The 57,671-nt window shown below is 73.8% G+C and carries 45 protein-coding genes and 1 pseudogene (1 of these 46 only partly in view); 24 read left to right on the plus strand and 22 right to left on the minus strand.

Annotation, left to right across the window (positions count from 1 at the left end):
• The first annotated feature begins 30 nt into the window (after positions 1-30).
• Complete coding sequence (locus tag O7606_RS25560; protein ID WP_281596537.1) at positions 31-879, plus strand: 3-hydroxyacyl-CoA dehydrogenase family protein; 849 nt, start codon at positions 31-33, stop codon at positions 877-879.
• Between the two features lie 30 nt (positions 880-909).
• Here O7606_RS25560 and O7606_RS25565 read toward each other — a convergent pair whose 3' ends face one another.
• The 5 genes from O7606_RS25565 to O7606_RS25585 all read right to left on the minus strand — a co-directional run bounded on the left by O7606_RS25565 (position 910) and on the right by O7606_RS25585 (position 4,722).
• Positions 910-1,755, minus strand: a complete 846-nt coding sequence (locus O7606_RS25565; protein ID WP_281596538.1) for an ABC transporter permease — start codon at positions 1,753-1,755, stop codon at positions 910-912.
• On the minus strand, positions 1,752-2,600 hold the full coding sequence (locus tag O7606_RS25570; RefSeq protein WP_281596539.1) for an ABC transporter ATP-binding protein: 849 nt from the start codon (positions 2,598-2,600) through the stop codon (positions 1,752-1,754). Before O7606_RS25570 ends, O7606_RS25565 begins: the two co-directional genes overlap by 4 nt.
• A gap of 56 nt (positions 2,601-2,656) precedes the next feature.
• Positions 2,657-2,944 carry a DUF1540 domain-containing protein gene (locus O7606_RS25575; protein WP_281596540.1) on the minus strand — a complete coding sequence of 96 codons (288 nt, stop codon included), beginning with the start codon at positions 2,942-2,944 and terminating at the stop codon, positions 2,657-2,659.
• Positions 2,945-2,996: 52 nt separating this feature from the next.
• Entirely contained in the window at positions 2,997-3,923 is a 927-nt protein-coding gene (locus tag O7606_RS25580) for a polysaccharide deacetylase family protein (RefSeq protein ID WP_281596541.1), read from the minus strand.
• 193 nt (positions 3,924-4,116) lie between these two features.
• Positions 4,117-4,722 carry a DUF4126 domain-containing protein gene (locus O7606_RS25585; protein ID WP_281596542.1) on the minus strand — a complete coding sequence of 202 codons (606 nt, stop codon included), beginning with the start codon at positions 4,720-4,722 and terminating at the stop codon, positions 4,117-4,119.
• A 71-nt stretch (positions 4,723-4,793) separates the two neighbouring features.
• Here O7606_RS25585 and nucS point away from each other — a divergent pair, with 71 nt between their 5' ends.
• On the plus strand, positions 4,794-5,453 hold the full coding sequence (gene nucS, locus O7606_RS25590; RefSeq protein WP_281596543.1) for an endonuclease NucS: 660 nt from the start codon (positions 4,794-4,796) through the stop codon (positions 5,451-5,453).
• Positions 5,454-5,489: 36 nt separating this feature from the next.
• On the opposite strand, the gene O7606_RS25595 is transcribed toward nucS, so the two are convergent.
• Entirely contained in the window at positions 5,490-6,986 is a 1,497-nt protein-coding gene (locus O7606_RS25595) for an aldehyde dehydrogenase family protein (RefSeq protein WP_281596544.1), read from the minus strand.
• A 155-nt stretch (positions 6,987-7,141) separates the two neighbouring features.
• On the opposite strand from O7606_RS25595, the gene O7606_RS25600 reads away from it, so the two are divergent.
• The 4 genes from O7606_RS25600 (at position 7,142) to O7606_RS25615 (ending at position 10,817) form a co-directional block, all read left to right on the plus strand.
• On the plus strand, positions 7,142-7,771 hold the full coding sequence (locus tag O7606_RS25600) for an FHA domain-containing protein (protein WP_281596545.1): 630 nt from the start codon (positions 7,142-7,144) through the stop codon (positions 7,769-7,771).
• 40 nt (positions 7,772-7,811) lie between these two features.
• Positions 7,812-9,488 carry a 3-hydroxybutyryl-CoA dehydrogenase gene (locus tag O7606_RS25605; protein WP_281596546.1) on the plus strand — a complete coding sequence of 559 codons (1,677 nt, stop codon included), beginning with the start codon at positions 7,812-7,814 and terminating at the stop codon, positions 9,486-9,488.
• A 197-nt stretch (positions 9,489-9,685) separates the two neighbouring features.
• Entirely contained in the window at positions 9,686-9,934 is a 249-nt protein-coding gene (locus O7606_RS25610; RefSeq protein WP_281599878.1) for a hypothetical protein, read from the plus strand.
• Positions 9,935-10,016: 82 nt separating this feature from the next.
• Positions 10,017-10,817, plus strand: a complete 801-nt coding sequence (locus tag O7606_RS25615; protein ID WP_281596547.1) for an alpha/beta hydrolase — start codon at positions 10,017-10,019, stop codon at positions 10,815-10,817.
• A gap of 66 nt (positions 10,818-10,883) precedes the next feature.
• Here the strand turns inward: O7606_RS25615 and O7606_RS25620 are convergent, their stop codons facing one another.
• The 3 genes from O7606_RS25620 to mce form a co-directional block, all read right to left on the minus strand.
• A complete protein-coding gene (locus O7606_RS25620; protein WP_281596548.1) occupies positions 10,884-12,935 on the minus strand; it encodes a hypothetical protein in 2,052 nt (683 codons plus the stop codon).
• A gap of 177 nt (positions 12,936-13,112) precedes the next feature.
• Complete coding sequence (locus O7606_RS25625; protein ID WP_281596549.1) at positions 13,113-14,369, minus strand: cell division protein DivIVA; 1,257 nt, start codon at positions 14,367-14,369, stop codon at positions 13,113-13,115.
• A 281-nt stretch (positions 14,370-14,650) separates the two neighbouring features.
• Positions 14,651-15,121, minus strand: a complete 471-nt coding sequence (mce, locus tag O7606_RS25630) for a methylmalonyl-CoA epimerase (RefSeq protein WP_281596550.1) — start codon at positions 15,119-15,121, stop codon at positions 14,651-14,653.
• Between the two features lie 65 nt (positions 15,122-15,186).
• Here mce and O7606_RS25635 point away from each other — a divergent pair, with 65 nt between their 5' ends.
• The 5 genes from O7606_RS25635 to O7606_RS25655 all read left to right on the plus strand — a co-directional run bounded on the left by O7606_RS25635 (position 15,187) and on the right by O7606_RS25655 (position 21,369).
• On the plus strand, positions 15,187-16,386 hold the full coding sequence (locus tag O7606_RS25635) for an acetyl-CoA C-acetyltransferase (protein WP_281596551.1): 1,200 nt from the start codon (positions 15,187-15,189) through the stop codon (positions 16,384-16,386).
• Complete coding sequence (gene meaB / locus O7606_RS25640; protein ID WP_281596552.1) at positions 16,383-17,372, plus strand: methylmalonyl Co-A mutase-associated GTPase MeaB; 990 nt, start codon at positions 16,383-16,385, stop codon at positions 17,370-17,372. The genes O7606_RS25635 and meaB overlap by 4 nt, the downstream gene beginning before the upstream one ends.
• 95 nt (positions 17,373-17,467) lie before the next feature.
• The gene (locus O7606_RS25645) at positions 17,468-19,156 is read left to right on the plus strand and encodes a methylmalonyl-CoA mutase family protein (RefSeq protein WP_281596553.1); all 1,689 of its coding nucleotides are present in this window, start codon (positions 17,468-17,470) and stop codon (positions 19,154-19,156) included.
• A gap of 82 nt (positions 19,157-19,238) precedes the next feature.
• Positions 19,239-20,162 (plus strand): tetratricopeptide repeat protein, encoded by a 924-nt coding sequence (locus O7606_RS25650; RefSeq protein ID WP_281596554.1) that lies wholly within the window; start codon positions 19,239-19,241, stop codon positions 20,160-20,162.
• Between the two features lie 73 nt (positions 20,163-20,235).
• On the plus strand, positions 20,236-21,369 hold the full coding sequence (locus tag O7606_RS25655) for an arginase family protein (protein WP_281596555.1): 1,134 nt from the start codon (positions 20,236-20,238) through the stop codon (positions 21,367-21,369).
• Positions 21,370-21,513: 144 nt separating this feature from the next.
• Here the strand turns inward: O7606_RS25655 and O7606_RS25660 are convergent, their stop codons facing one another.
• Positions 21,514-23,460: a penicillin-binding transpeptidase domain-containing protein gene (locus tag O7606_RS25660; RefSeq protein ID WP_281596556.1), complete on the minus strand. Its 1,947-nt coding sequence runs from the start codon at positions 23,458-23,460 to the stop codon at positions 21,514-21,516.
• A 284-nt stretch (positions 23,461-23,744) separates the two neighbouring features.
• Between O7606_RS25660 and O7606_RS25665 the strand changes: the two genes are divergently transcribed.
• Positions 23,745-28,850: an NAD-glutamate dehydrogenase gene (locus O7606_RS25665; protein WP_281596557.1), complete on the plus strand. Its 5,106-nt coding sequence runs from the start codon at positions 23,745-23,747 to the stop codon at positions 28,848-28,850.
• A gap of 68 nt (positions 28,851-28,918) precedes the next feature.
• Here the strand turns inward: O7606_RS25665 and O7606_RS25670 are convergent, their stop codons facing one another.
• Positions 28,919-29,614: a class F sortase gene (locus tag O7606_RS25670; RefSeq protein ID WP_281596558.1), complete on the minus strand. Its 696-nt coding sequence runs from the start codon at positions 29,612-29,614 to the stop codon at positions 28,919-28,921.
• Complete coding sequence (locus tag O7606_RS25675; RefSeq protein ID WP_281596559.1) at positions 29,598-30,446, minus strand: hypothetical protein; 849 nt, start codon at positions 30,444-30,446, stop codon at positions 29,598-29,600. The genes O7606_RS25670 and O7606_RS25675 overlap by 17 nt, the downstream gene beginning before the upstream one ends.
• A 504-nt stretch (positions 30,447-30,950) precedes the next feature.
• On the opposite strand from O7606_RS25675, the gene O7606_RS25680 reads away from it, so the two are divergent.
• Positions 30,951-32,762 carry a glycoside hydrolase family 6 protein gene (locus O7606_RS25680; RefSeq protein ID WP_281596560.1) on the plus strand — a complete coding sequence of 604 codons (1,812 nt, stop codon included), beginning with the start codon at positions 30,951-30,953 and terminating at the stop codon, positions 32,760-32,762.
• A 111-nt stretch (positions 32,763-32,873) separates the two neighbouring features.
• Here the strand turns inward: O7606_RS25680 and O7606_RS25685 are convergent, their stop codons facing one another.
• The 3 genes and pseudogenes from O7606_RS25685 to O7606_RS25695 all read right to left on the minus strand — a co-directional run bounded on the left by O7606_RS25685 (position 32,874) and on the right by O7606_RS25695 (position 35,066).
• Positions 32,874-33,242, minus strand: coding sequence for a hypothetical protein (locus O7606_RS25685; RefSeq protein WP_281596561.1), 369 nt, complete (start codon positions 33,240-33,242; stop codon positions 32,874-32,876).
• 857 nt (positions 33,243-34,099) lie between these two features.
• A pseudogene (locus O7606_RS27690) lies at positions 34,100-34,279 on the minus strand (hypothetical protein); the annotation flags it as partial.
• Positions 34,280-34,487: 208 nt separating this feature from the next.
• Entirely contained in the window at positions 34,488-35,066 is a 579-nt protein-coding gene (locus O7606_RS25695; protein ID WP_281599880.1) for a hypothetical protein, read from the minus strand.
• A 390-nt stretch (positions 35,067-35,456) separates the two neighbouring features.
• On the opposite strand from O7606_RS25695, the gene O7606_RS25700 reads away from it, so the two are divergent.
• From O7606_RS25700 to O7606_RS25730, 7 genes are all read left to right on the plus strand, one after another.
• Positions 35,457-37,847 carry a nitrate- and nitrite sensing domain-containing protein gene (locus tag O7606_RS25700; RefSeq protein WP_281596563.1) on the plus strand — a complete coding sequence of 797 codons (2,391 nt, stop codon included), beginning with the start codon at positions 35,457-35,459 and terminating at the stop codon, positions 37,845-37,847.
• Positions 37,847-38,269, plus strand: coding sequence for a roadblock/LC7 domain-containing protein (locus O7606_RS25705; protein WP_281596564.1), 423 nt, complete (start codon positions 37,847-37,849; stop codon positions 38,267-38,269). The genes O7606_RS25700 and O7606_RS25705 overlap by 1 nt, the downstream gene beginning before the upstream one ends.
• Complete coding sequence (locus O7606_RS25710; protein WP_281596565.1) at positions 38,259-38,648, plus strand: DUF742 domain-containing protein; 390 nt, start codon at positions 38,259-38,261, stop codon at positions 38,646-38,648. The genes O7606_RS25705 and O7606_RS25710 overlap by 11 nt, the downstream gene beginning before the upstream one ends.
• Entirely contained in the window at positions 38,629-39,225 is a 597-nt protein-coding gene (locus tag O7606_RS25715) for an ATP/GTP-binding protein (RefSeq protein WP_281596566.1), read from the plus strand. Before O7606_RS25710 ends, O7606_RS25715 begins: the two co-directional genes overlap by 20 nt.
• 151 nt (positions 39,226-39,376) lie before the next feature.
• Positions 39,377-40,414: a lactonase family protein gene (locus O7606_RS25720; protein ID WP_281596567.1), complete on the plus strand. Its 1,038-nt coding sequence runs from the start codon at positions 39,377-39,379 to the stop codon at positions 40,412-40,414.
• Positions 40,415-40,560: 146 nt separating this feature from the next.
• Positions 40,561-42,297 (plus strand): VWA domain-containing protein, encoded by a 1,737-nt coding sequence (locus O7606_RS25725; RefSeq protein ID WP_281596568.1) that lies wholly within the window; start codon positions 40,561-40,563, stop codon positions 42,295-42,297.
• A gap of 215 nt (positions 42,298-42,512) precedes the next feature.
• A complete protein-coding gene (locus O7606_RS25730; RefSeq protein ID WP_281599881.1) occupies positions 42,513-43,982 on the plus strand; it encodes a sugar transferase in 1,470 nt (489 codons plus the stop codon).
• Between the two features lie 7 nt (positions 43,983-43,989).
• Here O7606_RS25730 and O7606_RS25735 read toward each other — a convergent pair whose 3' ends face one another.
• Positions 43,990-45,120: a PP2C family protein-serine/threonine phosphatase gene (locus tag O7606_RS25735; RefSeq protein ID WP_281596569.1), complete on the minus strand. Its 1,131-nt coding sequence runs from the start codon at positions 45,118-45,120 to the stop codon at positions 43,990-43,992.
• Positions 45,121-45,216: 96 nt separating this feature from the next.
• Between O7606_RS25735 and O7606_RS25740 the strand changes: the two genes are divergently transcribed.
• Entirely contained in the window at positions 45,217-45,816 is a 600-nt protein-coding gene (locus O7606_RS25740) for a MarR family winged helix-turn-helix transcriptional regulator (RefSeq protein ID WP_281596570.1), read from the plus strand.
• Positions 45,817-46,352: 536 nt separating this feature from the next.
• On the opposite strand, the gene O7606_RS25745 is transcribed toward O7606_RS25740, so the two are convergent.
• The 3 genes from O7606_RS25745 to O7606_RS25755 all read right to left on the minus strand — a co-directional run bounded on the left by O7606_RS25745 (position 46,353) and on the right by O7606_RS25755 (position 50,435).
• A complete protein-coding gene (locus O7606_RS25745; protein ID WP_281596571.1) occupies positions 46,353-47,387 on the minus strand; it encodes a cobalamin B12-binding domain-containing protein in 1,035 nt (344 codons plus the stop codon).
• Entirely contained in the window at positions 47,384-49,066 is a 1,683-nt protein-coding gene (locus O7606_RS25750; RefSeq protein WP_281596572.1) for a PP2C family protein-serine/threonine phosphatase, read from the minus strand. The genes O7606_RS25745 and O7606_RS25750 overlap by 4 nt, the downstream gene beginning before the upstream one ends.
• A 130-nt stretch (positions 49,067-49,196) precedes the next feature.
• Positions 49,197-50,435 (minus strand): ROK family transcriptional regulator, encoded by a 1,239-nt coding sequence (locus tag O7606_RS25755; protein WP_281596573.1) that lies wholly within the window; start codon positions 50,433-50,435, stop codon positions 49,197-49,199.
• A gap of 111 nt (positions 50,436-50,546) precedes the next feature.
• On the opposite strand from O7606_RS25755, the gene xylA reads away from it, so the two are divergent.
• From xylA to O7606_RS25770, 3 genes are all read left to right on the plus strand, one after another.
• Positions 50,547-51,734, plus strand: coding sequence for a xylose isomerase (gene xylA / locus O7606_RS25760; RefSeq protein ID WP_281596574.1), 1,188 nt, complete (start codon positions 50,547-50,549; stop codon positions 51,732-51,734).
• A gap of 10 nt (positions 51,735-51,744) precedes the next feature.
• The gene (gene xylB / locus O7606_RS25765; protein ID WP_281596575.1) at positions 51,745-53,163 is read left to right on the plus strand and encodes a xylulokinase; all 1,419 of its coding nucleotides are present in this window, start codon (positions 51,745-51,747) and stop codon (positions 53,161-53,163) included.
• Between the two features lie 92 nt (positions 53,164-53,255).
• Complete coding sequence (locus O7606_RS25770) at positions 53,256-54,680, plus strand: MFS transporter (protein WP_281596576.1); 1,425 nt, start codon at positions 53,256-53,258, stop codon at positions 54,678-54,680.
• Positions 54,681-54,729: 49 nt separating this feature from the next.
• Here the strand turns inward: O7606_RS25770 and O7606_RS25775 are convergent, their stop codons facing one another.
• The 3 genes from O7606_RS25775 to O7606_RS25785 form a co-directional block, all read right to left on the minus strand.
• Positions 54,730-56,400: a glycoside hydrolase family 13 protein gene (locus O7606_RS25775; protein ID WP_281599882.1), complete on the minus strand. Its 1,671-nt coding sequence runs from the start codon at positions 56,398-56,400 to the stop codon at positions 54,730-54,732.
• Positions 56,401-56,487: 87 nt separating this feature from the next.
• Positions 56,488-57,513 (minus strand): LacI family DNA-binding transcriptional regulator, encoded by a 1,026-nt coding sequence (locus O7606_RS25780; protein ID WP_281596577.1) that lies wholly within the window; start codon positions 57,511-57,513, stop codon positions 56,488-56,490.
• A 63-nt stretch (positions 57,514-57,576) separates the two neighbouring features.
• Positions 57,577-57,671: the 3' end of a carbohydrate ABC transporter permease gene (locus O7606_RS25785; RefSeq protein ID WP_281596578.1), read on the minus strand. Its footprint extends 871 nt past the window's final position; 95 of the gene's 966 nt are visible here — the last part of the coding sequence; the start codon falls outside the window, past its right edge; it ends in the stop codon at positions 57,577-57,579.

Genomic DNA, 57,671 nt, shown 5'->3' on the forward strand with positions numbered 1-57,671 from the left:
CAATCGACACCCAGGCGAGGGAGAGAACAGATGGCGGGTCGACTCGCGGTCGTCGGGGCCGGGCTGATGGGTTCGGGCATCGCCCAGGTGGCGGCGCAGGCCGGCTGGCAGGTGACCCTGCGGGACCTGGACGACGCGGCCACCGCGCGCGGTCTCGACGGCATCCGGCGGTCGCTGGAGAAGTTCGCCGAGAAGGGCCGGATCGAGGCGTCCGAGGTCGAGGCGACGCTGGGCCGGATCACCCCGACCACCGAGCTGGAGGCCGCCGCCGACGCGGACCTGGTGGTGGAGGCGGTCTTCGAGCGGCTGGACGTCAAGCAGGACGTCTTCCGGGCGCTGGACAAGATCTGCCGGGCCGACGCGGTGCTGGCCACCAACACCTCGGCCATCCCGATCACCCAGATCGCCGCGGTGACCGGGCGGCCGGAGTCGGTCGTCGGCACGCACTTCTTCTCGCCGGTGCCGATGATGAAGCTCTGCGAGCTGGTGCGCGGCTACAAGACCAGCGACGCGACGCTGGCCACCGCGCGGGCGTTCGCCGAGGAGATCGGCAAGACGGTCGTGGTGGTCAACCGGGACATCGCCGGTTTCGTCACCACCCGGCTCATCTCCGCGCTGGTGGTCGAGGCGGTGCGGCTCGTGGAGTCCGGGGTGGTGTCGCCGGAGGACCTGGACACCGCCTGTCGGCTGGGCTTCGGGCACGCCATGGGCCCGCTGGCCACCACCGACCTGACCGGCGTGGACGTGCTGCTGCACGCCTCGCGCAACATCTACACCGACACCGGCGACGAGAAGTTCTTCCCGCCGGAGCTGCTCCAGCGGATGGCCGCCGCCGGCGACCTGGGCCGCAAGAGCGGCCGGGGCTTCTACTCGTACTGAGCGGGCCTCCACCCGTACCGGGCGGGGGAGTCAGCCGTCGCGACGGGTGGTCCAGCGGAAGGTGGTGAGGCAGAGCAGCAGCCCGAGCACGCACCAGGCGACGAGGACCAGGGCGACCCGGTCGAGCTCGAACGAGCCGCCCGGTTCCCGCGCGCCGAAGCTCTCCGGCAGGAACACCGACCGCAGGCCCTGGCACATCCACTTCAACGGGAACAGGGCGGCGACCTGCTGCATCCAGCTCGGCAGGCTGGTGAAGACGAAGAACACCCCGGAGATGAACTGGAGCACCAGGGCCACCGGGGTCACCACCGCGGAGCCGCTGCGGGCGGTGCGGGCCAGTGACGAGATGGCGATGCCGCACAGGGTGCAGGCGGTGACGCCGAGCACGGAGACCCAGCCGAAGGTGAGCCACTTCGCGGCGGTGCCGGGCAGCTCCAGGTCGAACAGCGCGACCGAGACGGCGAGCAGCAGCGCCGTCTCGGCCACGCCGATCACCACCACCATGATCACTTTGCCGGCGAACCACACCCACTTCGGCATCGGCGTGCCCCGGTAGCGTTTGAGCACCCCCCGGTCCCGCTCGATCGGGATCCAGATGCCCAGGTTCTGGAAGCTCACCGTCATCAGCCCGGCGGCGATCATGCCGGTGACGAAGTACTGGGTGTAGCTGACCCCGGGGGCGATCTCGTCGTCGAAGATCGCCGCGAAGATCAGGATCATGATGACCGGGAAGCCCATCGTGAACACGACCGACTCCCGGCTGCGCAGGAACTGGGTCAGCTCCAGCCGGCCCTGGCGCAGCCCGAGGGCGACCGGGCCGATCCGACGGCCGCGGTCCGCGGCGGCGGGCGCGACCGGCTTCGTGGTGGTGGTCATCGGTGTCCGATCATCCGCAGGTAGACGTCTTCCAGGGTGGGCCGGGTCACGGTGAGGCCGGGCACCTCGCCGCCGAAGCGTGCGGCCAGCTCGGCCACCAGCGCCGTCGGCGTCGCGCTCTGCGCCCGTTCCACCCCACCGCCGGGGGTACGCCAGGAGACCGTCGCCAGCGCCTCCTGCCGGTCGCCGAGCCGGGCCGGGGGAGCGACCGCCACGATCCGGCCGGCGGCGATCACCCCGACCCGGTCGGCGAGCGCCTCGGCCTCGTCCAGGTAGTGCGTGGTCAACAGGATGGTGGTGCCGGCGGCGCTGAGGTCGCGGATCAGCTCCCAGAACTCGCGGCGGGCCTCCGGGTCGAAACCCGTGGTCGGCTCGTCGAGGAAGAGCAGCTCGGGGCGACCGACGATGCCCAGGGCGACGTCCAGCCGACGCCTTTGGCCGCCGGAGAGGGTGTGCGTACGCGCGCCGGCCTTGCCGCCCAGCCCGACCCGCTCGATCACCTTGACCGGGTCGTCGGCCTGCGGGTAGAAGGCGCTGAAGTGGCCGACCACCTCGCGTACGGTCAGCTCGTCGAACTCGCCGGCGCCCTGGAGCACGATGCCGACCCGGGCCCGCCAGTCCGGCGTGGGTCGGGCCGGGTCGACGCCGAGGACGCTCACCTCACCGGCGTCCCGCCGGCGGTAGCCCTCCAGGATCTCCACCGTCGTGGTCTTGCCGGCGCCGTTCGGGCCGAGCAGGGCGAACACCTCGCCACGGCGGACCGCCAGGTCCACCCCGGCCACCGCCACGTTGTCGCCGTACGCCCTGCGCAGCCCGCGTACCGAGATGGCCAGCCCGTCGTCCATGCCTCAAGTGTGCGACCTGCGCGGCGGGGCCCGGTCGGCGGGGCGCGGGCCGGGCGTCAGGCCGGCGCGTAGGTGAGGCAGTCGGCCGTCTCCTGGCCGACCTGGATCCCCGGCGCGCGGCACTCCAGCTCCGAGTTGTGCCGGCAGTCGTGCCGCTGGCACGCGCCGACCTGCGCCACCGACATCTCCAGCCCGCCGCGCACCGGCGACTCGACGAACGTGTGGCAGCGGGCCTGGTCGCTGCTGCCGACCGTGATCGCGAACGCGTGGCAGCCGTTCTGGTTGTACGAGCACCGGGTGACGGTGCAGTCCTCCACCCGGGGCATCTCGACTCCGGTGCTCATGTCCGGCCTCCTCTGGTCAGTAAAACCAGATATTAGGCTTATGTCGCTTCTGCTACCCGGTTTCCGGCCGATCGTCCCCGGTTCGGAGCACCTCCGACAGCGGCGCCGGTCGCAGACCCCGTTCGGCCAGCCCGGCCAGGATGTGCGGCAGCGCCTCGTCGGTCATCGGCGCGTTCGCCTCGGTCACGTGCAGCACGATCACCGAGCCGGGCCGCGCCTGGTCCAGCACCGCCCGGACGATCGGCCGCCACGCGGTGGCGAACGGGTCCCCGCTCACCACGTCGCCGTCGACCACGGTCGTGCCGAGCGACGTCAACGCCGCCAGCGCCGCCCCGTCGTGGCAGAGCCCGGGAAACCGGAAGTACCGGGTCTGCCGTCCGCCGTACGGCTCGATGAGCGTGAACGTCCGCGCCACGTCCCGGGTCATCTCCGCCGACGGGATCCGGGGCAACCCGTAGCAGTCGGCGGTGAAGGCCAGGTGCCCGTAGCTGTGGTTGGCCAGCTCGAAGCGGGGGTTGCCGGCCAGTCGCCGGGTCACCTCCGGATACCGCTCGACCCACTTGCCGGTGAGGAAGAAGGTCGCCGGCACCTGTTCCCGTTCCAGCAACTCGATGATCCGCAGGTTCGCGTACGACCGCGCCCGGCCGGAACGCAACTGGTAGAGCATCGCGTCGGTCATGTCCGCGTCGAAGGTGAGCGCCACCCGGTCGCCGGTGCGGGGACCGTGGTCGACCACCGGCGGCCGGGTGCCGGGGCGGGTCGCGCCGGGCAGCCCCGCCGGGCCCGACGGCGACGGCCCCGGGGAGCCGGCCGCCGGACGCCGGTCGGCGTCGCCCGACGCGTTCCCCGGGGCCGGCGGGGTCTGGCCGCCCCAGGCGCCCACCTCGACCAGCCGCCGTTCGCCGGCACACCCGGCGGCGGCGGTCACCGCGGCTAGGACGAGCGCGGCCAGGAGAACGTGGGTCTTCTTCGCGAACACCGGGAGATGATTTCAGGGCCCGGCCCGCGCCGGTCGCCGCCGAACGGCTGATTTCCCGCCCCGACGGCCGGGCCCGGCTCAGCGTGGACCTGCCGGCTTGGCCGGCTCAGCGGTGGACCTGCCGGCTTGGCCGGCTCAGCGGTGGACCTGCCGGCTTGGCCGGCTCAGCGGTGGACCTGCCGGCTTGGCCGGCTCAGCGGTGGCCGACCGGCCGGCGGGCCCGCCGGCGTTCGGTCCGCCGCCGGACGACCCAGCCGACGAAGAGCGCCAACCCGGCCAGGAACACCAGCACCAGCACCGGCAGCAGGATCGCCACGACCGACATCACCACGCTGGCGGCGTCCTCGGCGGTGCTGGCGACGGGCGCGCCGACCCCCGCCGTGGTGGCGTTGACCACCGGCCGGGCCGCGGCCTTCACCAGGTGCACGCCCAGCGCGATCAGCACCCCCACCACGACCGGCGCCCAGCCGGGCGAGGAGAAGAACCCGCCCGGGTCGTCGACCGTGACGGTCTCCGCGCCGGCGCCCGCCCCGAACGCCAGCCCGCCGGCGGTCGGCCGGACCACGGTCTGCACCACGTCGTTGAAATGGTCGACCACCGGGACCTTGTCGGCGACCACCTCCACCGCCAGCAGCACGGCCAGGATCGCGATGACCCAGCCGTCACCCAGCCACTGCCAGCCGGCGGGCAGGTCGAGCAGGTCGGTGTAGCGGGCGAGCAGGCCGACGGTGAGCAGCGGAACGTAGGCGTTCAGCCCGGCCGAGGCGGCGAGCCCGGTGCCGGTGAGGAGTTCGAACACCCGTCCAGGATCGCACCGGCGCGCCAGCGGTGCGCGCGGGCGACCTGCGGCGGCTCCGCTACCCTCGTCGGGTGCGTCTGGTGATTGCGAAGTGCTCGGTGGACTACGTCGGACGGCTCTCGGCCCACCTGCCGCCGGCCACCCGGCTGTTGATGGTGAAGGCGGACGGGTCGGTCTCGATCCACGCCGACGACCGGGCGTACAAGCCGCTGAACTGGATGAGCCCGCCCTGCCGGTTGGAGGAGGCCCCCGGGGTGTGGCGGGTGGTGAACAAGGCCGGCGAGGAGCTGCGGATCACCCTGGACGAGATCTTCCAGGACACCTCCTACGAGCTGGGCGTCGACCCGGGGCTGCGCAAGGACGGCGTCGAGGCGCACCTGCAGGAGCTGCTCGCCGCCAACCCGGAGAGCCTCGGCCCCGGGTACACGCTGGTCCGCCGGGAGTACATGACCGCGATCGGCCCGGTCGACCTGCTCTGCCGGGACGCGAACGCCGGCGCGGTCGCCGTCGAGGTGAAGCGGCGCGGGGACATCGACGGCGTGGAGCAGCTCACCCGGTACCTGGAGCTGATGAACCGCGACCCGCTGCTCGCCCCGGTCACCGGGGTGTTCGCCGCGCAGGAGATCAAGCCGCAGGCCCGGGTGCTCGCCACCGACCGGGGCATCCGGTGCGTGGTGGTCGACTACGACAAGCTGCGCGGCATCGAACGTGACGAGTTGACGCTGTTCTGACTGCTCCCGGCACCGGGCGGTCAGGCTGCCGGCGGGTCAGCGGCCGTACATCACCTTGATCGCCTTGACCAGCCGGGCGACGTCCCGTGGCGTGCGGTCGAAGGTCATCGAGGGCAGCAGGGACGGGCCGCGCCGCCGGGTGACCGACTTGGCCCGGCCGAACTCGCGCAGGCCGTCCTCGCCGTGGATCCGGCCGAACCCGGACTCGCCCACCCCGCCGAAGGGGAGCGTGGACATGCCGGCGAAGGTGAGCGCCGAGTTGATCGAGGCCATCCCGGAGCGCAGCCGCCGCGCGATCGGCACCGCCCGGCGGCGGCCGAAGACCGAGCCCCCCAGCCCGTACGGGACGGCGTTGGCGCGCGCGACCGCCTCGTCGGCGTCCCGCACCCGGTTGACGGTGAGCGTCGGGCCGAAGGTCTCCTCCCGTACGGCGGCGGCGTCCTCCGGCACGTCCACCAGCACGGTCGGGCGCACGTACGGCGGCTGGACGGCGTCCGCGCCGCCGACCACCGCCCGGCCGCCCCGGGCCAGCGCGTCGTCGATGTGCCGGCGGATCACGTCGAGCTGGGCCGGCATGGTGATCGGGCCGATGTCGGCCCCGTCGACCCCGACGGTCAGCCGGCCGGCGCGCTCGGCCACCTTCGCCACGAACGCGTCGAAGACCGGCTCGACGGCGTACACCCGCTCGATGCCGATGCAGGTCTGCCCGGCGTTGGTCAACCCGCCCCAGACGGCCGCCTCGGCCGCCGCGTCCAGGTCGGCGTCGTCGTCGACGATCATGGCGTCCTTGCCGCCGGCCTCCAGCAGCACCGGGGTGAGCGACTCGGCGCACGCCGCCATGACCCTCTTCGCGGTGGCGGTGGAGCCGGTGAAGGCCAGCTTGTCCACGCCCGAGCGGCACAGCGCCGCGCCGACCTCGCCGAGGCCGTGCACGGCGGTGAACACCGGCTGCTCGCCGACCACCTCGGCGAAGCTGTCCACCAGCCACTGCCCGACGACCGGGGTGTACTCGCTGGGCTTGAGCACCACCGTGTTACCGGCGGCCAGCGCGTACGCGGCGGAGCCGATCGGGGTGAAGGCGGGATAGTTCCACGGACCGATCACCCCGACCACCCCGTACGGCTGGTACTCCAGGTGACCGGAGAACTCGGCGAGGATCAGCCGGGACCGGACCCGGCGCGGCCCGAGCACCCGCTGGGCGTTGCGGGCGGCCCAGTCGATGTGCTCGATGGCGGTGACCACCTCGACGACCGCGTCGGCGACGGGCTTGCCGCCCTCGGCGTGGATCAGCTCGGCGAGCTGCTCGATCCGCTGGGCGAGCAGCGCCCGCCAGCGCAGCAGCCGGGCGCGGCGGCCGGCGAAGCCCAGCCCGGCCCACCAGTCGCCGGCGGCGCGGGCCCGCTCCACCGCCCGACGTACGTCCACTACGCTCGCGGCCGGGAGACGACCGACCTCGTCGCCGGTGGCCGGGCTGGTGGAGACCAGGTGGTCGCCATCGACGACAGGCGTGCCCGGAGCGTTCGCAACCGTCATGGGCGGAAGTCTAGACCCGCGCTCTACCGGCCGGTAGGGTCACGTTCCGTACGTTTGTTGTCCACGTACGGTGGCCGCTCCGTCGTCGGGGTCCACCCCTCAGCCGAATCGGTGAACGTGAGTTGACCGGCCGTGGTCGGTGAGGTGGCCGGCCGGTGGTGGGGGTGGCGGCGTTCGGGTGGCAGGCTGACACCGGGGAGACCGGTGGGGTGGAGGGGCGACTGTCCATGGTGGAGCACCCGGAATTGCAGCCAGTGCTGACGGTGGCCGGCGGGCCGATGCGGGGCGCCCGTTTCCGGCTGCGCTCCGGCGCGCTGGTGATCGGTCGCGCGCCGACGGTGGACATCGCCGTCGACGACCCGCACCTGAGCCGGCAGCACGCGGTCGTCCGGCTGACCGGTGAGCTGACCACCCTCAACGACCTGGGCTCGACGAACGGCACCTGGCTGAACGACCGCCGGATCACCGACGTGGAGCCGCTCACCGACGGGGACGTCATCCGCGTCGGCCGCACCGAGCTGCGGTTCTTCGACCCCGGCGTGGCCCGGACCGACCCGGTGGGGCTGACCTTCGGCGTGCTGCGTCGACACCAGCGCCCGACGCTGCCGCTGCCGGTCGCCACACCCCCCGCGCACCGTGCCGTCGCCGGGGACGCCGGCCACCGCCCCGCCGGGGACGCCGGCCACCGCCCCGCCGGGGACGCCGGCCACCGCCCCGCCGGGGACGCCGGCCACCGTGTGTCGGCGGTCCGGCAGCCCGTGGCAGACTCGCGCGCAGAACCTTAGCGACCGTTCACGCGACGGTCCGAGCGACGGGAGGCCGGTCGTGGCGCGCGAGTTCACCAGCGTGGGTGTGGTGGGGCTGGGCACCATGGGTGCCGGCATCGTCGAGGTCTTCGCCCGTAACGGCGTCGAGGTCGTCGCGGTGGAGATCTCCGACGAGGCGGTGCGGCGGGGCCGCGCCACGCTGACCGGCTCGACCGACCGGGCGGTGACGAAGGGCCGGCTCACCCCCGCCGACCGGGACGCCCTGCTGGCGCGGGTGCGCTTCGCCGTCGGGCTGGACGCCCTGCGCGCGGTGGACCTGGTGATCGAGGCCGCGCCCGAGCGGCTGGACCTGAAGCGGCGGCTCTTCGCCGAGCTCGACCGGATCTGCCGCCCCGACGCCGTCCTCGCCACCAACACCTCGTCCCTGAGCGTCACCGAGATCGCCGTCGCCACCGGCCGGCCGCACCAGGTCGTCGGCATCCACTTCTTCAATCCGGCCCCGGTCATGAAGCTGGTCGAGGTGATCCGGACGGTGGTCACCGCGCCCGACGTGGTGGCCGACGTGGAGGCGCTCTGCGCCCGGCTCGGCAAGGTCGACGTGACCATCGGCGACCGCGCCGGCTTCATCGCCAACGCGCTGCTCTTCGGCTACCTCAACCAGGCCGTCGGCATGGTGGAGGCCGGTCACGTCAGCCGGGAGGACGTCGACGCCGCGATGCGGGTCGGCTGCGGGCTGCCGATGGGCCCGCTGGCGCTGCTGGACCTGATCGGCGTGGACACCGCGTACGAGATCCTGGACACCATGTACCGGCGGGGCGGCCGGGACCGCCGGCACGCCCCGGCGCCGCTGATCCGGCAGATGGTCACCGCCGGGCTGCTCGGCCGCAAGTCCGGCCGGGGCTTCTACACCTACGAGCGGCCCGGCTCGGGCCGGGTCGTCCCGGACGACCGGACGCCCACGACGCCGGACCCGGCCGGTCCGGGTCGGCCGGTCACCCGGGTCGGGGTGGTCGGCGCCGGGGCCCTGGCCGACGGCGTCGTCGAGGTCTTCGCCCGCTCCGGCCACCAGGTCGTCCCGGTGACCGGTCACCCGCAGGAGCCCGCCGCGCTCGACCAGCTCGCCGACGTCGACCTGGTGGTCGAGGCGGTGACCGGGGACGCGGACGCCAGGCGGGCCCTGCTCGCCCGCCTCGACGACATCTGCAAGCCCGGCGTGCTCCTGGCGACCACCACCACCGGGCCGGTGATCGAGCTGGCGATGGCCACCCGACGCCCGGCCGACGTGGTCGGGATGCGCTTCTTCCACCCGGTCCCCGAGGTGCCGCTGGTGGAGATCGTCCGGACCGTCCACGCCTCGGTGGAGACCGTCGCCACCGCCCGCGCGGTCGCCGCCCGGCTCGGCAGCGCCGGCGTGGTCTGCGGCGACCGGGCCGGCTTCGTCGTCGACGCGCTGCGGTACCCGTACCTCAACGACGCGGTGAAGATGGTGGAGGCCAACTACTCGACCGTCGACGACGTCGACCACGCGATGAAGCTGGGCTGCGGCTACCCGCAGGGCCCGTTCGAGCTGCTCGACGAGATCGGGCTGGACGTCGCGCTGGACGTCCAGCGGGCGCTGCACCGCGAGACGCGTGAGCCCGGCCTGGCCCCCGCGCCGCTGCTGACGCAGCTCGTCACCGCCGGTCGCCTCGGCCGGCGCGTCGGCCAGGGCTTCCGGGAACACCCCGCCGGCTGACCGCCGCCGGGCGTCCGGCCGCCGGCCGGCTCCGAGGGGCGCCGACCACGGCCACCGGCCGCTCCCGGGCCGCCGGGCGGCGCGGTGGGGGCGGGCAACCGGCCCGTACGCTGGAAAGCGTGAGTCCCCGTCGTAACCGTCCCCGCCGCGAGGACCCGGTCCACCTGGACGCCGACCGGGCCCGCCACGGCCTGCCCATGGTCGAGCAGTGGCGCGACGGCGAGTGGCAGGTACGCGGCATCAGCGGCGGCGCCTCGACGAAGACGTACCGCTGCCCCGGCTGTGACCAGGAGATCCGCCCGGGCGTGGCGCACCTGGTCGCCTGGCCGGCCGACGGCCGGGGTGACCTGACCGACCGCCGGCACTGGCACAGCGGCTGCTGGCGGGCCCGGGACCGGCGCGGCCCGGTGACGCAACGCGGTCGCGGCGCGCCCCGGTACGGCTGACCGGACGCCGGGGGAGCGATCTGCGTCACCCCGCTGCCGGTCGGGGCCGGCGCGCCGGCCCGTCAGGCGGGACACTGGAGGGGTGAGCGCTCCGATCCGTGCCTCGTCGATCCTGCCCGGCCGCCGCGAGGACATCGAACTCCACACCGCCGACGGCCTGACCCTGGTCGGTGAGCTGGCCCGGCCGCTGGGCCGCGACCCGGTGGCCACGCTGGTCTGCCTGCACCCGCTGCCGACCCACGGCGGCATGATGGACAGCCACGTGCTGCGCAAGGCCGCCTGGCGGTTGCCGGCCCTGGCCGACCTGGCCGTGCTCCGGTTCAACACCCGGGGCACCGGCAGCGTCCGGGGCACCAGCGAGGGCGCGTTCGACAACGCGGTGGGCGAACGCTTCGACATCGCCGCCGCGATCGAGTACGCCGAGTTCGCCGAGCTGCCGGACGTCTGGCTGCTCGGCTGGTCCTTCGGCACCGACGTGATCCTCAAGCACGGCTGCGACCCGGCTGTCGTCGGCGCCGTCCTGCTCTCCCCGCCGCTGCGCTACTCCACCCCCGACGACCTGGCCGTCTGGGCCGGCGACGGCAAGCCGCTCACCGTGCTGGTGCCCGAGTTCGACGACTACGTGCGCCCGGACGAGGCCCGGGAACGCTTCGCCGCGGTGCCGCAGGCCGAGGTCGTCGGGATGCCCGGGGCGAAACACCTCTGGGTCGGCGACGCGGAGAACGTCCTCGACGAGGTGGTCCGCCGGGTCAATCCGGCCGCGCCGACGCCCCTGCCCCGGGTCTGGGACGGCCCGATGGAGACCGGCGACGCCAGCGCGTACGCCGACCGGACGGTGGCCGCCTTCGCCGACCGCCCGGTCCCCGGCCCGTCCCGCGACTGACCACCGGCCCGGTCCCCGGCCCGCGACTGAGCACCGGCCCGGGGCGGCGGCGCGCCGCGGCGGGCGTCAGTCCGACTCCACCTTCACCTTCGTCGGTTTGGCGCTGCGCTCGTCCGTGGTGGGCTTGCTCGGCCGCTTGCCGCCCTCGCCGGTGCTGGTGATCTTCGTCGGGGTGGCGCCGCGACCACCCTCGCCGGGGACCGCCGCCACGGTCGGCTCGCCGTCCACGCCGGCGCCGGCGCTGGCCCCGTCCAGGGTGGTGACCGGCTCGGCCACCGGCCGCGTCCGCGGCTTGTCGGGGCCGCCGTCGCCGGCGATCTCGGCGGTCCGTCGGGTCTCGGCCGGCACGTCGGGCTTGTCGGGGCCGCCGTCGCCGGCGATCTCCGCCGCCCGCTGCGCCTCGGCCTGCGCGCGGGCCGCCGACGCGCCGGCCTGCCGCACCGAGGCGTCGGTCTCGGCCAGCCGGGTCTGCTCCGCGCCGAGCTGCCGACGGATCTCCTCCAGGGCGCCCTGCAGGTCGTCGGACTCCTGCCGGGACCGCCAGGTCTCCTGTCGCAGGTCGGCCAGCTCCTGCTGAGCCTGGGCGATCTCCAGCATCACCTGGGCCAACTGCTGCCGGCCGGCGGCGACCTCCTGCTGGGTGGCGGCCAGGTGCTGCTGGGTCGTCGCGAGGTGCTGCTGGGTGGTGGCCGCGTACTCCTCGAACTGCCGCCGGGACGCCGCCACGTGCTCGTCGGCCTTGCGGCGTTTCGCGCCGGCCTCCGCCTCGGCCTGCCGCAGCAGGTGGGCGACCTGCTCCTCGGTCTCCCGGCGCAGCGTCGTCACCTCCTGCTCGGTGCTCTGCCGCAGGGCGGTGACCTCCTGCTCGGTGCTCTGCCGCAGGGTCGCCGCGTCCTGCTCGGCGGCCTGCCGGACCGCCGCCGCGCCCTGCTCGATCTCCTCCCGCCGGGCCGTGTACGCCCGCTCCAACTCGGTCTGCCGGGCGGCGTGCTGCCGCTCCAGATCCTCGCGGCGGGTGGTGAGCTCCCGCTCGGCGGTCTCCCGGCGTCGGGTCAGCTCCCGCTCGGCCGCCTCCCGCTGGCCGGTGACCTCCTGCTCCACCCCGGCCCGCCAGGCGCCCAGCTCCTGCTGGGTCTGGGTACGCGCCTGGGCCACGTACGCCTCGGTCTCGGTGCGCATGCGGGTCACGTACGCCTCGGTCTCGGCCCGACTGCGCTTGGCCGCCTCGGCGGTCTGCGCGGTGAGCTGGGCGGCCTCCTGCTCGGCCTTCGCCCGGGTGGCCCGGGCCGTCTCGGTCGCCTGGTCGGTGATCTTCTTGGCGTCCTGCTGGGCCTTGGCGTGGGTGGCCCGCCCGGCCTCGGTGGCCTGGTCGGTCAGCCGCTTGGCCTCCTGCTGGGCCTTGCGGTGCACCTCCTTGGCCGCGTCGCGGACCTGCGCCGCCTCCTGCTGGGCCTGGGCCTGTGCCTCCCGGGCCGCCTCGCGCAGCTTCGTCGCCTCCTGCTGGGCCCGGTTGTGGATCTCCTTGGCGGCGTCCCGGAGCTGGGTGGCCTCCTGCTGCGCCTTGGCCAGGGCGTGCTGCGCGGCCTCGCGCGACCGGGCCGCCTCCTGCCGGGCCGCCTGGAGGGTGGCCTCCGCCTCGGCCCGTCGGGCGGCGCTCTGCCGCTCCTCCTCGGCCCGCCGGGCGGCCAGGGCGAGCTCGAAGTCCTTCAACGCCTTGGCGGCCTGCTCGCGGGCCTCCTCGATGATGTGCTCCGCCGCCGCGCGGCGGGCCTCGATCTCCTCGTTCGCGGCGGCGAGGATGTCGTCGGCCTGCTCCTCGGCGAGGCTGAGGATCTGCTCCACCCGAGGGCCCAGGTGCCGGAAGGAGGCCCGGTCCACCACGCCGACCTGTCTGCGCACGTGCGCCAGGTCGCGCTGGAGCACCTCCACCTGACCGGCCAGTTTGTGGATCTGGGTGTACGCCTGTTCCCGTTCGGCTGTCAGCGCCGCGATCTCGTGTTCGGCACGGGCCACGTACCGGTCGACCTGTCGTTTCTCGTACCCCCGCAGGGCGGACTCGAAGCTGGGCTCCGTGGTCACGTCCCCGCCGAGAGCGAACAGTTCCTCGCCGTGCGACATGCCCCCATCCTCACACGGCCCTGCCCGCGTCGCGGCGATACGCACGGCGACGATGCGACCTGATTCACCCCTGCGGACCCGGGTGTGTCGACAGTGCCCCGGGCAGCGTACGGCGGGGTGACACCTGTTCGGGTGACACCCCGCCGGACGGCTCTGCCCCGGTCTACGCGCCCGCCGTCAGTTGGACTTCTCCTCGGCCGCCCGGTCGGTCGCGGCCGACCCGTCGGCCGGCTTCGCCGCCTCGGCCTTGGCCGGCGGCACCCCCGGCACGATCCCGGCCAGGCCGGAGAGCATCTGACCGAGCTGGGAGGTGACCGCGTCCTTCTGACGGGTGAGGTCCTCGACCTCGCGCCGCGCCGCCTGGGTGGTCAGCTCGGCCTCGGTGCGCGCCTCGTTGAGCAGGCGCTGCGCCTCGGCCTTGGCCTCGTTCAGCGTCTTGTCGGCAAGCGTCTTCGCCTTGTCGACGGTGTCGGCGGCGGTGCGCTCCGACTCGACCCGGCGGGCCTCGGCGCGCTGCTCGATCTCCTTTGCCCGCTCCTGCGCGGCCCGGGCCCGCTGCTCGGCCTCACCGACCAGCTTCTGGGTCTGGGCGACCTGCGCGGCGTGCCGCTCGGACTCCTCGCGCTCGGCCTTCTCCCGCCGCTCGGCGAGCTGCAACTCCAGGGCCTGGAGGTCCTTGTCCCGCTTGTCCCGCGCGTCGGTGAGCAGCTTCGTCGCCTCGGCGCGCTTCTCCTCGGCCTCCCGGGCCGCCTTCGCCCGCTGCTGGGTGATCTCCCGCTCGGCGGTGGCGCGCAGCGTGGCGACCTCCCGCTCGACGGTCGACTTCAGCTCGGCCACCTCGTGCGCGGTCACCGTACGGAGCTGCTTGGTCTCCCGCTCGGCGTCGGTGCGGAGCGTGTCAGCCTCCCGCCGGGCCTGCACCCGCACCTCGGCAGCCTCCCGCTCGGCGGTGGTGCGGACGCTGCCCGCCTCCCGCTCGGCGGTGGCCTTCATCGCCGCCGCCTCGGCGCGCGCCTTGTCGGTGATCTCCCGGGCTTCCAGGCGGGCCGCGGAGAGAATGCCCTCGGACTCGCGCTTGGCCTCGTTGCGGTGGTCGTTGGCCTGCTCCTCGGCGAGCCGGAGGATCTGCTCGACCCGGGTGCCGAGACCGGAGAGGGTCGGGCGGCTGTTCTCCTCGAGCTGCTTGTTGGTCTCGGCGAGCTTCTGCTCCAGCGCCGCGAGCCGCTGCTCGGCCTGGCGCAGCCGGCGCTGCGCGTCGTTCATCCGCTGCTCGGCCTCGGCGCGGGCCTGCTCGGACTGGGTCAGCGCGGCGGTCAGCCGGCCGATGAAGTCGTCGACCTGCCCGACGTTGTATCCGCGCAGGCCAACGGTGAAATCGGGCTGGGAGTTCGCGTTATCGAAGAACGCCAGAGGGGAGGACTGCTGCTGGGGCATTGGCACATACTCGCAGACGCCCCGGGGTGCTTCCAAGAGCGGTGTGGAGCTTTCCGTGTCCTCTTTACATGGTCAACTTCGCCCGCCGGAGGAGTGCCCGGGACCGGCGATCTTGGCAGCTCCGGGCCGACGCGGACGGTGTCCGGGGTGGGGTGGAAAAGGGTCGGCGTCCGACACGCCGCCCTTTTCCCCCACCACCGGTATCGATCGATTGGGCGCCGGCGGGCCGGGGGTTAGGAAGGGCCCCCTGCTATGCGCCAGGCGTTAAGAAGGGGCCTTCCTTACTCTTCGGCGGGCTGGACGAGTTCGACGAGGACGCCGCCGGCGTCCTTGGGGTGGACGAAGTTGATCCGGGAGCCGGCGGTGCCCCGGCGCGGGGTCTCGAAGAGCAGCCGCATGCCGCGTTCCCGCAGCGCCGCGCAGGCCCGGTCGATGTCGACCACGGTGTACGCGACCTGCTGCACCCCGGGGCCGCTACGGTCCAGGAACCTCGCGATCGTCGACTCCGGGGTCAGCGGGGCGAGCAGTTGCACGCGACCGCCGTCGGCGGTCGGGCCGACCGCCAGCATCGCCTCGCGTACGCCCTGCTCGGTGTTGGTCTCGGTGTGTACGCAGCGCATGCCGAAGACGCGCCGGTAGAAGTCGATCGCCGCGTCCAGGTCGGCGACCGCCACGCCCACGTGGTCGATTCGGCGGATGCCGATGTCTGTGACGTAGTCCGCAGCGGGCTCGACGGGGAGGTTCTCAGCCATGGCGCTAGTCTGGCCGAACACTCGTTAAGGCGTACAGGTTCGGCCACCCCCTCGGAGGCAGGCACATGGCTTCGGTGATCGTCAGCGGCGCGCGGACCCCGATGGGCCGCCTGCTCGGCAACCTCAGGGACCTCCCGGCGACGAAGCTCGGCGGCGTGGCGATCAGGGCGGCGCTGGAGCGCGCCGGGGTGGCCCCCGAGCAGGTGCAGTACGTCATCATGGGTCAGGTGCTCCAGGCCGGCACGGGGCAGATCCCGGCCCGGCAGGCCGCCGTCGAGGCGGGCATCCCGATGTCGGTGCCGGCGCTGACCATCAACAAGGTCTGCCTCTCCGGGCTCGACGCGATCGCGCTGGCCGACCAGTTGATCCGGGCCGGCGAGTTCGACGTCGTGGTGGCCGGCGGCATGGAGTCCATGACCAACGCCCCGCACCTGCTGCTCGGTCAGCGTGCCGGCCACAAGTACGGCGACGTGACGATGAAGGACCACATGGCGCTGGACGGGCTGACCGACGCCTGGGACTGCTGCTCGATGGGGGAGTCCACCGAGCGGCACGGCGTACGGCACGGCATCACCCGCGCGGAGCAGGACGCGTTCGCGGCGGCCAGCCACCAGCGCGCCGCCGCCGCCCAGAAGAACGGCCACTTCGCCGAAGAGATCACCCCGGTGATCATCCCGCAGCGCAAGGGCGACCCGCTGGTGATCAGCGAGGACGAGGGCATCCGCCCGGACACCACCGTCGAGTCCCTGGGCAAGCTGCGGCCGGCGTTCGCCAAGGACGGCACGATCACCGCCGGCAGCGCGTCGCCGATCTCCGACGGGGCCGCCGCGGTGGTGGTGATGAGCAAGGCCAAGGCCAAGGAGCTGGGGTTGACCTGGCTGGCCGAGATCGGCGCGCACGGCAACGTGGCCGGGCCGGACAACTCCCTGCACTCGCAGCCGTCCAACGCGATCGTCCACGCCCTGCGCAAGGGCGGGCTGAGCGTCGCCGACCTCGACCTCATCGAGATCAACGAGGCGTTCGCCGCGGTCGGCATCCAGTCCACCCGTGACCTCGGCGTCGACCCGGACATCGTCAACCCGAACGGCGGGGCGATCGCCCTCGGCCACCCGATCGGCATGTCCGGGGCGCGGCTGGTGCTCACCCTGGCGCTGGAGCTGAAGCGGCGTGGCGGCGGCACCGGCGCGGCGGCGCTGTGCGGCGGCGGCGGCCAGGGCGACGCCCTGATCATCCACGTGCCGGCCGAGGGCGAGCAGGTCAGGTGAGCGAGCCGGGCACCGCGACGCCGTCGATCCGGCGCAGTCGGGACGTGCCGCTGCTGGTGGAGCGGGCCCGCGCCGGTGACCCGCGCGCGGTGGCCCGGCTGATCACCCTGGTGGAGAACGGCGACGAGGCGCTGCCGCAGGTGGCGGCGGCGCTCGCGCCGTACGCCGGGCAGGCCCAGGTGGTCGGCCTGACCGGGTCGCCCGGGGTGGGTAAGTCGACCACCACCAACGAGCTGGTCCGGGCGCTGCGGGCGCGCGGCCATCGGGTCGGGGTGCTGGCCGTCGACCCGTCCAGCCCGTTCACCGGCGGGGCGATCCTCGGCGACCGGGTCCGGATGCAGGACCACGCCACCGACCCGGGCGTCTACATCCGCTCGATGTCCAGCCGGGGGCACCTCGGCGGGCTGTCGGCGGCCACCCCGCAGGCGGTCCGGGTGCTGGAGGGCGCCGGCTGCGACGTGGTGCTGGTCGAGACGGTCGGGGTGGGTCAGGCCGAGGTCGAGGTGGCCTCGCTGGCCGACACCACGCTGGTGCTGCTGGCCCCGGGCATGGGCGACGCGATCCAGGCGGTCAAGGCCGGCATCCTGGAGATCGCCGACGTCTTCGTGGTCAACAAGGCCGACCGGGACGGCGCGGACGCCACCGTCCGCGACATCAACGGCATGATCGCGCTGGGCGAGCGCGGGCCGGGCCAGTGGCGTCCGCAGGTGGTGCGCGCGGTGGCCGTCCGGGGCGAGGGCGTCGACGACGTGGCCGCCGCGATCGACAAGCACCGGGGCTGGCTGGTCGAGCACGGCGAGCTGCGCCGCCGCCGGGAGGCGCGGGCCGCCGCCGAGATCGAGGCGATCGCGCTCGGCGCGCTCCGGGCCCGGATCGGCTCACTACGTGACGGTACGGGGCTGACGACGCTCGCCGCGAAGGTGGCCGAGGGCGCCCTCGACCCGTACGCGGCGGCCGACACGCTCCTCGCCGAGTTGGGCCGGTGACGAGACTACCGGCCGGTACCCGTTCGCCTTAGCGATCGTTCAGGGCGGCATCTACACTCGACGTGCAGCCGAGGACTCGAGGAGGAGCCCTGCGCATGAACGCCGACGAGATCGCCGCCGGACGGGCCCGCTGGCAGGCCCGGTACGACGCCGCGCGTAAGCGGGACGCGGACTTCACCACGCTCTCCGGGATGCCGGTCGAACCGGTGTACGGCCCGCCGGACGGGGTCGACCACCCCGGCTTCGAGCGGATCGGCTGGCCGGGCGAGTACCCGTACACCCGGGGGTTGCACCCCACCGGCTACCGGGGGCGGACCTGGACGATCCGGCAGTTCGCCGGGTTCGGCAACGCCCGGCAGACCAACGAGCGCTACAAGATGATCCTCGGCGCGGGCGGCGGCGGGCTCTCCGTCGCGTTCGACATGCCGACCCTGATGGGTCGGGACTCCGACGACCCGCAGGCGCTCGGCGAGGTCGGCCACTGCGGCGTCGCCATCGACAGCGCCGCCGACATGGCGGCGCTCTTCGACGGCATCGACCTGGCCGGGGTCACCACCAGCATGACCATCTCCGGTCCGGCCGTGCCGGTGTTCTGCATGTACCTGGTCGCCGCCGAGCGGCAGGGCGCGGACCTGGCGGCCCTCGACGGCACGTTGCAGACCGACATCTTCAAGGAGTACATCGCCCAGAAGGAGTGGCTGTTCGACCCCGAGCCGCACCTGCGTCTGATCGGTGACCTGATGGAGTACTGCGCGGCCGAGATCCCGCGCTACAAGCCGCTGTCGGTCTCCGGCTACCACATCCGCGAGGCCGGCTCGACCGCCGCGCAGGAGCTGGCGTTCACCCTCGCCGACGGGTTCGGCTACGTCGAGCTGGGCCTGTCGCGCGGGCTGGACGTGAACGTCTTCGCCCCCGGGCTGAGCTTCTTCTTCGACTCGCACCTCGACTTCTTCGAGGAGATCGCCAAGTTCCGGGCCGCCCGCCGGATCTGGGCCCGCTGGCTGCGCGACGTCTACGGCGCCACCAGCGAGAAGGCGATGTGGCTGCGGTTCCACACCCAGACCGCCGGGGTGTCGCTGACCGCCCAGCAGCCGGTCAACAACGTGGTCCGGACCGCCGTCGAGGCGCTGGCGGCGGTGCTCGGCGGCACCAACTCGCTGCACACCAACGCCCTCGACGAGACCCTCGCCCTGCCGACCGACTCGTCCGCCGAGATCGCCCTGCGCACCCAGCAGGTGCTGATGGAGGAGATCGGCGTGACCAACGTGGCCGACCCGCTGGGCGGCGCCTGGTACGTCGAGGCGCTCACCGACCGGATCGAGGCCGAGGCGGAGGAGATCTTCGCCCGGATCCGCCAGTTGGGCGGGGACGGTCCGCACCAGATCGGCCCGATGACCTCCGGCATCCTGCGGGGCATCGAGGAGGGCTGGTTCACCGGCCAGATCGCCGAGGCGGCCTTCACCTACCAGCAGGCGCTGGAGAAGGGCGACAAGAAGATCGTCGGGGTGAACTGCCACACCGGCACCGTCGCCAAGGAGCTGGAGATCCTGCGCATCTCCCACGAGGTCGAGCTGGAGCAGCGTGAGCTCCTCGCCGAGCGGAAGGCCGGGCGGGACAACGCCGCGGTCGCCGCGGCCGTCGGGAAGATGGTGGCGGTCAGCCGTACCGGGGAGAACATGATCCCGGCGATGCTCGACGCGGTCCGGGCCGAGGCGACCCTCGGCGAGATCTGCGACGCGCTGCGCGCCGAGTGGGGCGTCTACCGCGAGCCGGCCCGGTTCTGACCCCTGACCAGCCGTGGAAGTCACAGGTGTCGGCACGTCGGCTGAGCTGACTTGGGCCGGGCACGTGCGAGACTAGATAACCATGAGCGACCCACGGATCACCTCGTCGATCTTCACCCGCGGCGCGGTCGACCTCAGCGCGCTGCGCCCGTCCACCCCCAGTCCCGCCGCCCGTCCCGCCGCCCCCACCCAGGCCGGCCCGCCCGCCGCGATGCCGGGGGCGGCCACACCGGGCGCCGGCGTCGTCGTGGACGTGACCGAGGCGACCTTCCAGACCGAGGTGCTGGAACGCTCGCTCACCACGCCCGTCGTGATCGACTTCTGGGCCGACTGGTGCGAGCCCTGCAAGCAGCTCTCCCCGCTGCTGGAGATGCTGGCCGCCGAGGGCGGCGGCGCGTGGGTGCTCGCCAAGGTCGACGTCGAGGCCAACCCCCGGCTGGCCCAGATGTTCCAGATCCAGAGCATCCCGATGGTCTACGCGGTGGTCGGGGGTCGCCCGGTCGACGCGTTCGCCGGCGTGGTGCCCGAGGCGAACCTGCGGCAGTGGGTCCAGGCCGTGCTCAAGGCCGGTGGCGTCACCGTCGAGACGCCCGGCGACCCCCGCCTCGACGAGGCCGACGACGCGCTGATGGGCGGCGACCTCGACGCGGCCGAGGCGGCGTACCGGAAGATCCTCGCCGAGACCCCGGCGGACGCCGCGGCCGAGGCGGGGCTGGCCCAGGTCGGCCTGGCCCGCCGGGTGGGCGGCGCCGACCCGGCCGCCGCGCTCGCCGCCGCCGCGGCCACCCCGGACGACGTGGCGGCGCAACTGCTCGCCGCCGACATCGAGGTGCTCAGCGGTCAGGCCGAGGCGGCTTACGCCCGACTGGTCGCCGTGGTGCGCCGGACGGCCGGGGACGAGCGCGAGCAGGCCCGCCAGCACCTGGTGTCGCTGTTCACCATCGCCGGGCCGGACGATCCCGCCGTCGGCAAGGCCCGCCGAGCTCTGGCCAGCGCCCTGTTCTGACGCCACCACCACCCCCAGACGGCAGCGCGGGCCGGCGGTGGCCGGCCCGCCCGACACCTGAGGACGGGAGCCCATGATGCGCCGGATCGCCGTCCTCGACGCGCCGACGAACCTCGGCCTGCGCCCACCCACGTTCACCTCCGTGCCGGGCTGCGGGAAGGCCCCGGGCGCGCTGCGCGACCACGGCCTGCTCGCCCGGCTGCGGGCCCGGGACGCCGGCTGCCTCACCCCGCCCCGGTACGACCCGGGGGACTGGCGGCCCGGTGACGGCGTCTGCCACGCGCGGGAGATCTCCGCGTACTCGACGGCGCTGGCCGGTCGGATCGGCGACGTCATCGACCGGGGCGAGTTCCCGGTGGTGCTCGGCGGGGACTGCTCGGTGCTGATCGGCTCGGCGTTGGCGATGCACCGGCTCGGTGAGGCGGTCGGCGGCCGGATCGGGCTGGTCTTCGTGGACGGGCACTCCGACTTCCGGCACCCCGGCAACGCCTCCTACGTCGGCGCCGCCGCCGGTGAGGATCTCGCCCTGGTCACCGGCCGCGGTCAGGCCGACCTGGCCGCGATCGAGGGCCGCCGGCCGTACTTCCGGGACGTCGACGTGGTGGTGCTCGGCATCCGGGCCCAGGACGAGTACCGGCTCGACCTCCAGGCCGCCGGCATCGTGAACCGGCCGGTGCCGGCGCTGCGCGCCGAGGGCGCGGCCCGTACCGCCCAGTGGGCGCACGAGCAGTTGGCCGACTGCGCCGGCTACTGGGTGCACGTCGACGTGGACGTGCTCGACCCGGCGGTGATGCCGGCGGTGGACGCCCCCGACCCGGGCGGGATCGCCTTCGCCGAGCTGGAGATCCTGATCGCCGGCCTGGTCGACACTCCGCACTGCCTCGGCATCGAGCTCACCGTCTTCGACCCCGACTACGACCCGGACGGCTCCTACGCCGCCGAGATCGTCAACACGCTGGTGGCCGGGCTGGCCCCGGTCTCCGCGCCGGCCGCGACAGCCCCCCGCCTGCTGGCCCCCCGTCCGGCCGGCTCGCGCGCCACCGTCGGCTCCGGCCACGCGCGCCCGGCCGTCGGCTCCGGCCACGCGACCGTCGCCTCCGTCGACGCCGCGGCGGCGGACGACCTGGCGGTGGTGCCCGAGTCGACATCGGACGGCCAGCAGCCGGCGCCGTTGGACGAGGCGCTGCCGGACCTCGACCGGGCCTGACCGGCTGGTCGAGGTCCCACCGGACGAGGGCCCGTGCAGGGTCGACTCCCGATCGCCGAAACGGGGGTCTCGCCGGGCGGGGATACCGCGATATCCCGGATCTCGCGGCGGCCCGCCCCGGATCTCGCGGCGGACCGCCACGGATCAGGAGAGGGCGCGGAGGAAGCGGGCGGTGATCGGGACGGCCGACTCGGTGCTGGCGCCGCCCTGCTCGACGAAGACGGCGAACGCGACGTCCCCCTGCCAGCCGACGAACCAGGCGTGGGTGTGGGCCGGGTCGTCGTCGTACTCGGCGGTGCCGGTCTTGCCGTGCACCGGGCCGCCCGGGACGGTGCGCAGGGTGGTGGCGGTGCCGGCGGTGACCACCTCGCGCATCATCGTGTGCAGTGGCCCGACCGACTCCGGTTTGAGCTGCGGCCCGGCCGGGGCGGGCTGCTCGGGCGCCGGGTCCAGCACCAGTTTCGGCTGCTCCCACCGACCACGGGCGACGGCGGCGGTGGCGGCGGCCATGGCCAGCGGGCTGACCAGCGTGGTGCCCTGGCCGAACGCGGCGGCGGCCCGCTCGGCGGGGGCGCCGCCGGTGGAGACCTTGCCGGTGAACACCTCCGCGCCGAGGTCCCACCGGCCCTCCAGGCCGAGCGTACGGCCGGTCTCGGCCAGGCCGTCGGCGTCGAGTTTCGGGGCGAGGGCGGCGAAGGCGGTGTTGCAGGATTTGGCGAAGTCGGCGCGGAACGGCACCTTGCCGAGGGCGAAGTTCTCCGAGTTCCTGAAGGACCGACCGTCCACCGTGAAGGTCTTCGGGCAGTCGACCGGGCCGTCCAACGTCACCGCGCCTCGGTCGAGCAGGCCGAGCGCGCTGACCATCTTGAACGTCGAGCCGGGTGGCACCTGGGCGGTGAAGGCGAGGTTCTCCCCGAGCGGGCCGGGGCCGTTGGCGGTGGCCAGCACCGCGCCGTCGCTGATCCGTACCGCGACCAGGGCGGACCGGCGTCGCTCGGCGCGCAGGGCCGCGTCGGCGGCGTTCTGGACCTTCGGGTCCAGAGTGGTCTTCAGCGGCTGCCCGGCCGTCGGCTCCTGCCGGAACACCTCGATGCCGGTGGCGGCCCAGGCACCGTCCGGCCCCTTACGCTCGGTGACCACGCTGACCCCGGGTCGGCCGCGCAGCCGCTCGTCGTACCGACCCTGGAGCCCGCCGTGGCCGACCCGGTCGCCCTCGGCGTGGACGCCGGGCCTGGCGGCCAGGTCCTCGGCGGTGGCCGGGTCGACCGAGCCGAGCAGGGCGCGGGCGAACTCCCGGGTGGGCGCCAGCTCGACCTGCTCGGTGACGAACTTGGTGCCCGGCAGGTCGTGGATGCGGTCACGGATCTGCCGGTACGCCTCCTCCCGGAGGGTGACCACCTCGACGCGCGCCTGCGGTTTCGCCTCGGCGAGTCGTCTCGGCAGGTCGGAGAGGTCGACCGGCGGGGTGATCGCGGGCCGTACGGCCCTGAACGCGGCGTCCAGCTCGCGGACCAGCGCCGCCCGGTCGGTGACCTCGCCCGGTTGGATCCCGACCCGGACGACCGGTCGGGGCGCGACGATCGGCTCTCCGGCGCCGTCGAGCACAGCGCCCCGGGGCGCGGCGACCCGGCGCACCGCCAGCCGGTCGCCGCGCAGCAACTGCTCCTGGACCAGGGCGGGCTCCCAGATGACCTGCCAGGCGTCGTCCCCGCCGCGGGCGAGCCGGATCGGGCGCTGGTAGCTCCACCCGGTGTCACCGGGCAGTCTCCAGGTCACCTGGATCCGGCCCTCGGCGGAGTCCCTGGTGATCGTCGGCTCGCCGGACTGGCGCAGGGTCGGCGGCTGGTCGGCCAGGTCGCCGGAGAGGGCCCGGATGTCCGCCATGACCTGGTTCGCCGGCACCCGGGCGCCGGTCGGGTCGCGGAACCCGACCGCGTTCAGGTCGCCGCGCCGCCAGCCGTCCAGGAACGCCGTGACGCTGTCCTGCGGGCCGTCGCTGTCGGAGCAGCCGACCAGTGCGGTGGCGGCGACGGCCACCGCGAGCAGCGCCCACAGCGTCCGCCGGGGGCGGTCGGGGTGACGCGATACCACTGACGCCTCCGATCTCGGGCCGACGGCGACCCAGCCCGACAACCGGTGGCCTCCGGCCCGAACTGCACGGTAGTACGCCGGCCGCCGGGCGCGTGGCCCCGTCGGCGGCCGGTCGAAGTCCGACCGTGGATCTTGTGATAAATCTCCTCCACGGGGGTAACCCGAGGCCACTGCGAACGTCGCGAACCGGAGCCCAGCGGGTCGCCCGTCGAGGGCCGAACATGATCCGTAAGATCTGGGCGGGAAGTGACCCACAACGCGGTGGGTCGGGGGGAGTGGCACCGATGGACCGGCGTCCGGCTATCAAACCGGGTCCCGACCTTCGGCCGGTCGAGGCCGGTCGGGACGACGAGCGCGACGCGGCGGACGACCAGGACGGTCTGAGCCGCCTCACCACGGGCACGACCGGTCTGACCGGTTCGAGCATCGACACCCTGTACGACCTCGGGCTGCCGCCGGAGGCGTTGGTCGACGACCTGGAGGACGCCGAGCTCGACGAGCCGGTGCCCAACGCGGAGCGTCTGGTCGCCCAGGCGGTGGCGCTGGCCGGCGACGACCACGGCGCGGCCACCCTGGTCGACCGGTTCTGGCGGTTCGCGCCGGACGAGGAGCTGATCGGGTTCACCGCCGAGGAGATGCTGGCGGCGGCCCGCACCCACCGGGAGCTCGCCCAGCAGCGGGTGCCGGGCGAGTTGAAGCTGCGGATCCACGAGCCGGACGCCGAGCAGCACCACACGGTCGTCGAGATCGTCACCGACGACATGCCGTTCCTGGTGGACTCGGTGACCGCGCTGCTCAACGCCCATCATCTCGACGTGCATCTGCTGGTGCACCCGCTGGTGGTGGTCCGTCGGGAGCCGCTCGGCACGTTGACCGAGGTGGCCGCCGACGTCGAGCCGGACGACGCGATCGACGGCGACATCGTCGAGAGTTGGATGCGGATCGAGATCGACCCGATCCGGGACGCCGACCAGCGGGACCGGCTGCGCGCCGAGCTCAAGCGGGTGCTCACCGACGTGCGGGAAGCCGTCGAGGACTGGCCGAAGATGCGCCAGCGGGCCCTGGCGCTGGCCGACGACCTGGCCGCGGCGCGCACCTCGGAGCACCGTCCGCCGGTGCCGGAGAAGGACATCACCGACTCGGTCGAGCTGCTGCGCTGGTTGGCCCACGACCACTTCACGTTCCTCGGCTACCGCGAGTACCGCCTGGTCGACACCCCGGCCGGCGACGGCCGGTCCGGCGGTGACACCCCGGCCGACGGTGGTGGGCAGTCCGGCGGTCAGGCCCTGGAGGCGGTGCTGGGCACCGGGCTGGGCATCCTGCGGTCCGACCGGACGGAGCCCCGGGCGTTGTCCTCGATGACGCCGGAGGCACACGAGAAGGTCCTGGAGAAGCGCCTGCTGATCATCACGAAGGCGAACTCCCGGGCCACCGTGCACCGCTCGGCCTATCTCGACTACATCGGTTTCAAGATCTTCGACGAGTACGGCCAGGTGGTGGGGGAGCGGCGGTTCCTCGGGCTGTTCTCCACCGCGGCGTACCGGACCAGCGTCCGCGAGCTGCCGGTGGTGCGCCGCAAGGTCGCCGAGGTGATGGAGCGCTCCGGGCTGAGCACGCGCAGCCACTCCGGCAAGGATCTGATCCAGATCCTGGAGACGTACCCCCGGGACGAGCTGTTCCAGATCAAGACCGACGACCTCTACCACGCGGTGGTCGGGGTGCTGCGGATGGCCGGCCGCCGACAGTTGCGGGTGTTCCTGCGCCGGGACGGCTACGGACGGTTCATCTCCTGCCTGATCTACCTGCCCCGGGACCGCTTCACCACCCAGAACCGCCTCCGCATGCAGGACATCCTGCTCCGCGAGCTGAACGGCGTCGGGGTGGACTACACCACCCGGGTCACCGAGTCGATGCTGGCCCGGGTGCACTTCATCGTCCGGACCGACCCGACCAACCCGCCCGGCGAGGTCGACGCCGACCTGCTCGCCGAGGAGCTGGCCGACGCGACCCGGCTGTGGGACGACGACTACCGGCTGGTGCTGGAACGCAAGCTCGGCGACGAGCAGGCCAAGCACCTTTTCACCAGGTACGCCGACGCGTTCCCGGAAGGCTACAAGGACGGGCACACGCCGTACGAGGCGATGAAGGACCTGGCCAAGCTGGAGCTGCTGGAGGAGCCGGGCCAGCTCGAGATGCACCTGTTCCGCAAACAGCTCGCCCCGCGCGCCGGGGCCCGGGGCGCGGAGCCGACCGAGGCGCTGGACGTCCGGTTCAAGGTGTACCGCAACGCCGAGCCGATGCTGCTGTCCGACGTGCTGCCGGTGCTGCACTCGCTCGGCGTCCGGGTGGTCGACGAGCATCCGTACGAGGTGGACCGGATCGACGGGCGGATCTACCTGTACGACTTCGGGCTGCAACTGCCGGAGGGCCACCAGGAGCTGGCCGAGGTGCGCCCGCACGTCGAGAACGCCTTCGCCGCGGCCTGGCGGGCCGAGGCCGAGGTGGACGGCTTCAACGAGCTGGTGCTGCGGGGCGGGCTCACCTGGCGGCAGGTGGTGGTGCTGCGGGCGTACGCGAAGTACCTGCGCCAGGCCGGCACGGTCTTCTCGCAGGACTACATGGAGTCCACCTTCATCGCGTACCCGGGCGTGGCGACGCTGCTGGTGGAGCTGTTCGAGGCCCGGTTCGACCCGGGCAACGGGCTGGCCGCCGAGCAGCGTGAGCGGCGCGGCGACGAGCTGGCCGAGACGATCACCGCCGCCCTGGACGATGTGGCCAGCCTGGACCAGGACCGCATCCTGCGGTCGTACCTGACGTTGATCCGGGCCACCCTGCGGACCAGCTTCTACCAGAAGATGGAGGGTGGGCGGCCCAAGTCGTACGTGGCGTTCAAGCTGGATCCGCAGGCGATCCCGGAGCTGCCCGCGCCCCGCCCGAAGTACGAGATCTTCGTCTACTCGCCCCGGTTCGAGGGCGTGCACCTGCGGTTCGGGCCGGTGGCCCGGGGCGGGTTGCGCTGGTCCGACCGGCGGGAGGACTTCCGCACCGAGGTGCTCGGCCTGGTCAAGGCGCAGATGGTGAAGAACGCCGTGATCGTGCCGGTGGGCGCGAAGGGCGGCTTCGTGCTCAAGCGCAAGCCGGGCGACCGGGACGAGGCGGTGGCCTGCTACCGGGAGTTCATCTCCGCGCTGCTGGACGTCACGGACAACATCGTCAGCGGCGAGGTGGTGCCGCCGACCGACGTGGTCCGGCACGACGGCGACGACCCGTACCTGGTGGTCGCGGCGGACAAGGGCACGGCCACGTTCTCCGACATCGCCAACGAGATCTCCACCGCGCACCGGTTCTGGCTGGGTGACGCGTTCGCCTCCGGCGGTTCGGCCGGCTACGACCACAAGAAGATCGGCATCACCGCCCGGGGCGCCTGGGAGTCGGTGAAGCGGCACTTCCGGGAGTTGGGCCACGACACCCAGTCGGCGGACTTCACCGTGGTGGGCGTGGGCGACATGTCCGGTGACGTGTTCGGTAACGGGATGCTGCTGTCGGAGCACATCCGGCTGGTGGCCGCGTTCGACCACCGGCACATCTTCCTCGACCCGGAGCCGGACGCGGCCCGCTCGTACGCCGAGCGCCAGCGGTTGTTCGAGTTGCCCAGGTCGTCGTGGGAGGACTACGACGAGAGCCTGATCTCCGCCGGGGGCGGGGTGTACCCGCGTACGGCGAAGTCGGTGCCGATCTCCCCGCAGGTCCGCGCGGCGCTCGGCATCGACGACGGGGCCACCCAGCTCTCGCCGCCGGAGCTGATGAAGGCGATCCTGACCGCCCCGGTGGACCTGTTCTGGAACGGCGGCATCGGCACCTACGTGAAGTCGGCCGACGAGACCAACGCCGAGGTGGGGGACAAGTCCAACGACGCGATCCGGGTGGACGGCAGGGACCTGCGGTGCCGGGTGGTCGGCGAGGGCGGGAACCTGGGCTGCACGCAGCTCGGCCGGATCGAGTACGCCCGGGCGGGCGGCCGGATCTACACCGACTTCATCGACAACGCGGCCGGGGTGGACTGCTCCGACCACGAGGTGAACATCAAGATCCTGCTGAACACGGCGGTCGCCGACGGGGAGCTGACCGTCCCGGAGCGCGACGAGTTGCTGGCGCAGATGACCGACGAGGTCGCCGAGCTGGTGCTGCGGGACAACTACGACCAGGCGCGGGCGTTGAACACCGCCCAGGCGCAGGCGGTGTCGCTGCTGCCGGTGCACCGGCGGATGATCGTCGACCTGGAGCGTTCCGGCACGCTGAACCGCGCGCTGGAGGCGCTGCCGCCGGACGACGAGCTGGCCGTCCGTACCGAGTCCGGGTTGACCGCGCCGGAGTTCGCGGTGCTGCTCGCGTACGTGAAGATCGCGTTGGAACGGGAGATCCTCACCGACGGGCTGCCCGACGAGGAGTGGACGAACGACGTCCTGGTCAGGTACTTCCCGACGCCGATGCGGGAGCGGTTCGCCGACCGGATGGGGCGGCACCGGCTGCGCCGGGACATCGTCACCACCGTGCTGGTCAACGAGGCGATCAACCGGGGCGGCATCTCGTTCGTCTTCCGGGTGGTCGAGGAGACGGCGGCCTCCCCGGCGGACGTGATCCGGGCGTACCTGGTGGTCCGGGAGGTCTTCGGTCTGCGCGCGGTGTGGGACGCGGTCGAGTCGCTGGACAACCGGGTCCCCCCGGAGGTGCAGACCGCCGTCTACCTGGACACCCGGCGGTTGCTGGACCGCGCGGTGCGCTGGCTGGTGACGAACCGGCGGTCGCCGATCGACGTGCCGGCCGAGATCGACCGCCTGCGGGACGGGGTGTCCCGGCTGCTGCCCGAGTTGGCGGATCTCTTCTACGGCGCGGAGCGGGAGGCGCTGGCCGCGCACGTGGACGCGATGACCAAGCGCGGGGTGCCCCGGGAGCTGGCCGAGCAGGCGACCCGGTTGATGTACAGCTTCGGCCTGCTGGACGTGGTGGAGACCGCGACGCAGACCGGCAAGGACGTCGGCGAGGTGGCGCCGGTCTACTTCGTGCTGTCCGACCGGTTCCGGGTGGACTCGCTGTTGTCGAAGATCTCCCTGTTGCCCCGGGAGGACCGCTGGCAGACGCTGGCCCGGATGGCGTTGCGCTACGACCTGTACGCCGCGCTGGCCGCGCTCACCGACGAGGTGCTCGACTCCACTCCCGGTGGCCTGCCGCCGCAGGAGCGGGTGCAGCAGTGGGAGCAGTCCAACGCGGTGTCGATCCACCGGGCACAGCGGGCGATGGGGGAGTTCGACGAGTCCCGGGCGGACCTGGCCGCGCTCTCCGTGCTGTTGCGGCAGATCCGCACGCTGGTGCGGACCTCCTCGGCGACCTGACCCGGGCCGCACCCGGACGCCCCGGCGGGAGGGACGATCCCGCCGGGGCGTCCGGGTGCGGTTAGCCGTCAGGGCGACACCAGGGTGGCGAAGACGATCACGTTGTCCGGGTACTCCCGGGCCTGTTCGTCGAAGACGCCGCCGCAGGTGACCACCCGCAGCCCGGCGCGGTCGTTCGGGCCGTAGACCAGCTCGGCCGGGAACTGCTCCTTCGGGTACGCCCGTACCGCGTCGACCTGGAAGGTGACGGACCGGCCGTCGGCGCGGCCGACGGTGACGAGGTCGCCGGGGAGCAGCGCGCCGAGGTCGAAGAAGACCGCCGGCCCGAGGTACGCCGAGTCGACGTGCCCGACGACGACCGCGTTGCCGATCTCGCCCGGGCTCGGTCCCCGGGAGTACCAGCCGGCGTGTTGGGCCTGCTCCAGCGGCGGCACCTGGACGCTCCCGTCGGCTTCCACCCCGAGCTTCATGATCTTGGCGTCGACGCCGATGCGGGGGATGGTGATGGTGGTGGGGGTGGCGCGGGGCAGGCCACGCGGGTCGGTCGGGAACCCGTCCGGGTCGGTCGACCAGGCGGGTCCGGGCGCGCCGGCCCCGGGCGCGGGTCGCGGCGGGCGCGGGGCCGGCTGCCCGGTGAGCCCGGCGCCGAGCAGGCCCGCCCCGAGGACCGCGGTCAGGAGCACCGCGGTCGGGCCGGCGGCCCGCCACGGTCTCCCGTGACGGCCGCCGGCCGGGGGCGCTCCCGCGTCAGACGGGTGACTCATCGGTCCGGCGACGCCGCATCAGCACGATCCCGCCGAGCGCCGCGGCGCCGAGCATCGCCGCGCCGCCGACCGCCGTGCCCCGGTCGGCTCCGCCGCGACCACCGTCGCCGCCCTCGACGGGGCCGGTCGGCAGGACGACCACGCTGCCCACGCCGCAGGAGCCCTTGAGCTTGTACGTGCCGGGCTCGGCGTCGGCGGCGATCGTGGCCTCGCCGTAGTAGACGAAGTGCGGCTTCGCCTCGGCCTCCTCCTCGGCGGCGGCCTCTTCGGCGGCCTCCTCGGCGGCCTTCTTCTTGCCCTCCTCGGCGGCGGCCTTCTTCCTGGCCTCCTCCTCGGCCTTCTTCTTAGCCTCGTCCTTGGCCTCGTCGCCGCCACCCCAGCCGCCCGGGTGCTTCGCGTTGCCGCCCGGCTGTTCGGCCTCGTCGGCGGCCTCCTCCTCGCCGTGGCGGGGCCAGTGGCCCTTCTCGGCCTCCTCCTCGGCGTCCTCGGCGTCCTCGGTCTCCTCGGCGTGGTGGCCGGGCCAGCGGCCACCCGTCTCTTCCTCTTCCTCTTCCTCTTCCTCGCCCTGCTCCTGCTCACCGGGTTGGAGCTTGACCTTGCCGGTCACCTCGGACCAGACGAAGGCGTGCTCCTGGGGCTCCGGGCAGATTTCGATGAGCTTGACCTCGTGGCCGGGCTGCGCGGCATGCGGATCGGCGTAGACCTTGCCCTCGTGGTGCGGGGCGTCGCCCGCCGCGCCGTCGGCGACGGCGATCCCCGGCGCGAAGGCCAGCAGGGAGGCCCCGCCGAGGGCAGCGCCTGCGACGACCTTCCCGAGCATGTTGGTAGCCATGATCAGCGTCACTCCATCCCTTTTCGTCCTGGCCCGGCGGAAGCCGAGCTAAGTCAGACGTTAGACGCTTTCATGACCTATGAGGGGAAAGATTCGTCTTTTAGGGTTTGTCTGCTAAGGGGTTTTCAGGGTGCTACGGGGGGTTTTCGGGCTGGATCGGCGTGACCGTGTTACCGGGCCGCTTGCCGAAAATTCCGGGCAGATGGCCGGGATGTATCGAGAGGTTGTCATGGAAGCGCTCCCATGCAAGAATCACTTCACTGCGTCAGAGGAGCCACACCGCGCAACACCAGGCGTCATGGGCAACCGGTTCGGTCCGGTCGACGTCGACGGCTTCGGCCGTCACCGGCGGGTGGCTCGTCCGACCGCACCATCGGAAACACCGCTGCCCGTCCGGGTCGGGCAATTCCACCACCCCCTGATGGCCTCTGTGGAACGACGCTTCCGCCGGCCTCATCAGCCGGGCCGTACCCGGGTCCGGTAACGCCCAAGGAGATCAGTGGCATGAATCTGTGGAGAAGTCTGTCCGGCCGCCGCCGGGCGGTCGCGCTGGCCGGCGCGAGCGCCCTGGTCGCGGGCGGACTGGTGACCGTCCCGGTCACCGTGGCGCACGCCGCGACCCAGTGCGACGTCGCCTACACGACCAACGACTGGCAGGGTGGATTCACCGCCAACCTCACCATCAAGAACCTTGGCGACCCGCTGAGCAACTGGACCCTCGGCTTCACGTTCCCGAACAGCAGCCAGCGGGTGGTGCAGGGCTGGTCGGCGCGCTGGTCGCAGTCGGGCCAGAACGTCACCGCGCAGAACGAGTCCTACAACGGCACGCTCGCCACCGGGGCCAGCACCACGCTCGGCTTCAACGGCTCGTGGAGCGGCAGCAACCCGAAGCCGACCTCGTTCACCATCAACGGCGTGGCCTGCAACGGCGGCACCACCAACCCGACCACCCCGCCGCCCACCACCACCCCGCCCCCCACCACGCCCCCGCCGACGACGCCTCCGCCCACCACGCCTCCGCCGACCACCCCGCCGCCCACCACGCCCCCGCCCGGGACCAAGGTGGACAACCCGTACGCCGGGGTGAAGGGCTACGTGAACCCGGAGTGGAAGGCCAAGGCGGACGCGGAGCCCGGCGGTAGCCGGATCTCCAACAACCCGACCGCGGTGTGGCTGGACCGGATCGCCGCCATCAACGGCACCGACGACAGCAGCTCCAACGGCTCGATGGGTGTGCGTGACCACCTGGACGCCGCCCTCGCCCAGGGCGCCGGCTACATCCAGTTCGTCATCTACAACCTGCCCGGCCGGGACTGCTCGGCGCTCGCCTCCAACGGTGAGCTCAAGCCGGACGAGCTGCCCAAGTACAAGGCCGAGTACATCGACCCGATCGCCGCGATCCAGGGCGACGCGAAGTACCGGAGCCTGCGCATCATCAACATCGTCGAGATCGACTCGCTGCCGAACCTGGTGACCAACACCTCGAACAACCCCGGCGGCACCGCGACCTGCGACACGATGAAGGCCAACGGCGGGTACGTCAACGGCGTCGGCTACGCGCTGGCCAAGCTGGGCGCGCTCTCGAACGTCTACAACTACGTGGACGCCGGGCACCACGGCTGGCTCGGCTGGGACAGCAACTTCACCCCGAGCGCCAACATCCTCAAGGAGGCCGCTGTCGCCTCCGGCAGCACGGTGAACAACGTGCACGGCTTCATCGTCAACACGGCGAACTACTCCGCCCTGAAGGAGCCGTACTTCAAGGTCACCGACAACGTGAACGGCCAGACCGTCCGCCAGTCCAAGTGGGTCGACTGGAACTACTACGTCGACGAGCTCGGCTTCGCCCAGGCGTTCCGCAACGAGCTGGTCCGGGTCGGCTTCAACTCCAACATCGGCATGCTGATCGACACCTCCCGCAACGGCTGGGGCGGCACCGCCCGGCCCACCGGTCCGGGCGCGACGACCAGCGTGGACACCTACGTCGACGGCGGTCGGGTCGACCGGCGGATCCACAAGGGCAACTGGTGCAACCAGAACGGCGCCGGCCTCGGCGAGCGGCCGAAGGTGGCCCCGGAGACGGGCATCGACGCCTACGTCTGGGTCAAGCCCCCGGGCGAGTCGGACGGCTCCAGCAAGCTGATCCCGAACGACGAGGGCAAGGGCTTCGACCGGATGTGCGACCCGACGTACACCGGTAACGCCCGCAACGGCAACAGCATGAGTGGCGCGCTGCCCGACGCCCCGATCTCCGGGGCCTGGTTCTCCGCGCAGTTCCAGCAGCTCATGCAGAACGCGTACCCGCCGCTCTCCTGACCGGCACTCCGGCCCGCCGCCTCCGGTCGTGAGGCGCTGGAGGCGGCGGGCCACCGGGGCCCCCGGGACCGACCTGCACTGGTCGGCCGGGGGCCCCTCCGCGTGCCCCACTCAGGGAACGGTGCGCTCCACCGCCGCCGGCCCGTCCCGCTCCAGGTCCCGTCGGGCCCGCTCGACGTGCTCCGGGTCCGGGTCCTGCCCCCGGGCCACCGCCAGGTCCTCCGGGTCCCAGGGCTGCTCCGCGCCGGTCCGCACGGTCGTCCGGCCGACGCCGCTGCGTCCGGCGTACGCGTCACCGATCACCTCGTCGCCGCCGGTCTGCTCGGCCGGCGTCGCGCCCGGCTCGGTGAACGCCGGGGACTGCCCGTCCGGGCCGCCGTCGGACGTCAACTGCGGCACCGTGCTGTCGTCGTCCACCGCCGAGGCCACCTCGGGGCGCTCTTCGAGCGGCCGGTCGGCGCTGTGGTCGCGATCCGTCATGTTGCTGCCCTCCTGTCCCCAGGCGCGTTCCTGATCCCGCTCGCGTACCCCGCCCGACGGCGCCCATGCGTGCGCGCACCGCGCACCCCGCCTCCGGGCGGACCGGACGTGCCGACGTCCCTGGCGGGCCCGGACGGGGACGACGTCCCTGGCGGGCCCGGACGTGCCGACGCCCCGGCCGGGTGGACGGCCGGGGCGTCGTGGACAGCGGGGCGTCGTGGACGCGGACGCGGGTGGCGTGGGGACGGGAGACGTCAGCGGCCGAGCACCCGGTCCAGGAAGTCGCGGTAGCCGCGTACCGCCTGACGGAGCTGCTCGGTGTCCGCCGAGCCGGCGTCCTGCCAGCCGCTGATCCGGTTCTTCTGCTCGGCCAGCGCGGCGGCCAGCGCGTGGATCGCCTCCTCCACCAGCGCCTGGGCCTGACCGGCCGCGGCCTTCGGGTCGTCGACGAACCGGAGCTGCACGTCCCGCCAGCGGTCCCGGAACCCCTCGGCGGTCGACGGGTCGAACAGGGTGGCCGGCTCGGCCAGCTCGGCCGAGGAGGACCCGGTGGTGCCGGCGGCGGTCAACGTCTCCGCCCCGGCGCTCCGGCGCGCCGCCGGATCGGTGGTGGGCGTCAGCTCCGGGTCGGTGGTCCGGGTCGCCTCCGCGGCGGAGTCCGGGTCGACCATGGTCGGGGTCGGGCTGCCGTAGCCGGGGCCGCCCGGCGCGGCGGCTTCCGCCTCGTCGGTGGTCTGCGCGCGGTGGTGACCGTGCAGCAGCGCGGTCGGATCGGCGTCCCGGCCGACCCGGTCCGCGGCCCCGGTCCGCGGGTCCCGGTCGCTGTCACCGTCCCGGTCGCGCAGGTCGGCGTCGGCGTCCCGCAGGTCACCGTCGACGGCGCCGTCGCCGGGGCGGGCGGTACGTTCCTCGCGCGGGTCCGGCTCGTCGGCCGGGACCGGGTTGGCCAGCGCGGAGGCGGCCACCGCCCCACCGACAGTGGTCGCGCCGAAGGCGGTCGGCACCGGGGCCGGGGGAACGACCTCGCCCCGGTCGTCGGAGCGGTCCTCCCACCGGCGGCCGTCGGGCGCCGCCGGGTCGTCGAAGGTGCCCCGGTCGTCGATGGCGTCCTCGGGGACCTCGGTCCGTCCGGCCCGGTCGGCGTGCCGACCGTCCACCCCGTTCGGCGGCGGAACCGGAACCGGCTCCGAGCGGATCACGTCGGTCTGGTCGGTCTGCTCGTGCTGGCGCATGGCGGCGGCCTCCTCAACGGCTCGTGGCGTCGTGCGGGATCTCGGTGTCGGCCGTGGTCGGCTCGCCGCCGAGCAGGTCGGTGACGAGGGCCCGGTAGTGGACGACCGCCTGGCGCAGCTCCTCGGTGCTCGCCTCGCCGCGTTCGTTGCGCAGGTGGATCTCGTGGGCCTCCCGGTAGCGGGCGAGCGTACGGCCGTGCTCGACGGACAGGTGCGCGGCCTGCTCGTCGAAGTCCCCGGTCGGGTAGCCGCGTTCGGCGACCAGCCGACCGACCAGGGCGTCGGCGTCGCCTACCGCTTCGGCGGGGGTGTCCACGAAGCGGAGCTGCACCTCCTCCCAGGCGGCGGTGTAGCGGGCCCGGGACTCGGGGCTGAGCGGGGTCAGGGTGAGTTCGGCGTGCCGGCGCTGCCGGGCGCGGAGCTCCTTCTCCGCCGCGCCGCGGTCGGCGTGCTCGGCGACCACCCGGTCGTACTCCGGGCCGAAACGGTTGCGCAGCTCACGGCGGCGGCTGGCCCGCACGGCCACCGCGGCCGCCAGGGCGGCGATCACGAGTACGACGAGAACGATGACGACTACCTGCGTGGGCGACATGGCCTCCTCCTTCGTCATCTGGTATTCCCGCCGGCACCTGATCGCCAATCCCGATCGGGCCTACTTTTCGACAGGTCTCCGACGTGCCCGGGACGAAGGGATCGACAGGTGACGGTCCGGCAGCACGGGTATTCGAGTTTTCAAAATACCCGTAACGGGATGATTCCGGCGCGGAACGCGTACCCGGTCCGGTCGGGGCGGGACGTCCGGGTACCTTCGTCCACCGTGGAGATACCGCCTCGAACGTGAGCGGACGGAACGGACGGTAGTGCAACACGCCACGATTACGTATCCTGCCCAAGGCGCTCGTACCGGTGCCTGGCGTGCCGGGCGGGGCGCTGTCCGGCCGGCGCCGGCGCCACCCCTGCCACACCTTCCGGGCGAGGTCTGATGAACTCCCGCGACTGGCCGCTCCGCTCGAAGCTGACCGCGCTGGTCGTCGCCCCGGTGGCCGCCCTGCTGGCCCTCTGGATCTTCGCCACCACGCTCGCTCTCGGCCCCGCCCTCGACCTGCTCGCCGGCCGTACGCTGCTCACCGGGCTCGGCCTGCCCGGCGACCGGCTGGTGCTCGACCTGCAACAGGAACGACGACTCTCGGTGGCCCAGCTCGCCGGCGAGCGGGAGCTGCCGGCGCTGCGCGACCAGCGGCTGCGGACCGACCGGGCGGTGACCGAGCTGCGCCGCCGGGCCGGCCTGCGGGACCTGCGGGACGCCACCGACGACCTGCTCGACGCCCGCCTCGACCGGCTCCTCACCGCCCTGGAAGCGCTGCCCGCCGGCCGGCGTTTCATCGACCAGCGGCAGGTGGACCGGGCCGGCGGGCACGGCCTCTACACCGGCATGCTCGACGCGGCCTTCCAGACCTTCGCCGCGATGTCCGTGGCGCCCGACGTCGACCTCACCCGGCAGGCCCGCGCGTTGAACCTGCTCGGCCAGTCCCGGGAGCTGCTCAGCCAGGCCGACGCGCTGGTGGCCGGGGCGCTCGCCGCCGGCCGGTTCGCCCCGGGCGAGCACGCCCGGCTCGTCCAGACCGTCGGCAACCAGCGGTACGCGGCCACGCTGGCCGTCACCGACCTGCCGTACCTGGTCCGCAGCAACTTCCAGCAGCTCAGTGAGGGGCCGGACTTCGTCCGGTTGCGCCGGCTCCAGGAGGAGCTGATGGTCGCCGACCGGTCCGGCCGGCCCCCGGTGGACGAGACGGCCTGGCGGTCCACCCACGACGCCGTCCAGCGACAGCTACGGGACTTCGAACTGGCCGAGGCGGCGGCGTTGACCGACCGCTCCGTGCCGGTGGCCGTCGGCATCCTGGTCCGGCTCGCCGCCGCCGGACTGCTCGGCCTGGTCGCGGTGGTGATCTCCCTGACCGTGGCGTGGCGGGTCGGGCGCTCCCTGGTCCAGCGGCTGACCGGGGTCCGGACGGCCGCGCTCGACCTGGCCGAACGCCGACTGCCCGACGTGGTGGCGCGGCTGCGCCGGGGCGAGCCGGTCGACGTGGCCCGGGAGGCCCCGCCGCTGGAGTTCGGCGCCGACGAGATCGGTCAGGTCGGGCACGCGTTCAGCGTCGCCCAGGCCACCGCCGTCCGGTCGGCGGTGGACGAGGCGGCCCTGCGGCACGGGCTGAACGAGGTCTTCCTCAACATCGCCCGACGCAGCCAGGGGCTGGTGCACCGGCAACTCGCCCTGCTCGACCGGATGGAACGGCGCACCGAGGACCCGGCGGAGCTGGCCGAGCTGTTCCAGGTCGACCATCTGGCCACCCGGATGCGACGCCATGCCGAGGACCTGGTCATCCTCGCCGGCGCCACCCCGGGCCGCGGCTGGCGCAACCCGGTCGCCGTGCTCGACGTGATCCGGGGCGCGATCTCCGAGGTGGAGTCGTACGCCCGGGTCGACATCGTCGCCGTGCAGCCCGCCGCCGTGGTGGGCCGGGCCGTCGGCGACGTGATCCACCTGCTCTCCGAGCTGATCGAGAACGCGACCTCGTTCTCCCCGCCGCACACCCGGGTGCAGGTGCGTGGCGAGCGGGTGCCGAACGGGTACGTCGTCGAGGTCACCGACCAGTGCCTCGGAATGACCCCGGAGGCGATCGAGGAGACCAACCGGCGGCTGGCCAGCGCGCCGGAGTTCGACCCGTCGGAGAGCGCCCGCCTCGGCCACTTCGTGGTGGCCCGGCTGGCCGCCCGGCACGGGGTGCGGACGCAGGTGCGCGCCTCCGCCCAGGGCGGGTTGACCGCGGTGGTCCTGCTGCCGGTCGCGGTGGTGACCGCCCAGCCGGCCCGGCCGCCGACCCGGGGCGTCGACGGCGTCGGGGCGGGCCGGATGGCCAAGGTGACGAAGCTGAACACCGCGCCCCGGTCCCGGCCGGCCGGGCGTGGCGTCCGGGAGCCGAACGCCGCGCCGTCGGTGGTGCCGTTGTCGTCGGCGCGGCCGGCCCCGACCGAGGCGCCGATCGGCCCGGACGGCCTGCCGCGCCGGATCCGCCAGCGCGGCCCGGTCCGACCGGTCCGTCGGTCGACGCCCGGTGAGCCCTCGGCCCGTACCCCGGAGCAGGTCCGGGCCGCGATGGCGGCGCTCCAGGCCGGCACCGCCCGGGGCCGGCAGGCCGCCACCCGCCCGCCGCAGCAGCCCACCGCCCGGCCGCCCGGCGGGCCGGCGGGGGCGGTGGACGCGCCCACGCTGCCCACCGGGTCGCCGGTGGACGAGCCGACGACGGAGCTACCCCGGCTGTCGCCGGTGGAGACGACCGTCGAAACTGTCACCGGAACGGGAAAGGACGCGTAGTGGTGCAACCCACGAGGCAGGCCACGGATCTCGACTGGCTGCTCGACGAACTGGTCGACCGGGTGCCGGCCGCCCGCCAGGCGGTGGTGCTCTCCGCCGACGGGTTGCTGATGGGTACCTCCAGCGGGCTGGACCGGGACGACGCCGAGCACTTCTGCGCGATGGCCTCGGGGTTCGCCAGCCTCGCGAAGGGCGCCAGCCGCCACTTCGCCGCCGGCCCGGTCCGCCAGACGGTGGTGGAGATGGAGTCGGCGTACCTCTTCGTCACCGCCGCCGGGCAGGGCGCGTGCCTGGCGGTGCTCAGCGACGCCGAGGCGGACATCGGCCTGGTCGCGTACGAGATGGCGATGCTGGTGACCCGGGTCGGCGAGACCCTCGCCGTCGGGTCGCGGGCCTCGACGGTCGTGACCGATGCGCGCTGAGCCGCCGGGGCGGCCACACGTCTGGCTGGACGACGACGCCGGCCCGGTGGTGCGCCCCTACACCGTCACCGGCGGCCGGGTCGCCCCGGTGACCGGTGACTTCGACCTGGTCGCCTTCGTGCTGGCCAGCCCGGACGCCGAGCCGGACGACCACCCCCACCTGCACCCGGAGCACCGGCAGCTCGTCGAGCTGGCCGGCGAGCCGATGTCGGTGGCGGAACTCGCCGCGCACCTCAACCTCGCCGTCGGCGTGGTCCGGGTGCTGGTCGGCGACCTGCTCGCCGGTGGGCTCGTCGACGTGCACGAGCCGCCGACCACTGCGTACCTGCCCGACGACAACATCCTCAAGGCGGTGGCCAATGGACTTCGTGCGCTCTGACCGGAACGGAGCCGGCCAGCGGGTCCCGCTGGCCCTGAAGATCCTCATCGCCGGAGGCTTCGGGGCCGGCAAGACCACCCTGGTGAGCGCGCTCAGCGAGGTCCGGCCGTTGCAGACCGAGGAGGTGCTCACCGACGCCGGGATCGGCACCGACGACACCTTCGGCGTGGAGGGGAAGTCCACCACCACGGTGGCCATGGACTTCGGCCGGATCACCATCAACGAGGACCTCCAGGTCTACCTGTTCGGCACCCCCGGCCAGGACCGCTTCTGGTTCCTCTGGGACGAGCTGGCCTTCGGCGCGCTCGGCGCGGTGGTGCTCGCCGACACCCGGCGGCTGGCCGACTGTTTCCCGTCGGTCGACTACTTCGAGCAGCGGGGCATCCCGTTCGTGGTCGGGGTGAACTGCTTCGACGGCTCGCGGCGGTTCAGCCTCGACTCGGTGCGCCGGGCGCTCGATCTCGACCCGGACGTGCCGTTGGTGCTCTGCGACGCCCGGGACCGCCAGTCCGGCAAGCTGGTGCTGGTGGCGCTGGTCGAGCACGTCGCCGCGATGCGGGGCGAGCCGGCCGCCTGATCCTCGGCCGGGCGCGGCGCGTGGACGATTTTCCGCGGGAAACCGGTTCGTCGGCCGGTGATCCCGGGAAGGCTCAGGAGTGATCTCGACAGCCAGTGATCTCGGCAGTCCCGGGGGCGGCGACCCCCGGGCAGGGCGGAAGGCGGTACCGGTGACCGACGAGGGTGGCATCGTCCACATCGGTGGCTACACGGCGGAGGGCGACGGCAAGGGCGAGGGCATCGTCGCCGCCCGACGGGACCCCGGCACGGGGGAGCTGACCCCGCTCGGCACGGCGGCGGTCACCCCGTCCCCGTCGTTCCTGGCGCGGCACCCCACCCTGCCCGTGCTGTACGCGGCGCACGAGCTGCCGGAAGGGCAGGTCAGCGCCTGGCGGATCGGTTCGGACGGCGACCTGACCCGGCTCGGCGGCGGGCCCACCGGCGGGCCCGAGCCGTGTCACCTGGCGGTCACCCCGGACGGGCGGCACCTGGTGGTGGCCAACTACGGCGGCGGCAGCGTGGCGGTCTTCCCGCTCGACGGGACGGGCACGCCGGGTGAGCGCAGCGACCTGGTCGTGCACTCCGGGCACGGCCCGGACCCGGAGCGCCAGGAGCAGGCGCACGCGCACATGGTCTCGCCGGATGCGGCGGGCGGCCCGCTGTACGCGGTCGACCTCGGCACCGACTCGGTGTACCGGTACGACCTGGACCAGGCGACCGGGCGGCTGGTGCCGCGCGCGCCCCGGGTCCACGTCCACGCCGGCTCCGGGCCCCGGCACCTGGCCCGGCACCCCGACGGGCGGCGGGTGTACCTGGTCGGCGAGCTGGACGCCACGGTGACCGCGTACGACCGGGGCGCCGACGGGGCGCTGCGGGAGCGGGGCCGGGTGCCGGCCAGCGGCCGGGCCGGGCACGTCCAGCCGTCGGAGATCGCGGTCGGACCGCAGGGACGGGTGCTCTACGTCGCCAACCGGGGGGTGGGCACGCTCGCGGTCTTCGCCCTCGACGGTGACCTGCCGGAACTCGTCGACGAGGTGGAGACCGGCGGGGAGTGGCCCCGGCACTTCGCCTGGGCGGGCCGCGACCTCTACCTGGCGGACCAGCGGGCCGACATGATCCGGCAGTTCCGCATCGACCCGGCCTCCGGAGTGCCGACGGCGGTGGGGGAGCCGGTCCCGGTGCCGAGCCCGAGCTGCGTCCTGCTCTGAGCCAGCCGTGCCGATTCAGTCACCCAACGTGACATGCGGCGGGTTTTCGCAGGTCGACTGTTCATCCTGAGTAACTTTCGTCCGAACGGTTGTGGCAGCAACGTTCACCGGTCCGCAAGATGGTCACTGTGTCGGGCCGCCATCGCATGCGTTCGAAGATTCGTGGAGCGGGCGCCGTCGCCTCGGCGACGGCGCTCGTTGTCGTCGTCACCGGGTCCTGGTTCGGGTACCAACGACTGGTCGGGCCGGCCTGCTCGGGTCAGGTCGAGCTGACCGTCGCCGCGGCGCCCGAGGTCGCCCCGGCGGTGCAGGCGGCGGCCGCGAAGTGGATGGACGACGGCGCGGCGGTCGGCGGCGCCTGCATCGCGGTGAACGTCTCCGCCCAGGAGCCGGTCGACGTCGCGGCGGCGGTCGCCGGCAAGCACGGCGTCACCCTGGCCGGCGTGGGGCAGGCCAGCGGCACGGCCGTCACCCCGGACGTGTGGGTGCCGGACTCCTCCACCTGGTTGTCCCGGCTGAAGGAGGGCGGCGCCGCGGCGTTCGACCCGGCCAACGGCGACTCGATCGCCCGCAGCCCGGTGGTGGTGGCCATGCCGGAGCCGGTGGCCACCCGACTCGGCTGGCCGCAGAAGAAACTCACCTGGTCCGACCTGCTGAAACAGATGAACACCGGGACGAACCTGCGGACCGGCATCGTCGAGCCGACCCGGGACGCCGCCGGCCTCGCCGGGCTGCTGTCGTTGACCGCCGCGGCCAGCGCGGCCGGTGGCGACGTCCAGCAGGCGAAGACGGGCGCGCTGCGGGCGTTGGCGACCGGCCGCTCCGCGCTGCGGCAGGACCTGCTGGCCCGCTTCCCGCGCGCCACCGACCCCGCGGCCGTGGCCGGCGGGCTGGGCGCGGCGCCGCTGTCCGAGGAGGACGTCGTCGCGTACAACAGCACCAAGCCGCCGGTGCCGCTCGCCGCGCTCTACCTGGAGCCCGCGCCGATGCCGTTGGACTACCCGTACGCGGTGCTGCCGGGCATCGAGCCGGCCCGGGCGTCCGCCGCGAGCGTGCTGTTCGAGGCGCTCACCACGGCGTCCTTCCGGGACCGGTTGGCCGCCCAGGGGCTGCGGGCCCCGGACGGCAGCGCCGGCGCCGCGTTCCAGGCGCCCAGGGGCGCGCCGGACGCCGCCGGGGCGCCCGCCCCGGGCGACGGCGGCACGGCGGCGGGCGGGCTGGACCCGTCGGCGATCGAGGCCGCCGTGTCGGGCTGGTCGATCGCCACCCAGTCCGGCCGGATGCTCTGTGTCATCGACGTGTCCGGCTCGATGAAGGCGCCGGTGCCGACCGCCGACAACGCCTCCCGCGAACAGGTCACGGTCGCCGCGGCGAGCCGGGGGCTGGGGCTCTTCGACGACTCGTGGGCGATCGGGCTGTGGACCTTCTCCACCCAGTTGGTCGGCAGGCGGGACTACCGCGAGCTGGTCCCGATCGGCCCGCTCTCCACCCAGCGCCGTCAGTTGGAGGCGGCCCTGGGCACGGTACGGCCGAAGGACAACGGCGACACCGGCCTGTACGACACGGTGCTGGCCGCCTACCGGACGGTGCAGGACGACTGGGAGCCCGGCCGGGTCAACTCGGTCGTGCTCTTCACCGACGGCAAGAACGAGGACGACGACGGGATCAGCCAGGACGCGCTGCTCGGCGAGCTGACCCGGATCGCCGACCCGGAACGACCCGTCCAGGTCGTGATCATCGGTATCGGGCAGGACGTCAGCCGTACCGAGCTGGAGGCGATCACCAAGGTCACCGGGGGCGGGGTCTTCGTCACCGAGGACCCCACCAAGATCGGTGACATCTTCCTGAAGGCGATCGCGCTGCGCCCCAACGCGCCACGCTGACCGACCGGACAGTCAACGACGGCTGATCGTACGAGGCAAGGGTTGCGCGAATCCGTCCACAACGGAATCAGCAAGTGACGGTATTCCGTCGGTGGCTTCCGAGGGGACGATTATCAGGGGAAGATGTCCGGGTGCTCGCGCGGCACCGGCGACCGGGGATGCCGACGCCGTCCCGGCACCACCGACGCTAGTGGGGAGGGTCGTTGACCTCGGCGCTGCTGACCCCTGCCTCGACCTCGGCGCCGTCCGGCGCGCACCGGCCGACACGTACGGGCCGGGCCGAGGAACGAGCCTACGTTCGTACCCTGGTGGTGCTGGACACCGCCGTGCTCGGCGTGGCCGTGCTGATCGGCTACGTGACCCGCTTCGGTGACCACGAGCCCCGTGGCTCGGACGTGCCCTACGTCCTGGTGGCGCCCGGGCTGGTGATCGCCTGGCTGCTCTCGCTGAAGATGCTGCGCTGCTACGACGACCGGGTGCTGGGCTACGGGGCGGACGAGTACCGCCGCGTCACCTCGGCGAGCCTGCGGCTGGCCGCGACCATCGCGATCACCGGCTACATCCTGGACGTGGGCGTGTCCCGGGGCTTCCTGGCGATCGCCCTGCTGGCCGGCACGCTCGGGCTGGTGGCGGCCCGGTTCGCGGCCCGCAAACGACTGCACCTGGCCCGCTGCCGGGGCGCCGGCTGGTCCCGGCGGGTGCTGGCGGTGGGGGACACGCCGCACGTCCTCGAGCTCGTGCACACCCTGCGCCGCGAGCCGTACGCCGGCTACCAGGTGGTGGGGGCGTGCATCCCGGACGCGTTGCTCGCCCCGGTGCCGCAGCGGCTGGGTGACGTGCCGGTGGTCGGCTCGTTCCGGGGCATCCCGGAGGCGGCCGAGGCGATCGGCGCGGACACCGTGGCGATCACCACCTCCAGCGAGCTGACCGCGACCCGGCTGCGCCGGCTCGGCTGGCAGTTGGAGGGGACGGGGATCGACCTGGTGCTGGCCCCGGCCCTGACCGACGTGGCCGGCCCGCGGATCCACACCCGCCCGGTCGCCGGGCTGCCGTTGATCCACGTGGAGGCCCCCGAGTTCCGGGGCGCCCGCAAGCTGATCAAGGGACTGGTCGACCGGTCGCTGTCCCTGCTGGCCCTGGCGGCGCTGTCCCCGCTGCTGTTGCTGATCGCGCTGGCGGTCCGCCTCGACAGTCGTGGCCCGGTGCTGTTCCGGCAGACCCGGGTCGGTCAGGGCGGGCGCGAGTTCGGTGTGTTCAAGTTCCGCACCATGGTGGTCGACGCCGACGCGATGCTCGCCGAGCTGACCGCCCGCAACGAGACCGACGGGCTGCTGTTCAAGATGCGCGACGACCCCCGGGTGACCCGGGTCGGTCGGCTGCTGCGCAAGTGGTCACTGGACGAGCTGCCACAACTCGTCAACGTGCTGATCGGGCAGATGAGCCTGGTCGGCCCGCGCCCGCCGCTGCCGTCGGAGGTGGCCCGCTACGACGGCGACGTGGCCCGCCGGCTGCTGGTCAAGCCGGGCATGACCGGTCTCTGGCAGGTCAGTGGCCGGTCCGACCTGAGCTGGGAGGACGGCATCCGGCTCGACCTGTACTACGTGGAGAACTGGTCGCTGGCCGCCGACCTGACCATCCTGTGGAAGACCTTCGGCGCGGTGGTCAACAGCCGGGGCGCGTACTGACCGGCGGTCAGGGCCGCGGGCCGTGCCAGTCCAGGCACACCACGACCGCGTCGTCGACCAGGTCGCCCGCGACGAAGGCGCGCAGGTCACCGATGAGGGACCGGACGGCGTCCAGGGGCGCCACCGGCCCGGTCCGGCGCACGAACCGCTCCAGGGCGGTCTCGCCGTACCGCACGTTCTGGCCGGTGGCCTCGACGACCCCGTCGCTGACCACGAAGAGCCGGTCATCGGGGCGCAGCGGGAACGTCTGGGGCCGGTAGTCCGTCCCCTCGAACATGCCGAGCGGAAACTGCGCCTCCAGCGGCTGCTCGTGGACCGCGCCGTCGCGCAGCAGCACCAGCCGGGGCGACCCGGCGTCGACCACGGTCGTCACCCCGTCGGCCAGGTCGAGTTCCAGCAGCAACGCGGAGACGTGCCGGTCACCCTGGTAGGCCGAGTAGATCGCCTGGTCGGCCAGGGCCGCCTGGTCGGCCAGGGAGATCCCGGCCCGGCGGGCGTTGCGCAGCGCGTACACGGCCAGCGAGGTGAGCATCGAGGCCTCGACGCCTTCGCCCATGCCGTTGACCACCGACAGCCACAGCCGGGCGCCGTCGTCGGACCAGTCGAAGCTGTCGCCGCGCACCGCGTACGCGGGTTCGAGCTGACCGGCCAGGCTGAACGACGGTCGCTCCCGGCTGCGGCCGGGCAGCAGCTCCCACTGCATCTCGGCGGCCAGGGTGAGGCGTCGGCTGCGTCGGGCGGTCCGGTACACGTCCGTGCCGGCGGCGACGGCGGCCAGCTCGTGACCGAGGACGGTGGCGATCTCGGTGAGCTCGGTCAGCACGGTGGGGTCCGTGGGCGCCGGGGCGAACCGGAGCACGCCGCGGCGTTCGCCGCGCATGCCGACCGGCAGGTATCCGGCCCCGTCGGCGAGCACCGGCTCCTGGTGGTCGAAGCACCGCCAGGCCGGGTGACCGGGAGTGGTAAGCGCTTCCCCGTCCCGCAGCGGCAACAGCGCTGACAGCCGGTAGTCGACCTGGAGCAGCTCGACGTCGGTGATCCCGTACGACCGGGCGAGCTCGTCGGAGATCCGGTCCAGGAGGAGGTCCGCGGGCGCTGCGGTCAGCGCCCGACGGGCCCGGTTGACCGGCACGCTCATGAGCACTCCTTCTGGTAGCCCGACCAGCAGCGGGTCAGGGGTAGTCTCGGGCACACGATGGCCGAGCAACAGCGTCCACACGGACCGGAAGCGAGTATGGCTGGGGTGCTCGACGACGCGGCAGCCAGCCTGCTCGCGGTGTGGGAGCAGTCCCGGGAGCGGACCACGAGTCAGCTGTCCGGCGTCCAGTTACGCGTGGTGATGGCAGTGGCCGAGCACGACGGGATCAACCTGCGGCGGCTCGCCGGCATGCTCGGCATGCTGTTGTCGTCGGCCAGCCGGCTCTGTGACCGGTTGGTCGCCGCCGGCATGCTGGAACGGGAACCGGGTCGGCTCGATCGTCGCGAGATCTCCCTGCACCTGACCCCGGAGGCCGTCCGGCTCCTGGCCGACCTGCGCGCCGACCGTCGGGCCAGGCTGGCCCGGGTGCTCGCCCGGATGACGCCCGCCGGCCGGGAGGCTCTGGTCCGGGGGCTCGTGGAGTTCGACGCGGTGGCCCGCCGCCTGGCCACGTCGGCCGACCCGGCCGAACCCACCGACCTGACGGACCCGGCCGAACCCACCGACCTGACGGACCCGGCCGAATCCACCGACCTGACCGGCCCCACCGATCTGGCTGACCCGGCCCACCTGGCTGGCCCGGCCGAGCAGCGGGAACCGACGCCCGGACCGCAGCCGTTCCGGCGCACCGCCTGAGCTCCGTCCGCCTCCGGCGCGCGGGTGTTTCGCGTTCCGTGGCTGCTCGCGGCGGAGAGGCGATCGGATCGGCGTCTCGGGGTGCGGTGGCCCGAGACGCCGGTACCTCGCGTTCACTACCCGTAGTTACTCTCCGGCTCGCTTGTCGCTTCGTGACGCAGTGTGACGTCATAGGTGACGGCTGCCACCCGGTCGCAGACTTTGCTCTGCACCCGTATCGGCACCACTCGTATGAGCAGGAGAAACCTCAACAGGATGGGTGACGCTGTCTTGAGTTCCTGATCACCATGTGTGGCTGGCGCGTATCAGGGTGCAGAGCAAAGGGCGCAACGAGATCCGTAGGCCTACGACAGAACATCACTGGAAGTGAGGCCGGCGGCACTGCGTCGTGCGACGACGTGAGGGCACGCCGAGCGGATCGTGTGGTGATCCAGCGCGGACGGCCGGGTAGGCGGAAGCGGGTCGGGCGAGGGCGGGCGGGGGACCCGGACTGACCGCGGGGGACCCGGGCTGACCGCGGGGGACCCGGACTGGCCTCAGCCGGGAAGGCGGGCCTGGCGGAGGTACCGGGCGGCGCGGGGATGCTCGGTGAGGGCGTCGGCGCAGGCGACCAGCAGGGCGTCGTACGACGGCTGCCGGGGACCGGACGTGACGACCTGGCGCTGCCATCGGACGAACCCGGCGACCAGCTCCGGATCGTCGACCCGGAGCGCGGCGGCGAGCGAGTCCAGCAGTTGGGCGACGGCGGTTTCGAGCTGCTCACCGTCGCCCTCGGCGGTCGCCGCCGTCCGGGCGACCGACTGCACCACCTCGCGGCGGCGGCGCAGGACGGCGACGTGTTCGTCGTCCTGCGGGCGCGGCACGGGATCCCCTGGCGCGGTGCGCTGGTGGCGACGTTCCAGCAGGTCGAGCGCGTCCCGCGCGGACGCGCCCCAGGCGGCGGCGCCCACCGCCGCGGCCCAGCGGCCGTCCGCGCCGAAGCCCGGTCCGCCGGCGACCACCGGCACGCCGGCGGACCGGCACGCCTCGATCATCCGGGCCGCCCGGATCAACCGGCTCGGCTGCACGCAGCTCAGCAGGACCGCGTCCGGCCCGGTCTGGTGCAGGTAGCTGACCAGGTGCCGGGGCGGGACGCTGGCCCCGAGGAACGTCACCCGCCAGCCGCCGGCCCGGACCACCTCGGCGACGATCCGCGCGGCCAGCGCGTGCCACTCGCCCTCCACGCAGGCCAGCACCACGTGACCGCGTCGCCCCGGGTCGGTGAGCCGGCGGCCCACCGCGGCCACCACCTCCTCGCCGACGTGTGTCGCGGCGTGCTCCCGGGCGACGCTCCACCGCCCGGTCAACCAGCGCCGACCGATCTCCCGCTGGGCCACGGCCACCAGGTCGACCAGCACGTCCGGGACCGACCAGCCGTCGTCGAGCAGGCCCAGCACGAGCCGGGTGGCGGCGACGGTGGGCTCCGCCCCGTCCAGGCAGGCGAGGTACGCGTGCACGGCCGACGCCCTCGTCTCGACGGTCGGGCCGGCGCCGGCCGCGCCGTCGGTGGGGTCCCGGGGCGGGCCGTTCACCCCCCGGGCGCTGCCGCGATGGCCAACATGGCGATGTCGTCGTGGCCCTGCCCGTCGAGCCACTCGTCGACGAGTTGCAGCAGCCGGTCCACCATGGCCCGGGGTGGCAGGCCGGCCCCGGAGGCGAGCGCCCGACGCAGCCGTCCCGCACCGAACATCTCGATCGCGCCCGGTCCGCCCCGCGCCTCGGTCACCCCGTCGGTGTAGGCGAGCAGCAGCTCACCGGGAGCGAGGCGGAGCTCGACCTCGACGAACCGCGCGTCGCTGAGCGCGCCCACCGGCATCCCGCCGACGGTCGCCGTCCGGACCGCGCCGGCGGCCGTCACCACCAGCGGGGACGGGTGGCCGCCGCCGGCGACCCGCAGCGTGACGCCGCCGTCCGGCCCGGCGGCGAAGGCGCCCAGCAGCAGGGTGGTGAACTGGTTGCGCCGGGTGGCTTCCGGCGCGTCGAACAGCGCCCGGTTGAGCAGGGCCATCAGCTCCAGCGGGCGCTGCTCCACCAACCGCAGCGTCTGGATCGACTGGCGAACCCGGCCGGTGAGCACGGCCGCCCCGACACCCTTGCCGCAGACGTCACCGAGCGCGAACGTGCCCCCGTCGCCGGTGGCGGAGACGTCGTAGAAGTCCCCACCGATGCGCAGGCTGTCGCCGGCCGCCCGGTAGCCGCCGGCCAGGGCCACCCCGGGAATCTCGGGCAACCTGGGCGGGAGGAGGCTGGCCTGGAGCACCCGGGCCAGGTGGGTCTGCTCGCCGTACAGCTCGGCGGTGGCCAGCGCCGCGCCCGCCCGCGCCGCGAACTCCCGGGCCACGTCGGTGTCCCGCTCGTCGAAGCCCGTCCGCCCGGCCCGGCGTACCAGGATCAACGCGCCGGTCGGGCCGCCGGCCCCGAGCACCGGGGTGACCAGGACGGTGCCGGGGCGACCGAACCCGTCCGGCAGCAGCCGACCGAGGTCGGCGAGCTCGGCGTCCAGCCAGGGGCGGGCGTCGGTGCGGTCGCCGTCGAGCGCCTCGGCGAGCCCGGGGACCGAGTCGGCCAACTCGGCCGGGCCGGTCCCGACGAGCGGACCCGGATCGCCGTCGGCGAAGCGTACCCAGACCGGCTCGGCGTCGGCCGGGGCCGGCGGCGGCGCTCGGTGCACCAGCAGCGCGGCGTCGGCCAGGTACGGCACCGGCAGGGTGACCGTGGTGCGCTGGGTCTGCTCGCGGTGCAGGGAGACCCCGAGCCGGCTGCCGGCCCGGGCCAGGAAAGCCGTCCGGGAACGCTCCGCCAGCAGCGCGTCGGTGCGGGCACGTTCCTCGGTGACGTCCCGGACGTACCAGGCGTGACCTGGCCCTTTGAGCGTTCGGCGGACGCCGCGCAACCGGCGCCCCCGGTGCTCGGTCTCGAAGACGTCGGCTCCGGCGCGGGCCGCCCCGGCCAGCGCCGGCATCGGAGCCCCGGCCAGCGGCGTGCCCGGCGTGACCTCGGGGAGCAGCTCCACGGCCATGGCGTTGACCAGGGTCACCACGCCCTGGGCGTCGGCGGTGACGACCGCCTCGGCCAACCCGTCGAGCAGCTCACGGGCGAGCGTGGCATCGGTCGGGGCGGCGCCGGCCGGGGTGGGCCGGGAACGCTCGCGGGTGGCGTGACCATCACCGCTGACCGGACCGGTCACCCCGCCCTCCCGGGTGGTGGTCACCGTCGCTCGCCGGGTGCCCCGGGCGGTTGACCTGTGCACATGGCGCGGCGGAACTCCTCGGTCCGGATTGCTTGCTTCCCGGCAAGGGTAACGGGACTGTCGACCGGTCGACCATCCGCCGGCGCGGCGCTCACCCGCAGCGGGCCAGCCAGGCGTGCGGCCGGGCGATGATCCGGCGGACCACCGAGCCGGCCGCGCCGACCGCGGCGGCGTCCGCGCCGAGCACCGCCGGCCGGATGGTGACCGGCGCCCAGGCCGCGGTGAGCACCCGGCGGGAGACCTCGGCGGTCACCGGCGGGCTCAGCCACCGGGCCAGCGGCGCGTAGCCGCCACCGAGGACGACGGTGTCGAGATCCAGCAGGTTGACCACCCCGGCCACCGCGACGCCGAGCGCCGTGCCGGCTTCGGCGAGCGCGGCCAGCGTGGCCGGATCACCCTCGTCGGCCAGTCGGTGCAGCCGGGCGGCGTGCGCGGGCAGGTCGTCACCGCCCAGGCCGGCGGCGCCGATGATCGCTTCCTGGCCGGCGTACTGCTCCAGGCAGCCCCGCCCGCCGCACCGGCAGGGCCGCCCCTCGGGGTGCACGGGCAGGTGGCCGATCTCGCCGCTCCATCCGCGCCCACCCCGGTAGAGCGTGCCGTCCAGCACGATCCCGGCGCCGATGCCCACCTCGCCGGAGATGTAGAGGAAGTCGGTGACCCCGGCCCGGCCGGCGTGCAGCTCACCCAGGGCCGCCAGGTTGGCCTCGTTGTCGACCACCAGCGCCGGCAGGCCGGGAACGGCTTCGGTGAGCGGGGGGCGGGTGGCCAGCAGCGCCGGCACGTCGACCTCACGCCAGCCCAGGTTGGGCGCGAGCCGGACCACGCCGCCCGCGCCGACCAGGCCGGGCACCGCGAGCGCCGCCCCGGCCAGGGTGAGGCCCTGGTCGTCGGCGTCGGCGCGGGCCCGCGCGGCCAGCTCGGCGACCAGGCCCAGGGTCTCGCCCGGGGAGAGCAGGCGCAGGTCGACCCGGCGCACGGTGCGGTGCCGGACCGCCCCGGCGAGGTCGAGCACGCAGGCGGCCAGGTAGTCGACGTTGACCTCCAGGCCGAGACCGGCCGGGCCGTGCCCGGCCAGCAGCAGACCCCGGGCGGGCCGCCCGGCCCGGGCCCGGGGCGTCGGGTCGACCTCGGTGACCAGCCCACCGCCGATCAGGTCGTCGACCACCGCGGAGACGGTCGCCCGGGTGAGGCCGGTGTCGGCGGCCAGATCGGCCCGGGACGGCGGGCGGGGCGCGGCGGCGATCCGGCCGAGCAGCAGCGCGAGGTTGATCTCACGGAGGCTGGTCTGGCGGACCGCTCCGGCCGGGGTCGAGACGACGGAGCTGGACACGCCCTTGACAGTGCCACACCGTCGCCAAATAATTCAACCGCTGAACAAATGGGCTCCGGCGCGGTCGTGCCGCGTCCGTACGACAGCCCCGTCACCCACCCGGAGGTCTGCATGGCACCCCGTCCCACTCCCGCCGACAAGTTCTCCTTCGGGCTCTGGACGGTGGGCTGGCAGGGCCGCGACCCGTTCGGTGACGCCAGCCGCCCCGAGCTCGACGCCGTCGAGGCGGTGCACAAGCTCGCCGAGCTCGGCGCGTACGGGATCACCTTCCACGACGACGACCTGATCCCGTTCGGGGCCGACGCCGCCACCCGCGACCACCACATCGCCCGGTTCCGCAAGGCGCTCGCCGACACCGGCCTGGTGGTGCCGATGGTCACCACCAACCTCTTCACCCACCCGATCTTCAAGGACGGCGGCTTCACCAGCAACGACCGGCAGGTCCGGCGGTTCGCGCTGCGCAAGGTGCTACGCAACGTCGACCTCGCCGCCGAGCTGGGCGCGAAGACCTTCGTCATGTGGGGTGGCCGGGAGGGCGGCGAGTACGACGTCGCCAAGGACGTCCGGGCCGCGCTCGACCGCTACCGCGAGGGCGTCGACCTGCTCACCCAGTACGTCATCGACCAGGGCTACGACCTGCGCTTCGCCCTGGAGCCCAAGCCGAACGAGCCGCGCGGCGACATCCTGCTCCCCACCGTCGGCCACGCGATGGCGTTCATCTCCACCCTCCAGCACCCCGACCTGGTGGGCCTCAACCCCGAGGTCGGGCACGAGCAGATGGCCGGCCTGAACTTCGTGCACGCCATCGCCCAGGCGCTCTGGCAGGGCAAGCTGTTCCACATCGACCTCAACGGCCAGCGCGGCGTCAAGTACGACCAGGACCTGGTCTTCGGCCACGGTGACCTGCTCAACTCGTTCGCCCTGGTCGACCTGCTGGAGCACGGCGGCATCACCGGCGCCCCCGGCTACGACGGCCCCCGGCACTTCGACTACAAGCCCTCCCGCACCGAGGACAGCACCGGCGTCTGGGCGTCGGCCGAGGCGAACATGGCCACGTACCTGCTGCTCAAGGAGCGGGCGGCGGCGTTCCGGGCCGACCCGGAGGTGGCCGAGGCGCTGGCCGCCAGCAAGGTCGCCGAGCTGGCCGAGCCCACCCTCGCGCCCGGGGAGAGCACCGCCGACCTGCTCGCCGACCGGTCCGCCTTCGAGGAGCTGGACGTCGACGCGGTCTCCGCGAAGGGCTTCGGTTTCGTCCGGCTCAACCAGCTCGCCGTCGAGCACCTGCTCGGCGCGCGCTGAGGAGGGCGTCATGCCGCTCGTCGCGGGCGTCGACTCGTCGACGCAGTCCTGCAAGATCGTGGTCCGGGACGCGGAGACCGGCGCGCTGGTCCGGCAGGCCCGCGCGCCGCACCCGGACGGCACCGAGGTCGACCCGGCGGCGTGGTGGCACGCCCTCACCACGTCCCTCGACGCCCTCGGCGGGCTGGCCGACGTGGCCGCCGTGTCGGTCGCCGGCCAGCAGCACGGCATGGTCTGCCTGGACGACGACGGCCAGGTGATCCGGCCGGCGCTGCTGTGGAACGACACCCGGTCCGCCGGGGCCGCCTCCGACCTGGTCACCGAGGCCGGAACGGGGGAGGCGGGCCGGCGGTTCTGGGCGGACGCGGTGGGCAGCGTGCCGGTGGCCAGTTTCACCGTGACGAAGTTGCGGTGGCTGGCCCGGCACGAGCCGGAGCACGCCGCGCGGGTCGCGGCGGTCTGCCTGCCGCACGACTGGCTGACCTGGCGGCTCGGCGGCAGCGGCGACCTGGCCGCGCTGCGCACCGACCGCAGCGACGCCAGCGGCACCGGCTACTGGTCGCCGGCCACCGGCGACTACCGGCTGGACCTGCTGGAGCAGGCGCTCGGCCGGCGACCGGTGGTGCCGACGGTGCTCGGTCCGGCCGAGGCGGCCGGCACGGTCGGCGGCGGCGGGGCGCTGCTCGGCCCCGGGGCCGGGGACAACGCCGGGGCGGCGCTCGGGGTCGGGGCGCGCCCCGGCGACGTGGTGATCTCCATCGGCACGTCCGGCACCGTGTTCAGCGTCGCCGACGCGCCGGCCGCCGATCCCAGCGGCACGGTCGCCGGGTTCGCCGACGCCACCGGGCGGTACCTCCCCCTGGTCTGCACGCTCAACGCGGCCCGGGTGCTGGACGCCGCCGCCGCCCTGCTCCGGGTCGACCTGACCGAGCTGGCCGAGCTGGCGCTGTCCGCGCCGCCCGGCGCGGACGGGCTGACCCTGGTGCCGTACCTGGAAGGGGAGCGCACCCCGAACCGGCCGGACGCCACCGGGGCGGTGCACGGGTTGACCCTGCGCACCTCCACCCCGGCGCACCTGGCCCGGGCCGCCGTCGAGGGGATGCTCTGCGCCCTCGCCGACGGTCTGGACGCGCTGCTGGCGCACGGGGCCCGGGTCGACCGGGTGATCCTGGTCGGCGGGGGCGCGCGGTCGGCGGCCGTCCGTCGGATCGCGCCGCAGGTCTTCGGTTGCCCGGTGCTGGTCCCGCCGCCCGGCGAGTACGTCGCCGACGGCGCGGCCCGCCAGGCCGCCTGGGTCGCCCTCGGCGGCGCGCAGGCGCCGCGGTGGTCGGTCGGCGAGACGGAGGAGTACGCGGCCGAGCCGGTGGCCGAGATCCGGGCCCGGTACGCCGAGGCCCGGGACCGGGTCGTGGACGCGCGACGGGACTGACAGTCGGTGAACGGCCCCCGGGCGCGCGTCCCGGGGGCCGTTCGCGGGCGTCTGTCACCGCCGCGTGACCTGCTCGTGGTTTGCTGCCCGACGTGACCACCACCAGTGACGCCGGTCGGCCCACCCGGGGCGGCACGCGGGCGCACCGGCTCTACAGCGTCGTCGTGTTCGTGCTGCTCGCCTCGCTGGACAACGTGGCGATCGGTCTGGTGCCGCCGCTGTACGGGCCGATCGCCGACTCGTTCGCCGTGCCGCAGCGCCTGGTCGGCCTGGTCACGGCGGTGAGTTTCCTGGTCAGCGCGGTGGCCGCGGTGGGCTGGGCGTACGTCGGCGACCGGACCAACCGCAAGCCGCTGCTGATGGTCGGCACCCTGCTCTGGGCGGCGGGCACGGCGGGCAGCGCCCTGGTGGCGGACTACCCGGCGTTCCTGGCCGCGCAACTGGTGGCGGCGGTCGGGCTCGGCGCGGTCGGCTCGGTCGGGTTCTCGGTGGTCACCGACCTGATCTCGCCCCGCCGCCGGGGGCTGGTGATGAGTTTCTGGGGGCTGTCCCAGGGCGTCGGCACGCTCGCCGGCACCCTGCTCGGCGGGATCCTCGGCGCGGTCGACTGGCGGCGGCCGTTCCTGCTGCTCAGCGTGGTCGGCCTGGCCGCCACGGCGGCGTACCTGTTCACCTACGACGTCCGGCGCGGACAGAGCGAACCCGAGCTGGCCGCCGCGCTCGCCCACGGCGCCGAGTACGACTACCGGATCAGTCACGCCGACCTGCCCCGGATCCTGCGTCGGCGGACCAACCGCTGGCTGGTGCTCCAGGGGCTCACCGCGCAGGCGGCGTTCGGCTCCCTGGTCTGGCTGCCGGTGCTGTTCAGCGAGCGGGCGCGGGAGCAGGGCTACTCGGCGGCCACCGCGATCGTGGTGGGCAGCGTCTTCGCCACCCTGTTCCAGTTGGGTGGGGTGTTCTCCATCGTCGGTGGACTCGTCGGCGACGCGCTGCAACGGCGTACCCCGCGGGGCCGGGCCATGGTCGCCGCGGTGGGCATCCTCGCGGCGGTGCCGTTCTACCTGGCGCTGTTCTTCGTGCCGATCCGGATCGACGTGCCGGACGGGGCCGGCGCGGGGGCGGTGACCGGCGCGGTGCTGACCAGCGTGTTCACCGAGCCCACGGTCGGCTTCAGCCTGCTCGCCGCCGTCCTGGCGTTGGCGTTGACCTCGGCGAACTCGCCGAACTGGTTCGCCCTGATCGCCGACGTGAACCCGCCCGAGCACCGGGGCACCGTCTACAGCCTCGGCAACCTGGTCAACGGGGTCGGTCGGGCGACCGGCAACGGGCTGGTGGGGGTGGTCTTCCACGCGCTGCGTGGGGCCTTCCCGCCACCGCTGAACTACGCGGTCGGGCTGGCCGCCTTCCAGCTCTTCTTCGTGCCGACCGGGGTGATGTACTGGCTCGCCTCGCGTACCTCGCCCCGGGACATCGCCGCCGTGCGCGACCTGCTGCACCGCCGCGCCGAGCGGCTGTGAGCCGTCAGGAAGGGCCCCTTCCGGTGCGGAGGGGCCCTTCCTGACCCGGTCAGGGGCGGTACCAGGCGGTGGCGTCGGTGGGGACCAGGCCGTCGTCGAGGGGGCAGCTCGCGTGCAGCAGCTCCGCGCCCTCGGGCAGCGGCACGGCCGCCGCGCCGAAGTTGGTCAGCACGCCGACCTCGCCGGTACGGAAGTGCAGCACCTCGTCGCCGGAGGCCAACCAGCGCAGGGCGCCCCGGCCCAGGTCGTGTTCCCGGCGCAGCCGCAACACGGTCCGGTACATCTCGTACGTGGAGCCGGGCGTCCCGGCCTGCCGGTCCCGGGCGTACTCGGCCCAGCTCGCCGGCTGCGGCAGCCAGCTCGCGTCGGTCGGGCCGAAGCCGTACGAGGGGGCGTCGGCCTCCCAGGGGATCGGCACCCGGCAGCCGTCCCGGCCCCGTTCGGTGTGCCCGCTGCGCTCCCAGGTCGGGTCCTGCCGGGCCTCGTCGGGCAGCGCCGTGTGCTCCGGCAGGCCGAGCTCCTCGCCCTGGTAGAGGTACGCCGAGCCGGGCAGGGCCAGCATCAGCAGGGTGGCCGCCCGGGCCCGGCGCAGGCCCAGCGCGGCGTCCGGCTGCGGGTCGCCGACACCGATGCCGTTGGGGCGGGGGACGCCGATCGGCAGCCCCAGCCGGGAGGCGTGCCGGACGACGTCGTGGTTGGACAGCACCCAGGTGGTCGGCGCGCCGACCGCGTCGGTGGCCTCCAGGGAGCGGGTGATCACCGCGTACTGGGCGGGCGCGGTCCACGCGGCCAGCAGGTACTCGAAGTTGAACGCCTGGTGCATCTCGTCGGGGCGGACGTAGCGGGCGAGCCGCTCGGCGGGCTCCACCCACGCCTCGGCGACCAGGATCCGTTGGCCGTCGTAGCTGTCCAGCAGGCGACGCCACTCCCGGTAGATCTCGTGCACCCCGTCCTGGTCCCACATCGGCGGACGGGGCCGTTGGGCGTCGGAGCCGGAGAGGATCTCCTGCGGCTCCTGCCAGTCCGCCAGGTCGGCCTGTTTGATCAACCCGTGCGCCACGTCGACCCGGAAACCGTCGACGCCCCGGTCCAGCCAGAACCGCAGCACGTCCAGGAACTCGGCCCGGACTTCGGGACTGTCCCAGTTGAGGTCGGGCTGGGCGGTGTCGAACAGGTGCAGGTACCACTGGCCGGGGCGGCCGTCCGGGTCGGTCACCCGGGTCCAGGCCGGTCCGCCGAAGACGCTGCGCCAGTCGTTCGGCGGCTCGGCCCCGTCCGGCCCCCGGCCGTCCCGGAAGACGTACCGGCCGCGTTCCGGGCTGCCCGGCGCGGCGGCCAGCGCGGCCCGGAACCAGGCGTGCGCCGACGAGGTGTGGTTGGGCACCAGGTCGACGATCACCCGCAGGCCGTGGGCGTGCGCGTCGGCGATCAGCTTGTCGGCGTCGTCCAGGGTGCCGAACAGCGGCTCGACGCCCCGGTAGTCGGCCACGTCGTAGCCGGCGTCGGCCTGCGGCGACGGGTAGAACGGCGACAGCCAGACCGCGTCCACCCCGAGGTCGGCGAGCTGGCCGAGCCGGGCGGTGATGCCGGGCAGGTCGCCGATGCCGTCGCCGTCGGAGTCGGCGAACGAGCGGGGGTAGATCTGGTAGATGACGGCTTCGGTCCACCACCCGGTCGCCGGGCCGGTGGCGCTTTCCTGGTCGGTGTGCTGGGTGTTCAGGGCCTACTCCCGAGTGTCGAACGGCTGGTCGGGCGGGTACCGGCGGCTGGTCGGACCGGTCCGACCGGCTCCGGCGGTCGAATCCGTTCAGTTTGCCCGGGGCGGGGCGGTCGAATCCCGTACGACCAGCCGAGTGGGGAGAATCACCGGGGCGGTGGACCGGGCCTGCCCCGCCGCGCCGACCAGCGGGTCGAGCAGGACCCGGGCGGCGAGCCGGCCCTGTTCGGCGGCGGGCTGGGCCACCGTGCTCAGCCCCAGCACCACCGACAGGTCGTGGTCGTCGATGCCGATGACGCTGACGTCCTGCGGCACCCGCAGTCCGGCGGCCCGCAGCGCGCTCAGCGCGCCCATCGCCATCTCGTCGCAGGCGGCGAAGATGGCCGTCGGTGGCTCGCCGCGGCGCAGCAGCTCCACGGTGGCCTGGTGGCCGCCGTCGATGGTGAACCGGGACTCCACGTCCAGTCGCGGGTCCGGCTGGACGCCGGCCGCCCGCAGCGCCTGCTGGTAGCCGCGCCGCCGGTCGAGGTGGGTGGTGTAGGCGAGCTCGTCCTCCGGGTCGCCGGAGAGGTGCGCGATCCGCCGGTGGCCGAGGGCGAGCAGGTGCCCGGTGGCGGTGCGCGCGGCGGCCACGTCGTCGATCCGCACGCACGGCCAGCCGGGTACGACGCTGCCGGAGCTGATGATCGCGCCGGGCAGGTCGAGGGCGGTGAGCGCGGTCAGGTCGGCGGGCCGCAGCGGGGTGGCGACCAGCAGGATCGCGTCCGACCGTTTGTGCAGGTTGGCGGTGCGCAGCACGCGTCGCCGGGTCTGCTCCCGGCCGCCGAGGTTGTGCAGCAGCAGGTCGTACCCGCCGGTGTGGAAGACCTCCTCGGCGGCTTCGACGACCGTGGCGAAGAACCAGCGGGTGATCCGGGGGACCACCACGGCCACGGTGCCGGTGCGCCCGCCCGCCAGTCGGGACGCGCTCGGCGACACGGCGTAGTCGAGTTGCTCGGCGGCGGCCAGCACCCGTCGGCGGGTGGCCGCCGAGACGGTCGGCAGTCCGCGCAGCGCCCGCGAGACGGTGGCGGTGGAGACGCCCGCGAGCCGCGCGACGTCATCGATCTTCGTCACGGTTCATCCGATCCGGTCGGCCCGGCCGCCGCCCGCGTCCGGCGGGCGGCGGCCAAGGTCGGATCAACCCTTGACGCTGCCGGCGAGCAGTCCCCGCACGAAGTAGCGCTGCAGGGACAGGAACACGATCAGCGGTACGACGATCGAGACGAACGCCC

This window comes from Micromonospora sp. WMMD882, assembly GCF_027497255.1.
Lineage (GTDB): Bacteria > Actinomycetota > Actinomycetes > Mycobacteriales > Micromonosporaceae > Micromonospora.

Excerpts from the sequence above, each read along its gene's own strand:
- O7606_RS25560 (WP_281596537.1), top strand. The coding sequence starts at position 31 with ATGGCGGGTCGACTCGCGGTCGTCGGGGCCGGGCTGATGGGTTCGGGC.
- O7606_RS25565 (WP_281596538.1), bottom strand. The coding sequence starts at position 1,755 with ATGACCACCACCACGAAGCCGGTCGCGCCCGCCGCCGCGGACCGCGGC.
- O7606_RS25570 (WP_281596539.1), bottom strand. The coding sequence starts at position 2,600 with ATGGACGACGGGCTGGCCATCTCGGTACGCGGGCTGCGCAGGGCGTAC.
- O7606_RS25575 (WP_281596540.1), bottom strand. The coding sequence starts at position 2,944 with ATGAGCACCGGAGTCGAGATGCCCCGGGTGGAGGACTGCACCGTCACC.
- O7606_RS25595 (WP_281596544.1), bottom strand. The coding sequence starts at position 6,986 with ATGACGGTTGCGAACGCTCCGGGCACGCCTGTCGTCGATGGCGACCAC.
- O7606_RS25610 (WP_281599878.1), top strand. The coding sequence starts at position 9,686 with ATGGTCGAGCAGTGGCGCGACGGCGAGTGGCAGGTACGCGGCATCAGC.
- O7606_RS25620 (WP_281596548.1), bottom strand. The coding sequence starts at position 12,935 with ATGTCGCACGGCGAGGAACTGTTCGCTCTCGGCGGGGACGTGACCACG.
- O7606_RS25625 (WP_281596549.1), bottom strand. The coding sequence starts at position 14,369 with ATGCCCCAGCAGCAGTCCTCCCCTCTGGCGTTCTTCGATAACGCGAAC.
- mce (WP_281596550.1), bottom strand. The coding sequence starts at position 15,121 with ATGGCTGAGAACCTCCCCGTCGAGCCCGCTGCGGACTACGTCACAGAC.
- O7606_RS25635 (WP_281596551.1), top strand. The coding sequence starts at position 15,187 with ATGGCTTCGGTGATCGTCAGCGGCGCGCGGACCCCGATGGGCCGCCTG.
- O7606_RS25645 (WP_281596553.1), top strand. The coding sequence starts at position 17,468 with ATGAACGCCGACGAGATCGCCGCCGGACGGGCCCGCTGGCAGGCCCGG.
- O7606_RS25650 (WP_281596554.1), top strand. The coding sequence starts at position 19,239 with ATGAGCGACCCACGGATCACCTCGTCGATCTTCACCCGCGGCGCGGTC.
- O7606_RS25655 (WP_281596555.1), top strand. The coding sequence starts at position 20,236 with ATGATGCGCCGGATCGCCGTCCTCGACGCGCCGACGAACCTCGGCCTG.
- O7606_RS25665 (WP_281596557.1), top strand. The coding sequence starts at position 23,745 with ATGGACCGGCGTCCGGCTATCAAACCGGGTCCCGACCTTCGGCCGGTC.
- O7606_RS25670 (WP_281596558.1), bottom strand. The coding sequence starts at position 29,614 with ATGAGTCACCCGTCTGACGCGGGAGCGCCCCCGGCCGGCGGCCGTCAC.
- O7606_RS25675 (WP_281596559.1), bottom strand. The coding sequence starts at position 30,446 with ATGGCTACCAACATGCTCGGGAAGGTCGTCGCAGGCGCTGCCCTCGGC.
- O7606_RS25680 (WP_281596560.1), top strand. The coding sequence starts at position 30,951 with ATGAATCTGTGGAGAAGTCTGTCCGGCCGCCGCCGGGCGGTCGCGCTG.
- O7606_RS25685 (WP_281596561.1), bottom strand. The coding sequence starts at position 33,242 with ATGACGGATCGCGACCACAGCGCCGACCGGCCGCTCGAAGAGCGCCCC.
- O7606_RS25695 (WP_281599880.1), bottom strand. The coding sequence starts at position 35,066 with ATGTCGCCCACGCAGGTAGTCGTCATCGTTCTCGTCGTACTCGTGATC.
- O7606_RS25700 (WP_281596563.1), top strand. The coding sequence starts at position 35,457 with ATGAACTCCCGCGACTGGCCGCTCCGCTCGAAGCTGACCGCGCTGGTC.
- O7606_RS25710 (WP_281596565.1), top strand. The coding sequence starts at position 38,259 with ATGCGCGCTGAGCCGCCGGGGCGGCCACACGTCTGGCTGGACGACGAC.
- O7606_RS25715 (WP_281596566.1), top strand. The coding sequence starts at position 38,629 with ATGGACTTCGTGCGCTCTGACCGGAACGGAGCCGGCCAGCGGGTCCCG.
- O7606_RS25725 (WP_281596568.1), top strand. The coding sequence starts at position 40,561 with ATGCGTTCGAAGATTCGTGGAGCGGGCGCCGTCGCCTCGGCGACGGCG.
- O7606_RS25735 (WP_281596569.1), bottom strand. The coding sequence starts at position 45,120 with ATGAGCGTGCCGGTCAACCGGGCCCGTCGGGCGCTGACCGCAGCGCCC.
- O7606_RS25740 (WP_281596570.1), top strand. The coding sequence starts at position 45,217 with ATGGCTGGGGTGCTCGACGACGCGGCAGCCAGCCTGCTCGCGGTGTGG.
- xylA (WP_281596574.1), top strand. The coding sequence starts at position 50,547 with ATGGCACCCCGTCCCACTCCCGCCGACAAGTTCTCCTTCGGGCTCTGG.
- xylB (WP_281596575.1), top strand. The coding sequence starts at position 51,745 with ATGCCGCTCGTCGCGGGCGTCGACTCGTCGACGCAGTCCTGCAAGATC.